We start from the raw sequence: 57,351 nt of genomic DNA, 5'->3' as shown, positions 1-57,351 counted from the left end.
GGGTCAGCGGTGCCGCAACGGTCTTGTTCCTGTTCCCCTCGGACATGTGCAGAGCGAGCCGAGCCCGCGCCTGCGCCGAGCGGAGGACCAGGACCCGTAGCGGGGTGATGTTCATCGCGGTCGGGCCCCATTTCATCAGGTCGTACGCCTGCTGGAGCTGCGCGTCGGTGACGGGTGGACCGTCGAAGGCGCTCACCGTGTGCGCTTCGGTGAAGAGGTGCTCGTACGCGGTCGGGGTCGGTAGCCCGGAGACAGTCGTCATAGAACTTTCAATCAGGTGAGCGGTTTCGGTATTCCATGGCGATGAACTGAGGGTTGCGACCTACTCTTGAGATCCAGTGTTCATCCCCCGGTCGTGCGAGGGAGCGACGCCGGCGTCCATCGTTCCGTGGGATGAGTCGGGCGCCACGGGAATCACACGACCGGGGGAGTTTGTTGTCCTGGGTCCGGGGCATGATCAGGGTGGTCACCCATTCCGCGGTCGGCACCGACCCGCTTAGCGTGGAGGCAGCCGCACGTCGCGGTTGTGCACGTCACGTTGAGTAGGAACTAGACGGAGGAACTGATGGTCGAGACGGTCCTCGCGATGGCAGCGTCGCACTGGGTCCTGCTTGCCCTGTTCCTGTTCTGCACCATCGACGGGTTCTTCCCGCCGGTGCCCAGCGAGTCGGTGGTCATCGCGTTGGCGAGCCTCGCGATCACCGGAAACGCCCCGAGCATCTGGTTGATCCTGCCCGTCGCAGCACTCGGTGCCTTCTGCGGTGACGTGATCGCCTACCTGATCGGCACCAGGGTGCCGATCCGTCGGCTGCGGTTGTTCCGCACCCGCCGGGGTGCTCGGGCATTGACGTGGGCGGAGACAGCTCTGCAGCGACGCGGAGGGGCCTTCATCCTGTCGGCGCGGTACGTCCCGATCGGCAGGGTCGCGGTTAACATGACGGCGGGTGCCGTCGGATTCGGGTTCCGCCGGTTCGCCGGGTTCGCGGCGCTCGCGGCGGTGACCTGGTCGATCTACTCCGTGTTGCTCGGCCTCAGCGCGGGCGCGGTGCTGCACGACCACCCGGTCATCGCCGTCGTGGTCGGTGTCCTCGTCGGGCTCCTGATGGGCACGATCATCGATCTCGTCATGCGTCGGCTGTTCCGCCGTTCCGGGCTCGAGCCACAGGATCCTCCGGACCAGGGTGATGGCGAGGCGGACGAGGATCCGGTGCCGGATTCCGGGTCCGGAATCCTCGAGCGCACCCCATGACTCGCGGATGCGATCAGTCCTCGTCGACGACCTGCAGCGCGAGCCGTTCGAAGCGGTAGGGGTCGCGCCCGGTGACGGACTCGGTGTCGAAGATGTGGGCGGTGGGCGCCGTCGGACGGAACGGGTCCCACCCGACTGAACCTTCGGTGATGAACCGCACGATCTCGCCGTGCATGTGCTCGGCGAGGTGCGGCGGTGGATCGTCGCCGGCCAGCCGGGCCACCCGCTCGGCGTCGAGGACGTTCCAGGCGAACGGCAGGTCGAGACAGTGCACCGAGCGACGGGTGACGGGGGAGCGCCACCGGAAGTCCCAGAGCCAGGTCGGGGCCGAGCGCGCGGAGCCCGGCGCGGTCCCGCCGGGCGCCTCCTCGGCTGCCGTGGTCCGGGCGAGCGCGACCTGAACGGTCGGGATCCTGAACACCCGGTTCGTGACCGCCTGGCCGAGTAGCTCCGCCGGGGAGAAGTCGGGGTAGGCGCGCGGGTAGGCCCGGGCCAGCATCGTCGGTACCCCGAGGCCGACCATCAGCGCCCCGGCGAAGCCCTGGGCGAGGAATCGGTCGACGTGCGCCGTCACCCGGTTGAACTCGTGGCTGGTCGTGCCGATCAGCAGCGGTTTCGTGGCACCGGTCCCGGCGGCGAACGCCGCCAACGGGTCCGCCGGAACGAGCTCACCATCGATCACCGGCCCGAAGTCCGTGAGCGGGTCCGACGTGCCGAGGATCCGGTGCAGGTCACGGACGGCCGACCAGAGATCCGCACGCTCGAGGGAACGCTCGGCGGCCACGATCGTGGTCCGCGGGACTTCACGCCAGGCGTCCCACGTGTTCTCCACCTCGCACAGGCGGGCCATCATGGCGCCCTGTGCGACCGCGTCCGAGCCGGCGATGTCCGGCAGCGGTGCCGAGTGCACGACGGCGGCAGCGAACAGGTCCTGCGCCGCGGGCGCCGCGAGGAGGGCCAGCGTGGCACCGCCGCCCGCGCTCTGCCCGCCGAGGGTGACCCGGTCGGGATCACCACCGAACGCTCCGATGTTCTCCCGGACCCACTCCAAGGCGCTGATGCAGTCCAGGAGCGCCCGGTTCTCCGGCGCGCCCGGGACGTGGCCGTAACCCTCGAAACCCAGCCGGTAGGTGATGGCCACGGTCACGACGCCGCGGGCGTTGAAGGCGGCGCCGTCGAACCAGGGCCCACCGGGGGATCCGCCGACGAAGCCGCCGCCATGGATCCAGACGTACACCGGAAGCCGGGCGGCGGGGTCGAGGGCAGGGGTGAAGACGTTCAGGTTGAGGATCTCGTCGCCGGCAACCACCGGTTCCGGGATCGAGTACGTATCGGTGGTCGGGCCGAGGCTGGGCGTGGGTCCATTGCTGGTCGCGTCGCGAGTCCCGTCCCAGCCCGGGTGCGTCGCCGGCCGCCCGAACCGTAGCGACCCGACCGGGGCTGCCGCGTACGGGATCCCCCGGAAGGCGAGCGAACCTGGTCGCCGGGTCCCGCGGACCCGACCGGACCGCGTGGTCGCGACCGGAGCACTGCTGTGTTCGTCGAAGGGAACGGTCATGCCTAGATCTTCCGCAGCCGGAACCGGCTCAGCCGGTGGTCCGCGTCCTTGCTCAGCACCAGGGTCGCGCGGCCGCGCGTTGGCAGGACGTTCTCGACCAGGTTCGGACCGTTGATGGCCTCCCAGATCTGTCCGGCCCGCCGACGTGCCTGGTCGTCGTCGAGGTCGGCGTACCGGTGGAAGTAGGAGTCCGGGTTCGAGAAGGACGTCTGCCGCAGGTCCAGGAAGCGCTCGACGTACCACCGGCGGATGTCCTCGGTGGCCGCGTCGATGTAGATGGAGAAGTCGAAGAAGTCACTGACGGCGAGCGACGACTCACCGTCGGCACTGACCCGGGCCGGCGCGAGCACGTTCAGCCCCTCGACGATCAGCACCTCGGGGCTCCGCACCACCACGCGGCGGTCCTGCACGATGTCATAGCGCACGTGGTCGTAGACGGGAGCGGTGACCTGTTCGGTCCCGGCCTTCACCTCGATGAGGAAGTCCAGGAGCCCGCGCCGGTCGTAGGACTCCGGGAAGCCCTTGCGCTCCATCAGGCCGCGGCGTTCGAGCTCGGCGTTCGGGTACAGGAAGCCGTCGGTCGTGACGAGTTCCACGCGCGGCGTCTCCGGCCAGCGGCGCAACATCTCACGCAGGACGCGGGCCGCCGTGGACTTGCCGACGGCGACGGAACCGGCGACCCCGATCACGAACGGGGTGCGGTGGGCGGGCTCACCGAGGAACGTGGATGTGGTGGCACGCAGCCGCTGGGAGGCGGCCACGTACAGGGTGAGGAGCCGGGACAGCGGGCGGTACCCGGTGTCGACCTCGGCCAGGTCGATCGGGTCACCGAGCCCGCGGAGGTTCTCGATGTCGGCCGCGGTCAGGGGCAGTGGTGTGGAGGCGGACAGCCGGCTCCAGGCGGCTCGGTCGAACTCCACGAACGGAGAACCGGAGGCGCTCGGCAACGGCTGGAACCGTGTGACGTCGGGAAGGACCACGCCCATACTCTCCCACCCCACCGTGATCCACGCCGCACACGGGACGAGCCGGGAACGGGCCCAGCGGCGGATACTCTGGTCCACATGTGTGGAATCGTCGGATACGTGGGCCCCGCCTCGGCAAGTCCGCGGCCGCTCGAAGTCGTCGTCGAAGGGCTGCGTCGCCTCGAGTACCGGGGCTACGACTCGGCCGGTGTCGCCGTGACGACTCCGGAGGGCATGGTCTCGGCGAAGAAGGCCGGAAAGCTCGCGAATCTGCTCGCCGAGCTCGAGCGTCGCGACCTGCCCGCGGGAACCGCGGCCATCGGGCACACCCGGTGGGCCACCCACGGTGGGCCCACGGACGTCAACGCTCACCCGCACCTGGCCGGCGGGGGCAGGCTGGCGCTGATCCACAACGGCATCATCGAGAACTTCGCCCAGCTCAAGGCCGAGCTGAGTCAGACGGGCGTCGAGTTCCTGTCAGAGACCGACACGGAGGTGGTGGCCCACCTCCTCGCGCGCCACCACGACGAGACCCAGAACCTCACCGAGGCGATGCGGCTGACCGTCGGCCGGCTGGAGGGTGCCTTCACGCTGCTGGCCACCCACGCGGACGAGCCGGACACGGTCGTCGGCGCCCGCCGCAACTCGCCGCTCGTCATCGGGCTCGGTGAGGGCGAGAACTTCCTCGGCAGCGACGTCTCGGCGTTCATCTCCTCCACCCGCGAGGCGATGGAGATGGGCCAGGACCAGATCGTCACGATCACCGCCGACCAGGTCCGCGTCATCGACACCGCGGGCAACGCCGTCGAGGCACGCCGGTACACCGTGGACTGGGATGCGGAGGCGGCCGTCAAGGGCGGCTTCGCGACGTTCATGGACAAGGAGATCCACGACCAGCCACAGGCGGTCGCCGATACGCTCCTCGGCCGTGCCGGTACCGATGGCAGGCTCCAGCTCGATGAGATGCGCATCCGCGAGTCCGTTCTGCGCACCGTCGACAAGATCGTCGTGATCGCGTGCGGCACCGCCGCCTACGCCGGCCACGTGGCGAAGTACGCGATCGAGCATTGGTGCCGGATCCCCGTCGAGGTCGAACTCGCGCACGAGTTCCGCTACCGCGACCCGGTCGTGAGCGAGAAGACGCTGGTGGTCGCCGTCTCCCAGTCCGGGGAGACGATGGACACGATCATGGCGGTCCGGCACGCCCGCGAACAGGGGGCCAAGGTGCTGGCCATCGTCAACACCCACGGCTCCACGATCGCGCGGGAGTCCGATGCGGTGCTGTACACGCATGCCGGCCCCGAGATCGCCGTGGCGTCCACCAAGGCGTTCCTCGCGCAGATCACCGCCTGCTACCTGCTCGGGCTCTACCTCGCCCAGCTGCGCGGCAACAAGTTCGCGGACGAGATCGCCGAGGACCTGGCCCAGTTGCGCGCGATGCCGGAGAAGATCCAGCGCGTCGTGGACAACGAGGAGCATGTCCGCGCCGTGGCGCGGAGCATGAAGGACGAGCCGACCGTACTCTTCCTCGGCAGGCACGTCGGATTCCCGGTCGCCCTCGAGGGTGCGCTGAAGCTCAAGGAGCTCGCGTACATCCACGCCGAGGGATTCGCGGCCGGTGAGCTCAAGCACGGCCCGATCGCCCTGGTCGAGGAGGGTCAGCCGGTGTTCGTGATCGTCCCGTCCCCGCGGGGCCGGGACGCGCTGCACGCCAAGGTCATCTCCAATATCCAGGAGATCCGCGCCCGCGGCGCGCACACCATGGTGATCGCCGAGGACGGCGACGAGGCGGTCGTCCCGTACGCGGACGAGATCTTTCGGATCCCGCAGACCCCCACGCTGCTCGCCCCCCTCGTCTCGGTGGTCCCGCTGCAGATCTTCGCGGCCGCGCTGGCCACAGCGAAGGGCCTCGACGTCGACCAGCCCCGGAACCTGGCCAAGTCCGTCACGGTGGAGTAGGGGACGCGGTGATCGTCGGCGTGGGCATCGACGTGGTGGACGTGGCCCGCTTCCTCGCCACCATCGAACGCACGCCGCGGTTGCGCGAGCGACTGTTCACACCGGCCGAACGCGACCTCCCGCCCGCCTCGCTCGCAGCCCGCTTCGCGGCCAAGGAGGCGATCGCCAAGGCCCTCGGCGCCCCCGGCGGCATGAGCTGGCAGGACGCCACCGTGCACCGGGTCAGCGGCGGCCCCCCGGTCGTCGACCTGACCGGATCCGTCGCGGCCGTCGCGGACCGACTGGGCATCACCTCCTGGCACCTGTCGATCTCCCACGACGCCGGCATCGCGTCGGCGGTGGCGGTCGCCGAACGATGACGGCCCCGCCATCTGGCCCGGACCCCGCGTCGGTACCTGATCCGCGTCCCGGCCGGCCGGCTGCCCGCCCCACGATCCGCGTCGCGACGCGAGATGACCTGCCCGCCGCCGCGGCGATCCTCGAGCCGTATGTGACCGGTACCGCCGTGACATTCGACGAGGACCCGCCGTCGCCCGATGCGTGGGCAGCGCGCCTCGCGGACCTCGCGGCCCGAGGCCTGCCGTTCCTCGTGGCCGAGGATGCCGGCACGGTCGTCGGGTACGCCTACGCCACGCCCTGGCGGCCGAAGGACTCCTACCGGTACACGGTCGAGGACACGATCTATATCGCTCCCGATGCCCAGGGTCGCGGGGTCGGGACCCGGCTCCTGTCCGCATTGCTCGACGCCTGCTCACTCGCCGGCGTGCGGCAGGTGATCGCCGTGGTCGCCGACGACCCCGCCGCAGCCGGTTCATTGCCCCTGCACCAACGCCTCGGCTTCGAGGTGGTCGGCGTGCTGCGCGACGTCGGGGTCAAGCACGGCCACAGTGTGAGCACGATGCTGCTGCAGCGCTCCCTCTGAACGAGACGCCACGTTGAGCCCAGGGGGCGTCGACCCACTCAAGGGGGCTCCGCCCCGCCGTCGGGCATGAGGGGTGGCACCGCCAGAGGACGACCGCGGAATCCTGGCACACTGAGACGGTGGATCCAGCCATGAACGGCCCGGCCCGCCCCGCAGGCACCGGCTGCGACACGGCGCTGCACCTGACGGTGGTGGCCCGGCGATGAGGCACGCGTACCCGGCCGAGGCGATCCGGGCCGCCGAGGCTCCGGCCCTCGCGGCAGGCGAACCCCTCATGGAACGGGCCGCCTACGCGGTCGCGGCCGCGGTCGTCGCCGAGGCCCGACGGCGTGGTCTCGCTCTGGTCGGTGCCCGCGCCCTGGTCCTCGCCGGAGGCGGGAACAACGGCGGCGACGGGCTGTTCGCGGCAGCCCACCTCGCCCGCCGTGGGCTCGTCGTCACCGCCGCGCTGCTGCGCGAGCGGGTGCATCCCGAAGGGCTCGCCGCCGCGCGGCGGGCCGGGGTGCGGCTCCTTCCCGTGTCCGGGGACGGCGCCCAGGGCCACACCGGCATGCCGGCGCCCGGTCTCGCGCCCGTGCTCGCCGTCGCGGATGACGCGGACATCTGGATCGACGCCATCGCCGGGATCGGGCTGACCGGTGGCCTGCGCGGGGTGTCGGGCGCTCTCGTCGCGGCCCTGAACGAGCGCCGCGAGCGGTCGATCCTCGATCCGCTCGTCGTGGCCATCGACGTGCCGAGCGGCCTCGAGTCCGACGTCGGCGCGGTGCCGGGCGAGGCGGTCCGGGCCGACGTCACGGTCACGATGATCGGGCTCAAGCCCGCGCTGCTGCTGCCGCCCGCCGCGGCCCGCGCGGGCCGGGTCGAACTCGTCGACCTTGGCCTGGCCGAGGCCCTCGCCGCCCGGCCGGCACCGGTGCGCCGGCTGCTCGGGGTGGACGTCGCCGATCTGTGGCCGGTGCCCGGTCCGGCCGACCACAAGTACACCCGGGGCGTGGTCGGGCTGCTGGCTGGTTCGGATGCGTATCCCGGGGCCGCGGTGCTCGCCAGCAGCGGTGCCCTGCGGACCGGCTGCGGGATGGTCCGTTATCTGGGCCCCGAGGGCGCGGCCCGGATGGTGCTGGCCAGGCACCCCGAGGTGGTCACCGCGGCCGGCCGGGTCCAGGCCATGGTCCTCGGCCCCGGGATCGCCGTCGGCGCGCCCGTCCCGGAGTCCGCCGGCCGGGCCCTGGTGGACTCCGAGGTCGCCCTGGTCGTGGACGCCGGGGGACTGGACTGGCTCCCGACGGACCCGACGGCGCTCGCCGGCCGCCGGGTCGTGCTCACCCCGCACGCGGGCGAGCTCGCCCGGCTCCTGACGACGCGCGGCGGCGACCCGGTCGAGCGGTCCACGATCGAGGCGGATCCGGCCCGGTGGGCGCAGCGGGCCACCGAACTCACCGGGGCGACGGTGCTGCTCAAGGGTGCAGTCACCGTGGTGGCGCAGCCCGGCGGCACGGTGTTCAGCCAGTCCGACGGTACCGGCTGGCTGGCTACCGCAGGGTCCGGGGACGTCCTCGCCGGCATCCTCGGCGCGCTGCTGGCGGGCTCCGATGCCCCGGCCGGCGAACTGGCGGCTGCCGCCGCCCTGGTGCACGGGCGTGCCGGGGTGTGGGCCGCCCGGAACCGGCGTGGTTCGGAGGGAGGTCCGAGCCCGGTTGGTGACCCGGTCTCGGCGACCGGTCGGGGTCCTCTCGACGACCGGGACCCGGGCGCCCCGATCACGGCCTCGGACATCGCGGCGGCCGTGCCCGAGGTCGTCCGCGGAATCCTGGCACACTGAGCCGGTGGAATCTGGAGTGAACGTGCCTCCCGGCGATGCGGGCAGCGGGTACTACCCGGCCCGGGTGATCGTCGATCTCGACGCGATCCGGGCGAACGTGCGCCGGCTGGCGCAGGCCGCGCCGTCGGCCGCCGTGATGGCCGTGGTCAAGGCCGACGGCTACGGCCACGGCCTCCTGCCGGTGGCCGGGGCGGCCCTCGAGGCGGGCGCCGGCTGGCTCGGCACGGCGCAGCTGGACGGCGCGTTCGCGCTCCGCGCTGCCGGCCATGAGGTGCCCGTGCTCGCCTGGATGTACGCACCCGGTGCGCCGTTCGCTGCCGCCATCGGCGCTCGCATCGACCTCTCCGTGCCCGCCCCGTGGGCCATGACCGAGGTGATCGACGCGGCCCGCGAGGCGGGTCGGCCCGCTCGGGTGCACCTGAAGGTGGACACCGGCCTCGGCCGCGGCGGCTCGTTCCTCGAACCCTGGACGGAACTGCTGCATGCTGCCCTGGCCGCCGAGCAGCGGGGCGAGGTGCAGGTCGTCGGCGTCTGGTCCCATCTGGCTCGTGCCGATGAGCCCGGCCACCCCGGCGTGCACGCGCAGATCGAGGTCTTCGACGAGGCCCTGCGTCGCGCCGACGCCGCCGGTGCCCGCCTCGAGGTGCGCCACCTCGCGAACTCGGCGGCCACGCTCGCCCTACCCGAGGCCCACTACGACCTGGTCCGCCCGGGACTGTCCATCTACGGGCTGTCCCCGTTCACCCACCGCAGCGCCACCGAGCTCGGCCTGCGCCCGGCGATGCGCCTGGAGGCCGACCTCGCGCTCGTGAAGGCCGCGCCCGCGGGCCAGGGGGTCTCCTACGGCCACACCTACACCACCACCCGGGACACGGTGCTCGGGGTGGTGCCGATCGGCTACGGCGACGGCGTCCCGAGGCATGGCTCGAACGTCGCCCCCGTGCAGGTGGCCGGACGGCGGCACACCATCGCAGGGCGCGTCTGCATGGACCAGTTCGTCCTCGACCTCGGCCCGGAGGGCGCCCGCCTCGCCGCAGGCGAACGGGCCGTGCTGTTCGGCGCCGGAGACCACAACGAGCCGACTGCGCGCGACTGGGCCGACGCCGTCGGCACGATCGACTACGAGATCGTCACCCGGATCGGCTCGCGCATCCCGCGTATCCACGTCGGTTCCCCCGATGGTGCCACTGACCCCGGCGGCAACGCGGTCAGTGGTGTCCCGGCCACGGTCGAGGTGGCGCTGCCCGACCAGGAGGCCACCGAGGCGCTCGGCCGCCGACTGGCCGGTCTGCTGCGGGCCGGTGACCTGGTGGTGCTCACCGGTGACCTCGGCGCCGGCAAGACCACGCTCACGAGGGGAATCGGCGCAGGCCTCGAGGTCCGCGGCCCCATCGCCTCGCCCACGTTCATCATCGCCAGGGTCCACCCGAGCCTCATCGGCGGCCCGGACCTCGTGCATGTGGACGCCTACCGACTCGAGTCCCTCGACGAGGTCGACGCCCTCGACCTGGACACCTCGCTCGCGGACTCGGTGACCGTCGTGGAATGGGGTGAAGGCGTGGTCGAGTCACTCTCCGAGGATCGGCTGGAGGTCAGCCTGGATCGGCCGCGCGGAACCGGGATCGACCCCGGGGCACCCGATCCTGGCCGGGTCGCCCGGCTGCGCGGAACCGGCGCACGATGGGACGGGATCGACCTGGCCGGCACCGGCGTGGCCGTCGAGCGGGTCGGCGAGCAGGCGGCCGCCTCGGACGATGTCCGCTGACGTTCTGGGCCACCCGCGGTCCGCCTCCTACAGTGGGACCGTGCGTGAACCCCTGATCCTGTGCGTCGACACCTCTGACGGTGCCGCCGTCGGGCTGCTCTGTGGCGACGACCCGCTCGGCACCGAACGCAGCGCCGACGCCCGGCGGCACACCGAGACCCTGACGCCGATGGTGGAGTCCGTGCTGCATACCGCCGGCGTCACCACCCGGGATCTCACCGGCATCGCCGTCGGCACAGGTCCGGCGCCATTCACCGGGCTGCGGGTCGGCCTGGTCACCGCGATGACGATGGGCCGGGCACTCGGCATCGGCGTCCACGGGGTCTGCTCGTTGGACGCGCTCGGCTACGCGGCGTTGTTCGGGGCGGGACCGGCCGCCGAGGTGCTGGTGCTCACCGACGCCCGCCGCCGAGAGGTCTACTGGGCGCACTATCGGGACGCTGCCCTGCCCGACGGCGCAGACCACGGAGCGCCGTTCGACGTGCACACCCTCGGTGGCCCAGGTGTGGACACCCCGGCGGCAGTGGCAGCCAGGTTCGCCGATCTGATCGACGACGGCGGTGTGGTCGGTCGCGGCGCGGCGATGTACCCGGACTCGTTCGCCACGGCCGCGGCCCCAGCCGCGCTCGAGGCAGTCGTCGATCCGATCGTCCTCGGCCGGGTCACCATCGCCCGGCTGTCCACGGGCGGCGACCTCTCCACGGCACCTCGCTACCTGCGCCGCCCGGACATCCACTCCGCGCCCGGCCGCAAACGGGCATCGTGACCGATTCGCCCAGGACGGAACCCATGGGCCTGCGTCCGATGACCGGGGCGGATCTGGACCGGGTCATCGAGCTGGAGCCGATCCTCTTCGGCGCCGGTGCGTGGTCGCGCGAGGCCTACGACTCCGAGCTGACCAGGTCGGACCGGCACTACGTCGTCGTCGAGGCCATGGACCGGTGCGTGGTCGCCTACGCCGGCATCGCCCTCGCGCCCGAGAGCACGATCATGACCATCGGGGTGGATCCGCAGTTCCGCCGTCGTGGCCTGGCGCGGCTCATGCTCGCCGAGCTGATCGCGCGGGCGCGGTCCGTCCAGGCCGAGGCCGTGTTCCTCGAGGTACGCCTGCATGACGAGGGTGCCCAGGCCCTGTACGCGTCGCTCGGCTTCGTCCCACTCGGGGTCCGACGCCGCTACTACCAGCCCGAGGGCGCCGACGCGCTCGTGATGCGGCTACCGTTGGACGCCCCCCACCGTCGGCGACCTGGCCCGGTTGGATCGGAAGTGATCGAGGAGTGAGCACGTGAGCACGTTCGACAGCGACGCCGGCAGCAGCAGTGCCAACGGTGCCAGCAGGGCCACGGTGTTGATCACGGCCCAGCAGTTGCAGGAACTGCTTGGCACCGACGGCGGCACGCACCTCGTGGTGCTCGACGTGCGCTGGTCGCTCGCCGAGCCCGACGGGCGCCGGTTCTACATCGCCGGCCACATCCCGGGCGCGCAGTTCGTCGACCTCGACGCGGACCTCTCCGGCCCGCCCGCGCCCGAGACCGGGCGGCACCCGCTCCCGGACGTGGCGGACCTGCAGGCCGCCGCCCGCAGTTGGGGCGTCGGTGACGGCGACACTGTGGTGGTCTACGACGACTCCGGCGGCACGGCTGCCGCGCGGGCGTGGTGGCTGCTGCGCTGGGGCGGCATCGCCGACGTCCGGATCCTCGATGGTGGGCTCGCCGCCTGGCACACCATCGGGGGGATCCTCGAGGACGGTGCCGTCGGGGTCACGCCCGGCGATGTGACCCTGACCGCCGGTGGGATGCCCGTCGCCGACGCGGCCCGCGTGGCCGAACTCGCCGGCCGCCCCGACGGCGGTGCCGCGGTCCTGCTGGACGCCCGCGCCCCGGAGCGCTACTCCGGCCAGAACGAGCCGATCGACCCGCGCGCCGGGCACATCCCCGGCGCCCACAACGCGCCGACGGTCGCGAACCTGACCGAGGACCTCACCTTCCGCCCCGCGGAGCAGCTCCGGGAGAGGTTCGCCGAGGCCGGCGTCGGTCCGGACGTCGAGGTCGTCGTCTACTGCGGGTCCGGCGTGACGGCCGCCCACGAGGTGGCCGCACTGGCCAGTATCGGTGTGCCGGCGACGCTGTACCCGGGCTCCTGGTCCCAGTGGTCCGCCGACGCGGCCAGGCCGGTGGCCACCGGATTCGATCCACGGCCGCCGTCCGCGGAGTCACCGGGCCGGCCGGAGTAGTCGCGGCCGACCGCGCCGGCTGCGGTGCCGGCCGGTGACGCACCGATACGAGCCACCGGCGGGACGGTCGTAAGGTTGAGCCATGGCCCAACCGCTCGTCCTCGGCATCGAGACGTCCTGCGACGAGACCGGGATCGCCCTGGTTCGTGGCCTGGACCTGCTCACCGACGTCACCGCCTCCTCGATGGATGATCACGCCCGGTTCGGCGGAATCGTCCCCGAGGTGGCCAGCCGCGCGCACCTGGAGTCCTTCGTACCGACACTGGACGCGGCCCTGGAGCGCGCCGAGGTGAGCCTGGCCGACGTCGACGCGATCGCGGTGACGGCGGGGCCCGGCCTGGTCGGCTCGCTCACCGTCGGGGTGTCCGCGGCCAAAGCCCTCGCACTCGCGATCGACCGCCCCCTGTACGGCGTGAACCACGTCCTCGGTCACGTGGCCGTCGACGCCCTCGTGCACGGAGCGTTCCCCGAGGAGTTCCTCGGCCTCGTGGTCTCCGGCGGCCACTCCAGCCTGCTCCTGGTCCGGGACATCGCGACCGACGTGACCGAACTCGGCCAGACCCTCGATGACGCGGCGGGCGAGGCCTTCGACAAGGTCGGCCGGCTCCTCGGGCTGCCCTACCCCGGCGGCCCGCACGTGGACCGCCTCTCGCAGACCGGCGACCGGTCGGCGATCGCGTTCCCGCGTGGACTGAGCCGGGCCAAGGACCTCGCCCGGCACCCGTACGACTTCTCCTTCTCGGGGCTGAAGACCGCCGTCGCGCGGGTCGTGGAGGGCTACGAGGACGCCGGTCGGGAGGTACCCGCGGCGGACATCGCGGCGTCGTTCTCCGAGGCGGTTGCCGACGTCCTGGTCACCAAGACCCTCAACGCGTGCGCCGCACATGGTGTGAGCACGGTGGTGATCGGCGGCGGCTTCTCCGCGAACTCCCGGCTGCGGGACCTGGCCGCCGAGCGGCTCGACGCGGCCGGAATCACCCTGCGGATCCCACCGATCCGGTACTGCACGGACAACGGCGCCATGATCGCGGCCCTCGGCTCCGCGGTCCTCGCGGCCGGACTTCCGCCGTCGACGCTGGACATCACGATCGACTCGGGCATGCCGCTGACCGACGTGCTGGCCCACGTATGAGGCGCCGGGCGCCAGCCCGCACCCTCGCGCTCGCGGCGATGCTCGCGCTCGTGGCGACTGCCTGCACACCGACCGGTCCGCCCGAGCCGAGCCCCACCGAGACCACCGAGGAGCAGGCGCCGACCACCCCGGAACCCACCGAGGAACCGCTCGCCTGGGGACCGACACCCACCGACGTCGCCGACGCCATCGCAGCAGCCGCTGCGATGGCGCCGGAGGAGGTGGCCGGTCAGGTCCTGCTCGCGCGCTACCCGGGCACCGATCCCGCGGTCGCCGCGAGCACCCTCACCGAGAACCATCTGGCCGGTCTGGTGCTGTTCTCCGAGAACGTCGCCTCCGTGGACCAGGTCGCCGCCACCGGCGACGCACTGCAGGCGGCCCAGGCCGCGGCGGGCCGGGACTGGCCTGCGATCTTCGCGGTGGACAACGAGGGCGGACTCGTCCAACGGCTGGGTGCCGATTCAGGGGCCTGGACCTCGTTCCCGTCGTTCATGTCCGCGGGGGCCGCGGACGACCCGGTCGTCGTGACGGCCGCGGCACAGGCGATGGCGCTGGAACTGCGCGCCTCGGGACTGAACTACGACTTCGCGCCGGACGCCGACGTCACCGTGGGTCCCGCCGACGTCACCATCGGGATGCGCTCGGCGAGCTCCGATCCCGATCGGGCGGCCCGCGCCGTCGTCGCAGCGACGCAGGGTTTCACCGCGGGCGGCGTCGTCTCCAGCGTCAAGCACTTCCCAGGTCACGGATCGCTCACCGTCGACTCCCATCAGGGGCTGCCCGTGCAGGGCGCCAGCGCCGAGGAGCTCGCCGACCGTGACCTGGTGCCGTTCGCGCAGGCCATCGACGCCGGCACACCCACCGTCATGATGGGCCACATCGCCGTCGAGGCCTGGGACCCGAGTCTGCCCGCGTCCTTGTCGCCCGAGGCTTACCGGGTCCTGCGCGAGGATCTCGGATTCACCGGCGTGGCGATCACCGACGGGCTGGACATGGGCGCGCTCACCCAGACCTGGGACTCGGCCCAGATCTCGGTCATGGCGTTGCAGGCGGGCGCGGACCTGCTCCTCGGGCCGACCGACGTCCCCGCGGCCCACGCCGGCATCGTTGCCGCGCTCGCCGACGGCACCCTGAGCCGGGACCGCGTGGACGAGGCCGCGGGCCGGGTGATCGCGCTGATGCGGTGGCAGGCCGGAATCGCCGCCGCGGGCCAGCCGGTGACGACGGCGGACGTTGGCTCCGCGGCCCCGGCGTCACTCGCGCTCTCGGCGGCCGCGATCACGCAGGTGGCCGGCGAGTGCGGCGGTGCCCTGGTCGGGTCGTCGATCCATGTGCGGGGCGGCAGCACCGCCGACTGGGACGCGTTCGTCGCCGCCGCCGAGGCCGCCGGCCTCGACGTGGTGCCGCTCGAGCAGCCCGCCGACAGCGAGGTGCGCCTGCTCACCGGAGCGACGCCGTCGGGCAGTGCCGACGTGGCGATCGTCCTGGACGAGCCGTGGCTGCTCACCGAGACCGATGCGCCCGTTCGTCTCGCCACCTATGGGCGCACCGCCCAGGCCCTCGCGGCGGTGGCCGCCGTGCTCACCGGCGCGGCGCCCGCGTCGGGAAGCCTGCCGGTCCAGGTCTCCGATCTGCCTGCGACGATCTGCTGACCGAGCGGGCTCGGGCAGTTCAGGCGCTTCAGTTCGGGCTGGGCAGGAGCCGCCACACCCGGGAGAACACCCCGAAGACCACGACCATTGCCGCGACTGCGGGCCACGCGATCCCGCGGAACTCCGCGCCGAGTACCTCCGGGCCGGCCTCTGCGAGGATCCGGACGCCGAAGAAGCTCCCCTCAGCGGTGGCGCTCGCCTGCGACTGTGCCAGGAGTGCGTCCAGCATGCCGAACGTGTACACGACGGTGCCGAGCAGCCAGACCGCGAACACGATCGACGCGGCGAGCGTGCCGATGTGCCAGGTCGGCCGGCCCTGCGGCTCGGACTCGAGGTAGCGGGCGGCGAGCTGGCGCGGCCCGCCGAGGTCCGCAAGGGCGGCCGTGAGCCCGACGTCGGCCGTGGCGGCGTCGATGTTCTCGCGCAGTTCGGCGAGCACGGCCCGTCGGCGGCGGCGGGGCATCGCATCGAGGAACAGCTCGACGGTCTCCAGGTAGACGAAGCGCCGCCAGCGCTCGGCCAGGCTCGGGGTGGTGGTGGTCATCGTTCCTCCTCGGGGGTGGCGAGCACGTGATCGACGACGGCGGCGAGCGAACGCCAGCCCGCACCCGCGAGGGTGAGTGCCGCGCGGCCGGTGTCGGTGGGTCGGTAGTACTTGCGGGCCGGTCCCGCATCGGATGCGACCAGGCGCGAGGCCAGATTGCCCTCGCGCTCCAGCCTGGTCAGCACGGGGTAGACGGTGCCGGGGGCGACGCCGACCAGGCCGGCCCCGTGCAGCCGGGTCACGAGCTCGTACCCGTAGGACTCGTCCTCCTCCAGCAGGGCGAGGACCAGCATCGGCAGCACCCCCTTGAGGAGCTGCGGGTCGCGCACCTGCGGTGGCTCGTTCTCCACGGATAGGAGGTTACGCCTGCTATTCGGCAATGGCAACTAGTAGATGATGGCGACTAGCCGGTCCGCCGAGGCAGTAGCGTGAGCCTCCGAGATGCGAAGCGAACCGCCCCCGGACCTACCTCCGCGGCTGACCGGTGCCTGGGTGCCACCGGTCGCGCTGCTCTCGATCGCCGCAGGCGCCCTGCTGGCGGTGTTCGTCTACCCGCTGGTGCTGCTCGTCGTCGGGATCGTGCTCGTCGGAGCATCGCCGCTGTGGACCGCCTCGGAGCGATCCCTCGCCGTGCTCGGTCTACCCCTGGTCATCGGCGCACCACTGTGGGCGAGTCTGCTCGTTGACCGCTTCGGCGCGGGCGAGGTCACCGGTGGTGCCTGGGGCTTCGTGGTGCCGGCCTGCGTCGGTCTTGGCTTCGTGATCGTGGCCATGCTCTGGATCCGTGGCAGGGCCGCCCGGGTGCGGCTGCGTGCGAGCGGCTGACAAGCGAGCAGAGCGCGGCGGAGCCGGGCGACTCAGCCGGGCGGGAGCGGGCGGCCGGCCCGGAACTCGGCCACGAGGTGCGCCACGACCGCGTCGAGCGCACCGCCGCTGCCCGCGGCCACGGCGCGCTGGCGCCGATACGAGCCGCCGGTGGCGATGATCTCGCGGATCCCGTCGAGCTCGCTCACGCAGCCCAGGTCCGCGGCCACTGGGGCGAGGAGGCCGAGCAGCTCGAGGAGATGGTCGGTGACGAGCTCCTCGGTGCCGGCCTCGTCGAGGATCACGATCGCCTCGAGTCCGTACCTGGCCGAGCGCCACTTGTTCTCGGCGAGGAACCAGGGTGAGATGCTCGGCAGGGCCTCGCCCGCATCGATGAGACGGGACAGGAACTCGACGAGGCAGTGCGTCAGGGCCGCGACCGCACCGAGCTCGAGCGCGTTCGAGATCCCGTCGCAGATGCGCATCTCGAGGGTGCCGAACTTGGGGGAGGGGCGCAGGTCCCAACGGATCTCGTCGAAATCGTCGATCACGCCGGTGTGCAGCATGTCCCCGACGTAGTGCTCGAGGTCCGTCCAACTGCCGATCGTCGTGAACGGGAGCCCCGCCGTCGGGAGCTGTTGGAACAGCAGCGCCCGGTTGGAGGCGTACCCGGTGTCCCGGCCGTCCCAGAACGGCGACGACGCCGAGAGGGCTAGCAGGTGCGGGTAGTAGGCCAGCAGCGCGTTCAGGATCGGTAGGACCTTGTCCCGGTCCTCGATGCCGACGTGCACATGCACGCCGTAGATGAGCATCTGCCGGCCCCACCACTGGGTGCGGTCGATCAGGGTGGCGTACCGGGCCTTGTCGGTCACCTTCTGGTTGCCCCAGTGCGCGAACGGGTGGGTGCCGGCGCTCATCAGCTCCACCCGCAGCGGATCGGCGACCTCCCGCACGAGTGCGATGCCGGCGGCGAGATCCGCCATCGCGTCGGGGACCCGCTCGCACACCCCGGAGACCACCTCGACCGTGTTCAGGAGGAGCTCCTGGCGGATCGCCGGGTGCTGGGAGCCGTCCGCCGGCGCGACGGCGTCGAGGACCGTCTGCGCCACCTGGCGCAGGTCCCCGGAGTCGGTATCCACCAGGGCCAGCTCCCACTCCACGCCGAGGCTGGAGCGGGCCGAACTCGCGAACTCGATCGTCACCGGCTCATCTTGGCACCTGGCTTCGGGCCGTGCCTGCCCTCACCGCAGTGGCTCACCGGCCGGACGGACTCAGACGGGCTCGACCACGAGCACGCTCTGCTTGCCGCGCAGCCTGGTCAGCACGATGGTCGCCTCTCGCGTCCCCTTCAGCCCCAGTTGCTGCCGCAACTGCTCGGGGACGACGGCGGTGCCTCGCTTCTTGATGGTCAGTCGCCCCACGTCGCGGGTGCGCAGGTAGGTCCGCAGTCGCTTGAGCCCGAAGTCGAAGCTGTCCAGCACGCGGTAGCCCGTCGCGAACGGGGTCGTCCGCAGGCTCGGTGTGGTGACGTAAGCGATCGACTCGTCCACGAGCGTCCCGTCGAGATCGGCGGCGACCCGGGCGACCAGGCCGGCGCGGATCACGGCGCCATCCGGTTCGTACAGATACGCACCGAGCGCACCGGCCGGGGCCTGCTCCGGGCGGGCGTCCGCGTCACCGGGCCAGGACAGCAGGTGCTGCTCCTTGCCGCTGATCAGGAGGGCGCTGCGGCCCGATCCCTCCGGGGCGAGTCTGCCGAACCAGAGGCCGGCCTCCACCACGGAACCATCCACGGAGACCCACTGCGCCTGGGTCGCCGAGGGGAGGGCGTGATGGGGGATCCCGGGTCCTACCTTGAGGCCGAGGTCGGCGACCTGCTCGCGCAGCGCCAGCAACGAGTCGAGATCCGGGGAGTACGCGCTCGGGTCGAACACCCGGTTCCCGCGCCGGGTGCGCCGGGCCGGGTCGGCGAACAGTGCGTCGACCCGCTCGGCCGCCAGGTCCAGCGACATGGCATCGGCGTGGCGCACGGTCGCCTCCGGGAAGGCGCGCAGGTTCACGGTGGCGAGGGCCGCCGTCGCCTCGTCCTGCTCCACGGCAAGGACCTGCACGCCCAGCCCGGCCAGCGCCATGGCGTCGCCGCCCAGCCCGCAACCGAGGTCGGCCACCCGCACCGAGCCCGCGCGGGCGTACCGGGCGGCGTGCAGCGCGGCCACGGGGAGCCGGGTCGCCTGCTCGAGGCCGTCGGGGGTGAACAGCATGTCCCGGGCGAACTCGCCGAACTTCGACTCGGCGCGCGCCCGCAACCGGCTCTGCGTCAGTGCCGCAGCGACCAGGTCGGGGTCGAGGCCGCGGGCACGCAGGCCCTCTGACAGTCGCAATGCCTGCTCCTCGTCGTAGCGAGGCAGTTGGGAGAGCAGAGCCCACCCGTCGGGCGAGAGCAACAGGCTCAGTTGGCGGGCGTCCACGGCTCGATCCTGCCACCGATGGCCGGGCAGTTCTCCCCGCGCGTCCGGGCGCGGACGCGACGGGGAGCCACTACGGTGAGGGCGCGTGAGCAATCAACAGTTCCCGCCGCCCGGGCAGGGGCATCCGCAGCAGCACCCGCAGGGTCAGCAGCCGTTCGGTGCCGCTCAGGGGCACCAGCAGCCGCATCCGGGCCAGCAGCAGTTCCACGGGCAACCGCAGCACTTCCACGGGCAGCAGGTCTACGGGCAGCAGGGCTATGGCTATGGCGCCGCACCCGCGCAGCCGGCCGTGGCCGCACCCGCGGCCCAGTACGCCCCGATGCCGCAGAGCCAGTTCATGCCGGTGCGCCCGCCGGCGCCGATGCGCCGGCGGCGGATCGCGGCGGAGGTGGTCCTGCTCTCGGTCGGCACGTTGGCCCTCCTGATCGTCGTCGCACTGTTCGCGCTCTCGTTCGGCGGTGGGTCGACCTTCCAGGCATTCGTGCTCGCGCTGATCCCGTTGCTGATCGTCGGCAGCGCGGTCCTGCTCGTGGACCGCTGGGAACCCGAGCCGCGCCTGCTGCTCATCGTCGCGTTCGTGTGGGGCGGTGGGGTCGCCGTGTTCATGTCGAGTCTCCTGAACTCCGTCGTCGGCCCGGCGCTCGCGGACGCGCTCGGTACGGGACTCGAGCCGGACGCGGCTAGTGCGATCCTCGGCGCGCCGGTGGTGGAGGAGTTCTGGAAGGGCCTCGGCCTGCTGCTGATCTTCCTGCTCCGTCGGCGCCAGTTCAACGGCCCGGTGGACGGGATCGTCTATGCGTCCGTGATCGCAGCCGCGTTCGCGTTCGTGGAGAACATCCAGTACTTCGCGGTCTACGAGGAGACCGTCACCGGCACGTTCATCATCCGGGGACTGGTCTCGCCGTTCGGGCACCTCATCTACACCTCCTGCATGGGTCTCGCCCTCGGCCTCGCCTCCCGGAGCCGCAACAAGGCGGCCTGGCTGTGGATGATGCCGCTCGGATATCTGGCCGCGGCGCTCCTGCACGGCCTGTGGAACGGCCTGGCGACCTTCCTCGGAGGGGGCATCGGCGCCCTGGTCATCCTGGTGGTGTTCGTGAACTGGTTGCCGCTGGCGGTCTGGGCCTTCATCGTCGTCTGGCTGCGCCGCAAGGAGATCCAGGTCCTGCGGTCGCGGCTCTCGGACTACGTCCCGTCCGGGTGGATCGCCCCGCACGAGGTGGACATGCTCTCCTCGCTCCGGGCCCGCAAGCAGGCCCGGGACTGGGCGTCCCGCGGTGGGCCGACCGGCGCCAGGGCCATGAAGGAGTTCCAGCGCGCGGCAGTCGCACTCGCGTACGCGCGACAGGACCTGTACACCGGCCACACCGGGATCCGCGCCCGCCAGGACGAGCTCGCACTCCTCGAGGACGTCGGGCGTTCGCGCGCCCAGTTCAGGGCCGCCGTCGGTGCGTGAGCGGGCCTGAACGCGCCCGGACACATCGAGATCGTCCAGCGATTGCGCTCACGGCTTAGCACTCACCTTGACCGAGTGCTAATCGACGCCTAGATTTTGACACGAAGGCTGCACCGCAAGGTGCAGCGTTCCCCATGCAGGCTCAGGTGGCGTCCGACCCCCGCGACGGCGGACTCGGCCAGGGGCTGCGGGAGACTCTGTCCTGTTCAACACACTCACGCGAAGGGGAGGTCCGCAGTGTCGGTCTCCATCAAGCCGCTCGAGGACCGGATCGTCGTCAAGACGCTCGAGGCCGAGCAGACCACCGCGTCCGGTCTTGTCATCCCGGACACCGCCAAGGAGAAGCCCCAGGAGGGCGAGGTCCTGGCCATCGGCCCGGGCCGCGTCGACGACAACGGCAACCGCGTCCCGCTGGACGTCGCCGTTGGTGACACGGTGATCTACAGCAAGTACGGCGGCACCGAGGTCAAGTACGCGGGCGAGGAGTTCCTCATCCTGTCCGCGCGCGACATCCTCGCAGTCGTCGAGAAGTGACTCGCGCCTGACGCAGACGAAGGCTCGGCCCCCTCGGGGGCCGAGCCTTCGTCGTGCGTGGGGTGCGGCCGGGGGCGAGCCGCCGGCGGTTGCGTCAGCTCGCGGCGGGCACCTGCTCGTTGGCCAGGATGACGGCGCGGTCGTCCTCGGAGAGGCCGCCCCAGACGCCGTACGGTTCGCGTACGCGCAGGGCGTGTTCGCGGCACTGCCGGATCACGGGGCACGCGGCACAGACCGCCTTTGCGTCCGCATCCCGGCGACGCCTCGAGGAGCCTCGCTCGCCCTCGGGATGGAAGAACTGTTCGGTTCCGACCTCCCGGCAGGCCCCCTCGTACTGCCACTCCCAGAGATCCATGACTGGTCCGGGAAGTCGCGATAGTTCAGCCACGGTGTGTCCTTCCGTCGATTCGTTTGATCGTTCACGTCGTGCGGCCCAACCTACAAGCGGTTCAGAAGTTATTCAAGACCCTTCCAGAACTGATTCAGTACGCGTGCCAAAAGTTGTTCGATCGCATCCGTCCGCTTACCCTCGAGGCAGCGGCCGATCCACGGCCGAGTCAGAGGAGGGAGTGCCGGTGGTGGCGGCCCGTTCACGAACCGACGCTCGGAGTGCTGACGACGGCATCCGTCTGACGGTCGCCGCGGTCGCGGCCAGGTTGGGCGTAGCCGCTCCGACGTTGCGGACCTGGGACCGTCGCTACGGACTGGGCCCGTCCGGGCACACCGCGGGCAGTCACCGGCGATACAACGCCAGCGACATCAGCCGGCTTGAGACCATGCGGCGGCTGACCCTGGAAGGGATGGCCCCAGCGGACGCCGCACGTCTCGCCACCCGTGGCGGGTTGTCCGCGGTCGATTCGATCGGGGCGCGGGACGGCAACGGCCCGCAGGGGCGGCGGGTCTCGTCGGATGCGGACCGGCCACCGGGCTCGGACCTGGACGACGGCCCGACCATCGAGATCGTCGACCCGCTCTCCCTCGCGGCCGCCGCCGTCGAGTCCGACGAGGGCCGGGTACGGCGCCTGGTCCGCAGGGCAGCGTTCGGAACCTCCATCCTCGGTGCGTGGCGCACCCTCGTTCTGCCGGCCCTCCAACTCCTGGCCGGACGCGACCACGCCGACCGGCCCGGACACGATCCCGAGTTCGTGCTGCGCGCGGCGATGCTGGCCGCGGTGCGCGAGTTCGGAAGCACGACGAGCGGCTCGAGCGGTGATGTGCTGATCCTCGCCGAGACCGCCATGCACGTGGAGGCGCACGTCCTGGCCGGCGAGCTCAGCCACCGCGGGCTGCCCACCCGGGTCGTCCGACCGCGCGCCCGGACGGTTGCCGACGCGGTCGCGGTGGTGCACCAGCGCGGCATGCGCATGGTCGTGCTGCTGGGCGAACCCGACGGCGCGGGCGAGGTCGCCGCCGACGTGACCGCCTCGGGAGAGCACGTCTTCGTGATCGCCCACAGCCGCACCACAGCCGATCTCCCGGACGTGCACCGGGCCCGCACCCTGGCCGGCGCGGTCCATGAGATCGAGAGCCTCCTGAGCGAGGCACCTCACACCGGGAAGCAGGCGGAGGACGGTTAGACTCGTGGAGTGACTGAGCCTCTCGCCGTATCCACCGCCTCAGACCCGTTCGGCTTCGTCGGCCTCACCTACGACGACGTCCTCCTCCTGCCGGGAGAGACGGATGTCATCCCGAGCGATGCGGTCACCAGGACCCGCCTGACCCGTGGGATCGAGCTGGCCATCCCGCTCGTCTCCGCGGCCATGGACACCGTCACCGAAGCGCGGATGGCGATCGCCATGGCACGTCAGGGGGGAATCGGGATCCTGCACCGCAACCTGCCGATCGAGGCCCAGGCGGCCCAGGTGGATCTGGTCAAGCGGTCCGAGTCGGGCATGGTCACCAACCCGCTCACGATCGGGCCGAACGCCAGCCTCGCGGAGATGGACGCGCTCTGTGGCAAGTACCGGATCTCCGGTCTGCCGGTCGTGGACGAAGCTGGAGTGCTGCTCGGCATCATCACGAACCGGGACATCCGCTTCGTCGAGTCGGCCGCGTTCGCCGGCACCCCGGTGCGCGAGGCGATGACGCCGATGCCCCTGGTCACCGGACACGTCGGGATCTCCTCCGACGACGCGGTCGCCCTGCTCGGCAAGCACAAGATCGAGAAGCTGCCGCTGGTCGATGACGACGGGGTGTTGCAGGGCCTGATCACCGTGAAGGACTTCGTCAAGTCCGAGCAGTACCCGCTCGCCACCAAGGACGCGGAGGGCCGCCTGATGGTCGGCGCCGCGGTCGGGTTCTTCGGGGACGCCTGGGAGCGGGTCCTCGCGCTGGTCGAGGCAGGTGTGGACGTGCTCGTGGTGGACACCGCGAACGGGCACGCCCGCCTCATGCTGGACATGGTCCGCAGACTCAAGTCGGACCCGGCCACCGCACACGTCCAGGTGATCGGCGGCAACGTCGCCACCAGGGAGGGCGCCCAGGCGCTCGTCGATGCGGGCGTCGACGCCGTGAAGGTCGGCGTCGGCCCGGGCTCGATCTGCACCACCCGGGTGGTCGCCGGTGTCGGTGTGCCGCAGGTGACGGCCATCTATCAGGCCTCCCTCGCGTGCAAGCCGGCCGGGGTCCCGGTGATCGGCGACGGCGGTCTGCAGTTCTCCGGGGACATCGCCAAGGCATTGGTCGCCGGGGCGGACAGCGTGATGATCGGTGGGCTGCTCGCCGGCTGTGACGAGTCCCCGGGCGACCTGGTGTTCGTGAACGGCAAGCAGTACAAGCGCTACCGGGGAATGGCGTCTCTCGGTGCGATGCAGTCCCGCGGGGACCGGCGGTCCTTCTCCAAAGACCGCTACTTCCAGGGTGATGTCTCCGACGATGACGTCATCACCGAGGGCATCGAGGGTCAGGTGCCCTACCGCGGCCCGCTCGCTCAGGTGGCGCACCAGCTGACCGGTGGGCTGCACCAGTCGATGTTCTACGTCGGCGCCCGCACCATCCCCGAGCTGCAGGCACGAGGGAAGTTCGTGCGGATCACGTCCGCCGGGCTGAAGGAGTCGCACCCGCACGACGTGCAGATGGTTGCCGAGGCACCGAACTACTACACCAGTAACTGACCCTCAGGCCGAAAGGGTCTCCGGGACGGTACACAACGGCCACTCCACGGTGATCGCACCCTGCAGACCCCGCCCGGCGCGGTCGGCGTTGAAGTCCTCGGCCCAGGACCGGTGCTGCTCGGTCTGCCAGCGTTGCAGCTCCGGGAGGGTGCGGGTCGCCAGCTCGGGGTGGCGCCGGGCCTGCTCCGCGAGCACGTCCAGGGTGGCGGCCACGTCGACGTCGGCGGTGTGCAGTTCGCCCTGCTCCTGGACGCCGTAGTGCCCGCAGAGGTCGACGAGCTTGCGTTTGCCGAGACGATGCCGCTCGAGCCCGCGGTCCAGCACGAGCGGGTCGAGGACCGGGGCGAGCGGACTGCCCAGGCGCTCTCCGATCGTCGCCATGCCGTGCCGTTCGAGCTCCCGCTCGATGATGGTCAGGTCGAACGAAGCGTTGAAGGCCACCACAGGCACCCCGTGTCGGAACGCGGCGACGAGCTCGGCCGAGATCTGCGCCAGCGCCGCCGCGGGAGCCATGCCGTGAGCGTGCGCGTACGCCGTGGAGATCCCATGGATCGCCGCCGCCTCCTCGGGAATCTCCACCCCTGGATCGATGAGCCACGTGCGCTGCTCGGTGCCACACGGTCCGCGACCGACCAGCGCGGCGCTGACGATCCGGTCCTTGAAGGGGTTTACGCCGGTGGTCTCGGTGTCGAAGCCGAGGAACGGCCCGTCGATCCACGTGCGCTCGCGCATGGTGGGCGCTGGGTCCGTCGGCTTCGTGGTCATCGATGTGCTCCTCGCGATCTGATGACGAGACTGCCACGGCCCGCCGACATCGTCGACGAGGCTCGCACGAGAGACTCTGGAGTGCCCGGGTGGCCTCGCGTCCGGCGGAGGGCAGCCGTCCGGAACGAGTAGCCTGCTGGGTGTGAGCAACGAGATCGAGATCGGCCGAGGCAAGCGGGGACGCCGTGCCTATTCCTTCGACGACATCGCGGTGGTGCCGTCCCGGCGCACCCGTGACCCGGAGGAGGTCTCGGTCTCCTGGCAGATCGACGCCTATCAGGTCGAGCTCCCGGTGCTCGCGGCGCCGATGGACTCCGTCATGAGCCCGGCGACGGCGATCGGGCTCGGGCAACTCGGCGGGGTCGGAGTGCTCGACCTGGAGGGCCTGTGGACCAGGTATGAGGACCCGGAGCCGTTGCTCGCCGAGATCGCGGAACTGCCTGTGGACGGAGCGACCGGGCGGATGCAGGAGTTGTACTCGGCGCCGATCATCCCCGAGCTGATCACCGGCCGGCTCAAGGAGATCCGTGCGGCGGGAGTCACCGTCGCCGGCGCGCTCTCCCCGCAGCGCACCCAGGAGCACTGGCGCACGGTCGTCGACGCCGGCGTCGACCTGTTCGTGATCCGGGGCACCACCGTCTCTGCCGAACACGTCTCCGGCAACGCGGAGCCACTGAACCTCAAGCGATTCATCTACGAGCTGGACGTGCCCGTCGTCGTCGGCGGCGCATCGACCTACACGGCCGCGCTGCACCTGATGCGCACCGGTGCCGCAGGCGTGCTCGTCGGCTTCGGGGGCGGAGCCGCGCACACCACCCGGCAGACCCTCGGCATCCACGCGCCGATGGCCAGTGCGGTCGCGGACGTCGCCGCTGCCCGTCGGGACTATCTCGACGAGTCCGGCGGTCGGTACGTGCACGTGATCGCCGACGGTGGGGTGGGCCGCAGCGGCGACCTCGTCAAGGCGATCGGCTGCGGCGCCGACGCCGTGATGCTCGGGGCGGCATTGGCACGGGCGAGCGAGGCGCCCGGCCGCGGCTGGCACTGGGGTCCCGAGGCCCACCACCCGCACCTGCCTCGTGGCGAGCGGGTCCGGGTCGGCACCGTCGGGACCCTGGAGGAGATCCTGCTCGGACCCGGCACCAGGGCAGACGGCACCCTGAACCTGTTCGGCGCGCTCCGCCGGGCGATGGCGACCACGGGCTACTCCGACCTCAAGGAGTTCCAGCGTGTCGAGGTCGTCGTCTCCCCGTACAGCCCACGCTGACCCCGGTGAGCGCGTCGGAGCCGTCGGCAGACGCTGCGCAGCCGGAGGTCCGGGAGGCGCTCGACGCGGACTACGCGCGCATCATCGAACTGTGGCGCTCGTGTGGGCTGACCCGGCCGTGGAACGATCCGGGGACGGATCTGGCCCAGGCGCGGGCGGGTGGGACGTCGACCGTGCTGGTGCTCGAGACGCCCGACGGCGTGGCCGGCACGGTCATGGTCGGGCTCGACGGGCACCGGGGCTGGGTCTACTACCTGGCCGTCGACCCGGCACAGCGAGCGCTTGGCCACGGCCGCCGCCTGATGGTCGCCGCGGAGGCGTGGCTGCTCGGCGAGGGGGCGCGGAAGGTGCAGCTGATGGTCCGGGAGGGCAACGACGTCAACGGGTTCTACGAGGCCCTCGGCTACGCCGATCAGAGCACCCGGGTGCTCGGACGTTGGCTCGAGGAACCGGCGGACCGACCACAGGACTGACGCCCGACCGCTCGGCCGGCGCTGCGCCGTCGGGCGGGCGTCAGCCGACCAGGGCCACAGTGAGCGCGACGACGGCGAGCAGCGGGGCGACGCCCTGCACGGCCGCGGCGCGGGCCATGGCCCGGTTGCGGGTGACCAGGACGACGGCGGCCAGCGCCATCGAGCCCGCGCCGGCGTAGACCAGGGCGGCGCCGGGGCCGGTGACGCCGAGGGCGAGCAGCCCGATGCCGGTCGCGCTCATCACGGCGAGGAAGAGGTTGTAGAAGCCCTGGTTGTAGGCGAGGTCCGCGGACGAGGCGGCCTGCTCGGGTGTGGTTGCGAACGTGGCGCGTCCACGCGGGGTGTTCCATGCGAACGACTCGAGCACGAAGATGTAGACGTGGACCAGGGCGGCCAGCCCGGCGAGTACCTGCGCGAGCACCAGCATGAGGATCCCGTCCCTGCCTTCCGGCGCCGATCGCCGATACAGCGTAGCCTCGCAGGCGCGCCGTGGTGACCCGCGCCGACACGCGGTGCGATCAGGTGCGAACCCGCCAGCTCGCCACCGCTGCGGCTGCCGCGCCGAGTGCCTCGTCGAGCGGCTCGACCTGCGGGTACCAGGTGCGTTCCCACTCAAGGGAGACCGGGCCGTGGTAGCCACCCTCAGCCAGCAACTCGAGGACCTCGTCCATGGGGACGACGCCCGTCCCCTGCAGGACGGGCGTGGTGTCGGCGGCACTGACGGTGTCCTTGATCTGGACGTAGCCGCGGCCGTCGCGCAGGTGGGGGAGCAGCGCGGCCGCGGTGTCGGCCGGGTGTTCGCCGACGCGCCACGGGTGCAGCGCGTCCCAGATGACGCCGACCCGGTGGTCCGGGTCCGCGGCGCCGAGGAGATCGAGCGCCCTGGCGAGGTCGACGCCACGCGGGTGGGAGTCGTGTGTCTCGAGCAACGGCCGAACACCGAGGTCGGTCGCGACCGGGAGCGCTGCCGCCAGCCGTCGAACGATCCTGGCGTCGGCTGTGGCGGTGTCCTCGAGCAGCCGCGGCAACTCGTCCTTGCCGGCCGGGTGGGCCGGGGCGCCCGGGAACACCCGGAGGAAGCCGGACCCGAGATCCGCGGCCAGGTGCAGATGGGCGATGAGGGCGGCGACCACAGACTCGTCGTCGGTGTCTGCACCCGCGCGGATGCCGCTTGCCACCGCGAGGACCTCGATGCCGGCGGCCTCCAGTTCCGCACGGATCCGGGTCCGCTCGGCCGTGGTCAGACCGATGTGGACCAGAGCGTCCGGGGCCGCGCGCAGCTCGACCACGTCGACGTCGTGGCGGGTGAGCACGTCGATCACGGCCGCGAGATCGTCACCCGGGGCGCCGAGCGTGGACGCACCGAGGCGCCAGGGCCGACCGCTCACGCCATCACCCCCATCGCCTCGGACGTGACCTCTTCCTCGGCGGGCAGGCCCTCCGTGTACAGCGCCAGCTCGGTGAGTGCGCGGCGACTCATCATCCGGGTCTCGGCCCCCAGCGATCCGGCGATGTGGGGCGTGATCATCACGTTCGGGAGGTCGTAGAGGATGGACCCAGCCGGCAACGGCTCGGGATCGGTCACATCGAGGATCGCGTCGAGCCGTCCCGAGGCGCACTCCGCCTCGAGCGCAGTGGTGTCGACCAGGGAGCCTCGTGAGGTGTTGATCAGGGTGGCGCCGTCGCGCATCAGGGCGAGCTGGGGGGCCGCGAGCATGTGGTGCGTGCTCGGCAACTGTGGGGCGTGCACGCTCACGACGTCCGAACTGGTCAGCAGTTCCTCCAGCTCAACGCGTCGCGCCCCGGCCGCCGCGATCCGATCCGCGTCGACGAACGGGTCATAGACGAGCGTCTGGACCTGCAGGCTGAGCAGCCGCTGCGCCACTCGCGCACCGATACGGGAGAACCCGATCAAGCCGATCGTGCGGTCGACGTTGCCGAGTTGGGCGCGACTGCGGTGCTTGTAGGCCCAGTCCTCGCGGTGGCTGCGGGCGGCCTGCGCAAGGAACGGGGCCTTCTTGCCGGCGAACACGATCGCCGCGAAGGTGAACTGCGCGACGGGCTCCGCGTTCTCCTCGGCAGCCGTCGTCACACGGATCCCACGAGCCCAGAGTTCGTCGGAGACGAGGGATCGCACCGTGCCGGCGCAGTGGAAGACCGCCTGCAGGTGCGGCGCGGCGGCCAGGCGATCGCGGTCCAGCCGCGGGCAGCCCCACGACGTGATCAGCACCTCGGCGTCGGCGAGGCGGGCCCGTGCTGCGGGCGAGTCGAGTTCCGACACGGGAGTCGGGTCCGGACCGAGGTCGGCCAGCGTGCGCAGGCGCTCGAGCTCGGCGGGGCCGAACTGCTCCGGGAAGACCCGGTCCTGCATCACGAGCAGGGCCTTGGGCCGGTGGCGCGGTGACATGGTTCCTCGTATCCCATCGTCGGGTGAGTGAGCGCATCCCATCATCGGGAGGTGTGCGTGGGCCTGGCTCGATTAGATCAAGTACGATCATGAACGTTACATGACGATCCGCATGGTAGCGGACTGATCACCGGCTCGTGCGGTGGCACGGATCTGCCACCGCTCGTGGGACTGGAGTACCGAAGATGGACGACGAGTCAGCGGGCGGTCCGCGCGCCCTTCTGCCCGAAGATCGGCGGGAGCGACTCCTGGCGGTGCTCCAGGACGGTGCGACGCATCGAATCGACGCGCTCGCCGCGACGCTCGGCGTCACCGCCGTGACGGTGCGCCGCGACGTGGGGCTGCTCGCGCACGAGGGCCACGCGCACCGGGTCCGCGGCGGGGTGCGGCAGGTGCGGGTCGCGGCGGACGCCCGCCTGGGGCCGGCCCGACAGACGGGCCGGGGCCTCGTGCTCGGCATGGTGGTGCCGACCCTGCGTCACAACTACTGGCCGGAGATTGCCAGGGGCGCGACGGCCGCGGCCGATGAGCGCGGTGCGACCATCGCGCTACGGGGCTCGACCTACGAGCCGGCCGAATACCGCAAGGACGTCGAGGGTCTGCTCGAGAGCACCCACGTGGACGGACTGATCCTGGCTCCGGACCCGCGGGTTGCCGAGCCGGATCTGGGGGGGTGGCTGGCGTCGCTCGGGGTGCCGGTGACGCTGGCGGAACGGCAGCTCGAGGTCGGGCCACACTCCCAGCCGATCGAGGCTGTCTCGACCGACCATGAACTCGGTGCGGTGCTGGCCATGCGCTATCTGCACGCCCGCGGGCACCGGAGGGTCGCGCTCATGGTCTCCGACTCGGTCACCGCGGGCCAGCTGCGGCGGGGCTGGCGTGCGGCCTGCGAAGAACTCGGGCTGCCGATCGACGGCACGCCCGACGCCACGATCAGGGTGTACTCCGACCCCGGCTGGCGGGCGGCTCTGGACGAGTTCATCGAGCGGATGCGGGCCGGCGCCGCCACCGCGGTCCTCGTGCACCCGGACGACGACGCCCTCGAGCTCGTCGGCCGCTGCGCCGAAGTGGGCGTCCGGGTGCCCGACGACCTCTCCGTGATCAGCTACAACGATGAGGTGGCGAACCTCGCCTCGCCCGCGATCACCGCCATGAGCCCACCGAAGGCGATGATCGGGCGGTACGCCGTGGAACTGATGCTCTCCAGGCTCGCGCCCGGCGGATCCGACCTGCCCGTCCGCCGAGTCATCCTCACTCCGGCGCTGAACGAGCGTGCCTCGACGGCGCGGGTCTGACCCTCGCGGTGCCGTCCTGCCGTGGCGGTGAACGCAGCGGCCGCTTCGGCACGGGTCGCACCGATGTGATGTAGCATGCTCAGCACTGAACATGCGTGAGCAGAGATGTTCAGTAATGAGCAGACTGAGGCAACAAACGGCAACAAGGCGGGTCCGCGCCCACGGCGTGGCTAGCGTCACGACTGAAGCCCACCCGCGTCCATCGTCGGACTCGGACCCCACAAGTACACAGACCTCCGCACACGTGAGATCCGCAGCTCCCCGGCGGCACGTCGGCACGACAGGTGCCAGCGGTTCACCACTCACAGGGGTTGGGTCAGAGCGCCCACCCCAGATCCGAAAGGACAAAGCAATGACGCTTCGCAGACGAGACTTCCTGGCCGCATCCGGTGTGTCCATCTCCGCGCTCGCCCTCGCGGCCTGCTCCGGCGGCGGCAGCGGTGGTGGCGGCAACGGCGGTGGTGGCGGCGGCGAGATCTCGATCCTCACGCCCGAGTTCGCGGGCACCACGGGCAAGGCGGCGTTCGAGGGCGGCATCCTCGACGGCTTCTTCGAGGGCAGTGAATTCACCTACAAGGTCGACTACACGGACTGGACGAAGCTGAACGAGAAGCTGTCCACCTCGGTGGCCGGTGGCCTGGTCGCCGACATGATCATGCCCGGGGCCGGCTGGGTGGAGCCGTTCGCCCACAAGGGCGTCCTGACCGAACTGCCGGAGTCTCTGCTGGACGGGCTCCCGGTCAACGAGAACCTGCTCGCCCAGTGCCGTTACGAGGGCACGTTGCACGCACTGCCGTTCTTCGTCGACGGTCGCATCTGCATCTACAACCGGGAGATGTTCGACGCGGCGGGCATCGCCGACATCCCCACCAACCTGGACGATCTGCGCGAGGCGCTCAAGGAGGTCACGCCGGACGGAGGCGTGGGCATCGACCTGTTCTCCTCGAACATCCGCCAGACCTGGAGCCACCTCCTCGGCTGCTTCGGCGGGCGGCTGTTCAACGACGACGGCACCGAGGTGACCTTCACCGACGGCACCGGGGTCGCGGCGCTGCAGTACATGCTCGACCTCGTCGCCGACGGCACCGCGAACTTCGACATCAAGGGCGCCGAGGGACAGCCCCGTCCCTGGCAGCAGGGCCAGGCGGCCGTCGATCTGCTCAACTCGAGCCTGTGGCCGTCGTTCACGGAGCAGAGCCCGGACATGGTGACCGAGGACGCGATGGGCATGTTCCTGCTGCCCTCCGCGGAGGCCGGCGGCGACCCGGTGATGTGGACCGGTGGCACCCTGTTGACCATGTCTGCCCGCAGCGCGAACCCGGAGAAGGTCCAGGAGCTCATGAGCTACATGCTCGAAGCCGGGCCGCTGCTGACCGCGGTCACCGAGAGTGGCAAGGTGCCTGCCCGGACCGACATCGAGGACCCGGTCGTGACCGACAACCTCATGGCGCAGTACACGATCGACAACTTCGACTACGCCACGGCGTTCGAGGGCGGCAGCCCTGCCTGGATGGAGATCCGTGGCCTGGTCGCTCCCGAGCTCGAGGCGGCCGTCACCGGACAGAAGACGGCGCAGCAGGCCATCGACGCCCTCGCGGCGGCCTCCCAGGACGCGCTCTCGCGCGTCTGAGCCGGATAGCTCGTCAGGAACAGTCGATGAGTACAAACACGGTCGACAGGCAGACCCTGTCCACGACCCGGCGACGTCGAACGCCCACGTTGACCCAGCGGCAGGGGCGTTGGGGTTTGCTGTTCGCCGCCCCGGCGACGGTTCAGATCGCTCTGTGGACGGGCCTGCCTGTCCTTGTGTCGATCATTCTGAGCTTCACGAACTACGACATGCTGAACCCGCCGGAGTTCCTCGGGTTCGACAACTATGTGACCCTCGCGAACGACCCGGTGTTCTGGAAGGCGCTGGGCAACAACTTCATCATGGCGATCGTCGGGATCCCGATCTCGATCCTGATCTCGCTGGCGTTGGCCGTGATGCTGAACCAGGGCCTTCGGGGAAACTCGATCTTCCGGACCGCCGTGTTCCTGCCGCACGTCACGGCGACCGTCGCGATCGCGATGATCTGGTTGTGGATCTACTCGCCGGGCGGGAACGGCTTGTTCAACATCGTGCTCGGCTTCTTCGGGGTGCCGAACCAGGCGTTCCTGGCCAGTCCGTCGCAGGCATTGCCGTCGGTCATCCTTGTGACGATCTGGCAGGGCATCGGCCTGAAGATGATGATCTATCTGGCATCGTTGCAGGGGATCGACCAGCAGTTGTACGAGGCCGCCGACATCGACGGTGCGTCGGCCGTGCAGAAGTTCTTCCGGATCACGATACCGATGCTCAAGCCGGTGACGTTCTTCATCCTGGTGACGTCCATCGTCGGGAACTTCCAGACGTTCGACCTGATCTACAACCTGACGAACGGTGGTCCGGCGAACTCGACGACGGTCATCACGTATCAGATCTATCAGACGGCGTTCCAGCAGTTCCGGATGGGTCTGGCGACAGCTCAGTCCGTGGTGCTGTTGATTGTGCTGGTCGTCCTGACGATCTTCTCGCGACGTATCACGGGTGGTAAAGATGACTGACACCGTATTCCCCGGGACCCTCGATGCGTCGGCGGGCACCGAACAGGGCGCCGCCGAGCGCAAGGCTGCGGCTCGAACTGCGAAGCAGGCCAACAAGCGTTCGGCGAGCACGAAGCGACGGATCTCGCGGGTGGCATTGACCGTCCTGCTGATCGTGGTGTCGTTCGTGATGGCGCTGCCATTCGTCTGGATGTTCCTGACGTCGGTGCGATCCTCGCCGGAGATCTTCTCGTCGGATATGCCGATGTGGCCCGCGGAATGGCACTGGGAGAACTTCACGGTGGCGCTGGAGCGTGCCCCGTTCGGGATCTATGCGCGCAACAGCTTCATCATCGCCGTGGTGCACACGATCTCGAACCTGGTGTTCGGGTCGATGGCGGGCTACGCGCTGGCCAAGATCCGGTTCAAGGGGTCGTCGGTGATCTTCGGATTCATCCTGGCCTCGATGATGATCCCGTTCTACGCGATCGTCATCCCTGAGTTCCTGATGATCCGGTTCGTGCCGTTCGCCGGCGGCAACGACCTCTTCGGGCAGGGCGGCACCGGCTGGTACGACACCTGGTGGGCGCTGTTGATCCCGGGGTTGGTCTCGCCGTTCAACATCTTCCTGTTCCGGCAGTTCTTCATCTCCACGCCGACCGAGCTGATGGAGGCGGCACGCATCGATGGCGCCTCCGAGGCGCGCACGTTCGTGCAGATCATGGCACCGCTGATCCGGCCCGGGATGCTCACGGTGGCGCTGCTGGCGTTCGAGGCCGGGTGGAACAACTTCCTCTGGCCGTTGTTGGTGACCTCCAGCACGAACCTACGCACGATCCAGCTCGGGCTTTCGGTGTTCCGGCAGGAGGCGGGCACGGAGTTCAACCTGCTGATGGCGGGCACCACGATGGCCGCCGTCCCGATGATCGTCATGTTCTTCTTCTTCCAGAAGCAGTTCGTGAACGGATTCGTCGGATCCGGGCTCAAGTAGAGGGCGTCGGCGATGGATCTGAACAGGTTCCTACGGGTCCCGGCGGCGCTGATCGCGGCTAACTGGGCAGGGCTGTTGGGGGTGGTGAGCGTGGCCGCGGTCATCCCCGCGTTCGCAGGGAACGCCCGCGTGATGGCGGATCTGGACGAACACGGCGACGTCTCCGGGCGTGTCGTGTTCGCTCAGATCCGCCGCACGACGGGCCGTGACCTGCCCGTCTCACTGGCCTGGTGGGCCTACGTCATCCTCGGTGCCGCGACGACCTGGCTCATGGTCACGGCGTTCGAGGGCGGTACCCGGGTCTTCTTCGTCGGCGTGCTCGTCCCGGTCTACTGGATGGTGGGTGCCCTGATCGGCGCCTACATCCGGGCCGCTGCCACCGTCAGCCTCGACACCGACCGCGCCGCCGTCATCACCGAGGCCGGACGCCTGGTGTTCACCGCGCCGATCCGCACCCTCCTGACGGTCCCGGTCGTGCTCGCCATGACCCCGGTCTGGGCGCTGCCACCGATCACGATCGCGTGCGGACTCAGCCTCCCCGCCTGGGCACTCAGCAAGATCTGGGGACCGACCACCACCGCGGCCGAGCGCCGCGCGGAGGTCGACGCCAACCACGACCCGGACAACTGGAACCTCTCACCGGCCTGACGTGCAGGAGGGCGCTGTCCCAGCTCAGTGCGGTGAGTCGAGCCGCTCGAGCCAGGTGACGATGCCCTGCTGCAGGGTGTCCCCTGCGACGGCGGCGGCCGCCGAGTCCTCGGACGCCTTGCGCAGCTGTTCCTGTGCGTCCTGGATCTGACGCTCGGCGCGCTGGCGCTGCGACTGGGCCTCGGTGCTCGACCTCGCTGCCTCCTGCCGGTCCTGGAGAAGGACCGTGCCGGCACCGATGGCAGCGATCACGGCGAGGGCGATCCAGCCGGTGCTCTGCAGCCCGAGCAGGACCAACGCGATCGCGACCACGCCGAGCCCGATCCCGGTCGGCCGACGCCAGGCCGGCCGTGGCGGGGTCGTCATGACCTGCTTCTGCCAGGTCGAGGACGTCGGCCCGGTCGGCGTCACCGTGACCGTGACGCCGTGCCCGACGCGCACGTCGGCGCTCTCGGGAGGTGCCGTCCTGGTCTGACCCACGAGGCGGCGGGCGAGCTGCTCGACGGCGGGCGCGACCACCCGTAGCGCAACGCGCCGATGCTCGGGGTTCGGTGGGGCGTTCGGGTCGGCCCCGTCTCCGCCGAGCATCTGGAGCCTCCACTTCGGACCGCTCGGCTGCACATCGAGGTCGCCGAGAACCGTCTGACGGACCGAGCCGACGGTCGTGTGATCGGGTGTCGGCGGTAGGGCCGGGCCATCGGAGACCCCGATCGCTGCGAGCGCGCTGCGGATCTGGACCATTCTGCGCAGGATGGCCTCCTCCCCGGGCGCGCCCCTCGTGATCAGCAGGGCCAACTGGTCGGCCAGGGCATCGTCGGTGGACGCCGACTCGCCCGGTGCCTGCGTCGGCGGCGCGGTCACGATCGATTCGACCCAGCCGTGGAGCTGCTCGAGGGCGCGGCCCGCGTCGACGGCCGCCGGCCCGCTGTCGCGCCGAGCGCCGATGGCGATCTCTTCGATCCGACCCACGAGAGCTTCGTCGACCCGGACGACCTGTCGCAGAGCATCGACCAGGCCCGCGCAGGCCGGCACGCCGAACCGTCCGGATGCCACCGCACGCCAGATCAGGAGCTCGTCGTCGGTCACCTGATCGGTCGACGGATACATGCTGGGAAGCAGCGGGTACGCACGCTCGGGTCGGCCGGTCATGGCCGCAAGACAGACGATGGTCTGGTCCGTCTGGAAGGTGTCCCGACGGCGGGCCTCAGCGAGCAGGCCCTCGGGGTCGCCCGCGCCGGGATCGAGCTCTGCGGCGAGCGCCCGGCTGGCCGGATGGAGCCAGTATCCAGGCACATCCGGCGGCGGGTCCCCGGGCACGCGGTCCGCGCCGCCGCTACGGAGAGCCGGGATCGTCGCGACGACCTCCCGAGCGAACCGCCGGGTCGCCGCGGCGTCCGCGTGCTCGGTCAACTGTTCACGGGTGTCCTCGAGGTCGACGACGGCCACCAGGGCGTTCTCCAACTGGTCCACGCGCGTCGCGAGATCTGTCGTCGTGCGCTGCATCTGACGCCGCATCGCGGACTGGGAGGCATGGTGCGCGACCTCCAGGTCATCGATGCGGCGCCGTTGCTGCAGGTCGTACCAGTCTCCGCCGCCGAGCCACCAGGCGAACAGGTCACCCATCAGTCGTCCCCTTCGTGTCCGGACCGTGACTGCCGATGATTGCAGACCCTGGCGGGCCCGGGGTTGCCCGGTGCGGGGAGTAGTCACCATCGGCGGTCGAGCACCGAGATACGCGACGACAACCGACGTCGAACGCACCGAGCGGATTCCGGGAACCCGAAAATGGAGCCCGTGGCCCGGACCGGACCGATGTGTTGGGGTCCGCCGGCCCGGTCCTCGGCTGAGATACTTGGACCGACCTCGAAATCGACCACGGAGCAGTGATGACGCAGGACGCGACCGAATACCGCATCGAGCACGACACGATGGGGGAGGTGCGGGTGCCCAAGGACGCCAAGTACCGCGCCCAGACCCAGCGTGCGGTGGAGAACTTCGCGATCTCCGGCACCGGGATCTCGCGTCACCACATCGCCGCGCTGGCCCAGATCAAGCGTGCGGCGGCGACGGCGAACGCCGAGCTCGGCGTCCTCGACCAGACGCGGGCGGATGCGATCCGATCTGCCGCGGACCGGGTCATCGCCGGGGAGTTCGACGCGCACTTCCCGATCGACGTGTTCCAGACCGGTTCGGGGACGTCGTCCAACATGAACGCCAACGAGGTGATCGCCACGCTCGCCACCGAGGCGGGCACCGAGGTGCACCCGAACGACCACGTGAACGCGTCGCAGTCCTCCAACGACGTGTTCCCAGCCTCGATCCACATCGCCGCCACCGAGGCCGTGATCACCGAACTCCTGCCCGGCCTGGAGGTCCTCGCAACCTCCCTCGAGGCGAAGGCGACCGAGTTCGCCGACGTCGTCAAGGCGGGCCGTACGCACCTGATGGACGCCACACCCGTGATGCTCGGCCAGGAGTTCGGCGGCTACGCCCAGCAGATCCGCAACGGGATCGCCCGGGTGACCTCCGCCCTGCCCAGGCTGGCCGAACTGCCCCTCGGAGGAACCGCCGTCGGCACGGGCATCAACACGCCGGCGGGCTTTCCGCAGCGCGTGATCGCCCTGGTCGCCGAGAACACCGGGCTGCCGCTGACCGAGGCGCCGAACCACTTCGAGGCGCAGAGCGCGCAGGACTCCCTGGTGGAGACCTCCGGCCAGCTGCGCACGATCGCGGTCTCGCTCGTGAAGATCTGCAACGACCTGCGGTGGATGGGTTCCGGCCCGCGCGCCGGCATCGGCGAGATCGCACTGCCCGACCTACAGCCCGGGTCCTCGATCATGCCGGGCAAGGTGAACCCGGTGATCCCGGAGGCAACCTTGATGGTCGCCGCCCAGGTGATCGGCAACGACGCGGCCATCGCGTTCGCCGGTGCCAGTGGCACCTTCGAGTTGAACGTGATGCTGCCGGTGCTGGCCAGGAACCTGCTCGAGTCGATCAACCTGCTCGCGAATGCCTCCCGCGCCCTGGCCACGAAGTGCGTTGACGGGATCACGGCGAACGTCGAGCGGGCCCGCGAGCTGGCCGAGTCCTCGCCATCGATCGTGACCCCGCTGAACCGGATCATCGGATACGAGGCGGCGGCGAAGATCGCCAAGCACTCGGTGGCCCAGGGCCTCACGATCCGCCAGGCCGTGGAGGACCTCGGCTACGTGGAGCGCGGCGAGGTGACCCCGGAGCAACTCGACGCGGCGCTGGACGTCGCCTCGATGACCCACCCGTAACCCGAACAGCGAGCGGCCCCGGACGAGTGATCGTCCGGGGCCGCTCGCCCGTTCCGGGCCGGCTGGAGCTCAGAAGAGGTCGGCGAAACCGAGGTCGACGAGGTTGTCGTAGGAGGTCTTCAAGGCGTCGAAGACGTCCCGGCCGTACAACTGGTCCTGCTCCACGAACATGTACTTCACGCCGTTGGCGACCGACTGCTCAACGATCGCCCTGAAGTCGAGGGTGCCTTCGCCCACCTCGGCGAACTGCACGACCTCACTGAAGGCCTTCATGAACGCGCTCCGGTCCCCGTCGGCAAGCGCCTTGAACGCCTCCGGTGCGATCGCGCCGATGCGGTAGTCCTTGAGATGCACCAGGTCCGCGCGGTCCGCATACTTGCGCAGCGTGCGGACCGGGTCGTTGCCGCCGCGTTGGACCCAGTGCACGTCGAGCTCGAGCCGCATGTTCGGGGCGGTCTCGTTGATGATGTCCAGCAGGCTCCGGCCGTCGAACTTCATGAACTCGATGTGGTGGTTGTGGTAGTAGAGGCTGATGCCGTGCTCGGCCAGCCTGAGCGCCTGCTCATCGGAGCGGCGGCAGAAGTCGAGCACCTGATCCAACGACTCCAGCAGGGCCAACGGCAGCATCCCGATGCGCAGGTTGGTCGCGCCGAGGACCTTGGCGTCGGCGACGATCTTGTCGAACTCCGAGGTGAGGGCGTCCGCGGAGCCCTCCGGTCCGGCGTCGAGCGCCGTGGAGAGGGCGCCGAACTCGATACCCAGTTCCGCGCGGGCACGGGCCATCTCGGCCACGTTCGCCTCGTCCATCGGGATCTGGGACACCTCGACGGCGTGGTAGCCGATGTCAGCGATACGCGCGAGCGTGTCATACGCGCCGAGCTCACTGACCTTGCCCTTGAGCATCATCGCCTGGACGCCGATCTTGGCCATCTGTCCGCACTCTCCTTCATCGTGATCGTGTGCGCTGAGGTGCACCGAACTGGAACAGGGTCGGACGCCTTCGGCCGTCCCCTGCTGGTGAGGCTAGGCGAGGTTCGTCTCCCCTGGGCACCGGTTGCCGGGCTTTGCCGCCCGTCCCGTCCGCACGCTCAGAAGAGGTTGATCAGACCCACGATGCCGACGAGGAAGATCGCGGTCGCGGAGATGACGAGCATCACCGCGAACGCTCTGCCGTCCTTGACCGCAGGATCGGTCTGACGCTGCGACAGGTAGACGGTCGAGGCCGCCACTCCCATCAGGAAGACCGCGTTCAGGATGCCGGCGAGGATGACCAGGGCAAGGGGCGATGCGACGACGGTCCCGAGCAGGCCCCAGACGATCGGAAGCACGACCATGATGCCCCGCATCCAGCGGTCACGCTGGATCTGGTCGCTCCAGTCGAAGGCACCGAACACCGCGAGCGTGTTGCCCACCTGACGGCCGAGGCTCGGCACGTTGGCGATGATCGTCTTGAAGAGCCCGATGCCGGCGCCGACGAGGAACACGGTGGCGCCCCACTCGCCGACCGCCGTCGAGAAGATGCTCGAGATCGTCGTCATCACCTCGTCGCCCTCCGGCACGATCCCCTGGGGGTGCAGGACCGCTGCGCCGAGGACATAGAACGCTGCGGTCGAGATCGTGTACACGACCCAGGCCACCCAGGCGTCCAGTTTCATCACCGAGATCCAGCCCCGTGCCCGCTTGGCCCACGCCTCGGAGCCGTCGTTCTTGCCCGACCACGCCGCGTAGCCCTTCTCGACGCACCAGTAGGTATAGGCGGTGATCTCGCCGGCGCCGACGCCGGTCAGGCCGAACATCGAAAGTGCGACGCCCATCGAGCCAAGGGCGATCTGGAACCGCATCCCGTCGGCCAGGTCGGCGACGCTCCAGTCATACTCGGTGCCCTGGATGAGGAACACGATGATCACGGCGAAGGCGGTGACGAGCACGACCAGGACGGTCGAGACGCCCTCGACGACCGTGTATCGGTTCCAGATGTGGATCCCGATGGCGATGAGGACCAGGATCGCCACCCAGGTGCCGATCGAAACCAGTGAGTAGGGGTCGCCACCGATGGGCAGCAGTGAGGAGAACGCGAACGCCGATGCGCTGATGACCCCGGCCTGGCTGGTGAGGAACTGGACGAACATGAGCAGCACGAGCCAGGCCATCCAGCCACGCTTGGCGATCTTCGGGGGGACCTCGTTGTAGCCGGTCACCGCGACCTTGCCGGTCGAGATGGCCCATCGGCCCAATTCGATCTGCACCCATACCTTGAGGAAGGTGGAGACCAGGACCAGCCAGAGGAGGATGAATCCCGCCTCGGCGCCCAGCGTCGTCGCCGTCAGGAGTTCCCCGGAGCCGACGACGGCCGCGGAGGTGATCATGCCCGGGCCGAGGAACCGGAGCCGGCCGCGGACGGTGGTGGGTGGTTCCTGGACGTCCCGTGGATCGAGGGCGTACGGGTCGACCAGGTCGGCGGTGCCGTGTCTGGGGCCGGCGTCGGTGCTCATCCTTCATTCCCCGATCAGTGGTGGCGGGTCAGGCTCGGACGACGGCGACCGACTCCCGAGCGATCTCGAACTCCTCGTTCGTGGGCACCACCAGCACGGCAACGGGGGAGTCCGACGTGCTGATGCGCCGGGTGTCGCGGGAGCGGGCCTCGTTCGCGGCGCCGTCCAGCCGGATGCCGAAGGCCTCCAGGCCCTGCAGGGCGCCGGCGCGAACCTCCGCGCTGTTCTCCCCGACCCCGGCGGTGAACACGATCGCATCCACCCGTCCGAGGACCGCGGTGTAGGCCCCGATGTACTTGCGCAGCCGGTAGCAGTACACCTCCATCGCGAGGGTCGCCGCCTCGTCCCCGGCGTCCACGGCGTCGCCGATGTCGCGCATGTCCACCATGCCGGTGAGCCCGAGCATCCCGGACCGGCGGTTCATCAGGTTGTCGATCTCGTCGATGCTCATGCCGGCGGTCCGGTACAGGTGGAACACGACGGCCGGGTCGATGTCGCCGGTGCGGGTCCCCATCACGAGCCCTTCGAGGGGCGTGAGGCCCATCGAGGTGTCCACCGAGATCCCGTCCTCCACGGCGGTCACCGACGCCCCGTTGCCCAGGTGCAGCACGATCAGGTTCGACTCCTCGCGGGCGATCCCGAGGAAGGCCGCCGCCTCGCGGGCGACGTACTGGTGGGACGTGCCGTGCGCGCCGTAGCGCCGGATCCTCATGGCCGCGGCGACCTCCCGATCGATCGCGTAGGTCGCCGCGTGTTCGGGCATGGTCAGATGGAACGCGGTGTCGAACACCGCCACGTGCGGCAGCTCCGGGAAGGATGCCCGGGCGGCCCGGATGCCGTCGAGGTTGGGCGGGTTGTGCAGCGGCGCGAGGTCGGAGAGGTCCTCGATGATCGCGACCACCTCGTCGTCGATCAGCACGGAGCCGCCGAACCTGGCCCCGCCCTGTACCACGCGGTGCCCCACCGCGACCAGCCCGGCCCCGGCGAGCGAGGGCCCGTGCTCGGCGAACGCGTCGGCCATCGCTCCCATCGCGACCGTGTGGTTGGGGACCGGCAGTTCGATCCTGTGCTTGTCCGGCGCGTCCTCGCCCACCGTGTGGGTGAGTACGCCGGACGCCTGGCCGATCCGCTCCACCAGCCCGACGGCGCTCGCGGCCCCGGTCTCGGCGTCGACCACCTGGTACTTCAGGGACGACGATCCGGAGTTGATCACGAGGACGTTCGTGCTCACAGGGCGGCTCCTTGGGCCTGGATGGCGGTGATGGCGACGGTGTTGACGATGTCCTGCACGAGGGCGCCGCGGGACAGGTCGTTGACCGGCTTGTTCAGGCCCTGCAGGACCGGGCCGACGGCGACGGCGCCGGCGGAGCGCTGCACCGCCTTGTAGGTGTTGTTGCCGGTGTTCAGGTCCGGGAAGATGAACACGGTGGCCCGGCCCGCGACCTCCGAGTCCGGCAGCTTCGTCTTCGCGACGGAGGCGTCCACAGCGGCGTCGTACTGGATCGGACCCTCCACCACGAGGTCGCCGGCGCGCTCGCGGACGAGTTCGGTGGCGGTGCGCACCTTGTCCACGTCCGCGCCGGAACCGGACTCCCCGGTCGAGTAGGACAGCATCGCCACGCGTGGGTCCACCCCGAACTGCGCGGCCGTGGCGGCGGAGGAGACCGCGATGTCCGCGAGCTGCTCGGCGGTCGGGTCCGGGTTCACGGCGCAGTCGCCGTAGACGAGCACCTTGTCCTCCAGGCACATGAAGAACACCGAGGACACCACGGACACCCCGGGCACCGTCTTGATGATCTCGAACGATGGCTTGATCGTGTGCGCGGTGGTGTGCTGTGCGCCGGAGACCATGCCGTCCGCCAGACCGAGGTGCACCATCAGGGTGCCGAAGTAGGAGACGTCCGTGACGATCTCCCGGGCTCGTTCCGCCGTCATGCCCTTGTGGGCGCGCAGCCGCGCGTACTCCTGCGCGAACCGCTCCCGCAGCTCGGGGTCCTGGGGGGACAGGACCGCGGCCCCGGTGAGATCCAGTCCGAGCTCGCTCGCGCGGGCCCGCACGGCCTGCTCGTCGCCGAGCAGGGTCAGCTGGGCGACGTCCCGGGCGAGCAGGGTGCTGGCGGCCCGCAGGATCCGGTCGTCCGAGCCCTCCGGGAGCACCACATGCTTGCGGGCGGACCGGGCCCGTTCGATCAGGTCGTACTCGAACATCAGGGGCGTGACGACCTCGCTGCGCGGCACGTCGACCGCGTCGAGCAGCCGGTCACCGTCGACGGCGGACTCGAACGTCGCGCGGGCGACGTCGAGTTTGCGTTGGGACCCGGTGGACAACAGCCCGCGGGTCTTCGCGACCCGGCTGGCGGTCCCGAACGTGCCGTACCGCGTGGTCACGATCGGCAGCCGCTGGCCGAGGCCGGCCACCAGGCGGGCGATCTGGGAGGTGGGCTCGTAGCCGCCGTTGAGGATCAGCCCGGCAAGGGACGGGAAGCTCTCGGCAGCGTGCGCAGCGACCATGGCCAGCACCACCTCGGAGCGGTCGCCGGGCACGATGACCACCGCTCCGTCGGTGATCCGGTCGAGGATGTGCTCCATCGTCATCCCGCCGACGATGAGCTCCTCGGCCTCCCGGTCGAGCAGCTCGTCGTCGCCGGCCGCGAGGGTGCCTTCCACAGCGATGAGCAGGTCACGCACGCTCGGCGCGGACAGCAGCGGCACGTCCGGCATCACCCAGGCAGGTAGCGGCAGATCTGCCAGGCTCGCCTCGATCTGTGCGAGCTGGGCCGGGTCGGCGCGGTTGGCGACCACGGCCACCACCCGGGCGTGCGCGGCATTCAGTTCGACGATGGACAGGTCCACCATCGAGCGCACGTCCTCCGGGGTGCGGTCAACGGCCGAGGTGACGAGCACGACGGCGGAGCCCAGGTTCGCGGCGATGCGTGCGTTGAACGCGAGCTCGGTGGGCCCGGCGACGTCGGTGTAGTCCGAGCCGACGATCACCACCACCTCGCACTGGCGCTCCACCTCGCGGTACTTGTGCACGATGGTGGTCAGGGCGGCGTCCGCGTCGGCGTGCACGTCCTCGTACGTGACCCCGACCGACTCCTCGTAGGTGAGGTCGACGCCGTCGTGCGCGAGCAGCAGTTCGAGCACCGAGTCCCGCTCCTCGTCCCCGCGGGCCACCGGCCGGAACACCCCGACCCGTTTGACCCGGCGGACGAACAGCTCGACCAGCCCGAGGGCCACCGAGGATTTCCCGGTGTGCCCTTCGGGGGAGGTCACGTACACATTGGTCACCATTACTCGTTGTCTCCTGCGGTACTCGCCGTGGCGCTGCGTTCCGGACCGCCCTCGGCGGTGCCGGTGTCACCGGCGTCCGGCCACACCCAGTCCCGCACCTCGGGGATGTCGTCGCCGTGCTCGCGGGTGTACCGGCGCGCGCGCAGGCGAGCGTCGGACATCTCCTGACGCAGCCCGGCGGCCTTCGACCCGAGGCCCGGCACCCGGTCGATGACGTCCATGACCAGGTGGTAGCGGTCGAGGTCGTTGAGCATCACCATGTCGAACGGCGTGGTGGTGGTGCCCTCCTCCTTGTAGCCGCGCACGTGCAGGTTCGCGTGACCGGTGCGGCGGTAGGTGAGCCGGTGCAGCAGCCACGGGTAGCCGTGGTAGGCGAAGATGACGGGCTTGGTATCGGTGAAGTAGGTGCTGAAGTCCCGGTCGGACAGGCCGTGCGGGTGCTCACGCTCGTCCTGCAGGCGCATCAGATCCACCACGTTGACGACGCGGACCAACAGATCGGGCAGGTGCTTGCGGAGCAGGTCCGCCGCGGCCAGCACCTCAAGGGTCGGGATGTCCCCGGCGCAGCCGAGCACCACGTCCGGGTCCTCCCCGAGCACCTCGGTGCCGGCCCACTCCCAGATGCCCAGGCCGCGGGTGCAGTGCGCGATCGCCTCGTCCATGGTGAGGAACTGCGGCCCGGGCTGCTTGCCGGAGACCACCACGTTCACGTAGTCGCGGCTGCGCAGGCAGTGGTCGTAGGTGGACAGCAGCGTGTTCGCATCCGGCGGCAGGTAGACCCTGACGATCTCGGACTTCTTGTTCATCACGTGGTCGATGAAGCCCGGGTCCTGGTGGGAGAACCCGTTGTGGTCCTGCCGCCACACGTGCGAGGAGAGCAGGTAGTTCAGGCTCGCGATCGGGCGCCGCCACGGGATGTCCCGGGTCACGTCCAGCCACTTGGCGTGCTGGTTGAACATCGAGTCGACGATGTGGATGAACGCCTCGTAGCAGTTGAACAGGCCGTGCCGCCCGGTGAGCAGGTAGCCCTCGAGCCAGCCCTGGCACTGGTGCTCGGAGAGCATCTCCATGACCCGGCCGGCCCGGGCGAGGTGGTCGTCGGAGTCGCTCTCGAGGTAGCCGGCGTTCCACTGCTTGTCCGTGACGTCGTAGACCGACTGGAGCCGGTTCGAGGCGGTCTCGTCCGGGCCGAAGATGCGGAAGTTGTCCGGGTTGCGCCGGATCACCTCGGTCAGCCACTGCCCGAGCACCTTCGTGGGCTCGGCGATCGCGGCGCCGGGGGCGGGCACGTCGACGGCGAACTCGGTGTAGTCGGGCATGCGCAGGTCGCGGAGCAGCAGACCGCCGTTCGCGTGTGGGTTCGCGCTCATCCGCAGGTCGCCCGGCGGTGCGAGCGCGGCGATGTCGGCGGCCAGCACGCCGTCGTCGTCGAAGAGTTCCTCGGCGCCGTAGGAGGTGAGCCAGTCGTGCAGGACCTCGAGGTGCTCGGGGGTGTCGCGGGCGCTGGCGAGCGGCACCTGGTGGGAGCGCCAGGAGTCCTCCACCTGCTTGCCGTCGATTACCGGCGGGCAGGTCCAACCCTTCGGGGTGCGCAGGATGATCATCGGCCAGGTGGGCCGGCCGGTGTTGCCCGCGGCAGCCGACGCCTTGATGTCGGCGATCTCATTGAACACCTCGTCCAGCAGCACCGCGAACCGGGCGTGCGCGGCCGCCGGGTCCTCGCCGTCGAAGCCGCCGACGAACAGGTGGGGCTTGTGTCCGTACCCGCGCATCAGGCTGAGCAGCTCGTCGTCGGGGATGCGGGCCAGCACCGTCGGGTTGGCGATCTTGTACCCGTTCAGGTGCAGGATCGGGAGGACCACCCCGTCCAGGGTTGGGTTGACGAACTTGTTCGAGTGCCAACTCGTCGCCAGCGGCCCGGTCTCCGCCTCACCGTCGCCGACGACGGCCGCGACCAGCAGGTCCGGGTTGTCGAACGCGGCCCCGTAGGCATGCGAGAGCACGTAGCCGAGCTCGCCGCCCTCGTGGATGGAACCGGGGGTCTCCGGCGCCACGTGCGAGGGGATGCCACCGGGGAAGGAGAACTGCCGGAACAGCCGGCGCATACCCTCCGCGTCCGCGGTGATGTCCGGGTAGGTCTCGGTGTAGGAGCCCTCCAGGTAGGAGTTCGCCACCAGGCCCGGCCCGCCGTGACCGGGGCCGGTGAGGTAGATGGTGGACTGACCGCGCTCGGCGATCACCCGGTTCAGGTGGGCGTAGACGAAGTTCAGCCCGGGGGTCGTGCCCCAGTGGCCGAGCAGTCGCGGCTTGACGTCATCGGCCGAGAGCGGTGTCCGCAGCAGCGGGTTCGCGAGCAGGTAGATCTGCCCGACGGACAGGTAGTTCGCAGCCCGCCACCACCGGTCCAGCGTGTTCAGGGTCTCGGCGTCGAGATCGGCGACCGGGCGGTGGAGCCAGGGACCCGCCGGCGTCGACGGTGGGCGGGATTCTGCATCGGAAGTGACGGATGACGTGACGGACATGGTCCAACCCCTCGGTGAGCGACAGCACAGCCGTGACCTAGCCTGCCCGTTCCGGAGCCGTTGCGCGAGTGACTTCGGTCCCAGGTGGCGACCGCGGGGGTGAGCACCGGCCCGGACACCCGGACGCGGCGCGTAACCTGGATGGGTGCACGCGTCCGCTGGGTTCTCCGACTGGCTGCGGGCGGCCACCCGCCCCCGCCTGATCGGCATCTTCGTGCTGCTCGTGGCAGGTGCGCTGCTGTGCATCCGGCTCGGCGCCTGGCAATTGGACCGAGCCCAGATCCGTGGCGACCAGGCCGCCGCCGTCGAGGCCGCCGAACGCGAGAGTGCGCCCCCGGTGCCGATGGAGACGGTGGTCGCGCCGCAGACGCCGTTCACGCAGACCATGGTGGGCCAACGGGTCACCGTCACCGGCACCTATCTGTCCGAGGACCAGTTCCTCGTCCCCGATCGCGAGCTCGACGGGCAGACCGGCTACCTGGTGGTCACCGCGCTCCGGGTCGAAGCCGGTGACGGCGCCGACCCCGCGATCCTGCCGGTGGTGCGCGGCTGGGTGAGCGAGCCCGCCGGCGCCCACCTCGATGTGCCCAGCGGGCCGGTCGAGCTGACCGGCTACCTCGGTGGACCGGACCCGGCCCAGGCGGGCATCGCCGTCGGGGCTGCGACCGGCGACGAGATCGAGGCGGTCAGTCCGGCGGCCCTTGCGAACGTGTGGGGCACACCGATCTTCTCCGGGCAGTTCGTCCTGGAGGTCCAGGAGCCAGCCGCCGGCGCGGACCTGCGGCCATACGGCGCCCCGGTGATCGAGGGCGGCGGACTGAACATCCAGAACCTCGCGTACGCGGCCGAGTGGTGGATCTTCGGCGGCTTCGCCCTGGTGCTCTGGTGGCGGATGGTCCGTGACGAGGTGCGCCACCTTCGCGCCGAACGTGGACAGACGCCCACCACCGCGGTCGCCGACGCCGACGCCGCCACCTGAGGCAGCACCCGGGCCTGGACGGGCCGGTCCACAGCGCGGTTCCGCTGACCCGAAATGTGGGTGGGTGTGTGCGTGACCCGCATTTCGGGTCCTGGGAGCGGACGGCCTTGTGGTTCCACTGACCCGAAATGTGGGTGGGTGTGCGCAGTACCCGCATTTCGGGTCATGGGAGCGACGTGGCGGCTGGCCCAGCACGCCCCGGACCGGGCTACGGTCGCCCTACTCCTGCTGCCATGAGTGCCAGAGCGCGGCGTACTCTCCGTCGGCCGCGACCAGTTCGTCGTGCGGGCCGATCTCGGAGATCCGGCCACCGTCGACCACGGCCACGCGGTCGGCGTCGTGCGCCGTGTGCAGGCGGTGCGCGATCGCCACCACGGTGCGGCCGGCCAGGACCGCGTTCAGCGACTGCTCGAGGTGCCTGGCCGCGCGCGGGTCGAGCAGCGACGTCGCCTCGTCGAGGACCAGCGTGTGCGGATCGAGGAGGACCAGGCGGGCGAGCGCGACCTGCTGGGCCTGCGCCGGGGTCAGCTTCGCCCCGCCCGAGCCGACCTCGGTCTCCAGACCCTCCGGCAGCGCCCGCACCCAGCCGAGGGCGTCGACGGCGTCCAGCGCCCTGGTGAGTTCGCCGTCGTCCGCCTCGACCTTGGCCAGGCGCAGGTTCTGGGCGAGCGTCCCCACGAACACGTGGTGTTCCTGCGTCACCAGGGCCACCTGCGAACGCAGCTCCTCCAGCGGCAGGTCGACGAGCGGGACCTGCCCGACCGTGACCGTCCCGGCGGTGGGCGGGTGGATCCCGGCGAGCATCCGCCCGAGAGTGGACTTGCCCGCACCGGAGGGGCCGACGACCGCGAGGCGTTCGCCGACCTTCAGGTCCAGGTCGATTCCGTGCAGCACGTTGTGGCCCTCGCGGTAGGCGTAGTGCAGCTCCCGTGCCTCGATCTCCTCGCCGCTCGGCCGCGCACCGCTGGCCTCCCGGTCCGTCTTCACGAGGGAGACACCGAAGATCCGGGACAGGGACGTGGCACCCACCTGGATCTCGTCGATCCAGAAGATCAGCTCGTCGACCGGGCCCATCACCTGCACCGCATACAGGGCGATCGTGGTCACGGCACCGACGCCGGCCTGACCGGTCGAGATCAGGTACGCGCCCCAGAGCAGCACGGCGATGATCGGCAGGATGAAGGCCGCGTCCAGACCCGGGAACAGCACCGTGCGCAGGTACAGCGTGTACTTCTCGGCGCCGAACGCCTCGGCGATGTCGGCGTCGATCCGCTTGCGGCGCCGCCGGCCAAGGGACAACGCGTCCACGGTGCTGGCACCCTCGACCGACTCGGTGATGGTGCCGTTGATCCGGGCGTAGGACGCGGACTCGCGCAGGTACCCCTTCGTGGCCCGGCGCAGGTACCACCGGGTCACCACGATCAGGATCGGGGCACCGGCGAACATCGCCAGGGCGACGAGCCAGTTCGCCATGACCGCCGCGACCACCGTCAGCACGATCGTGATGATGCAGACGAGCACGCGGGGCACGCCGAACCGCACCGTGTGCTGGACGCGGTCGATGTCGTTCGTGGTGCGCGCCACCAGATCCCCGGTCCCGGCGCGCTCCACGGTGGACAGCGGGAGCGTCGTGACGTGCGAGATGAACTCCTCGCGCAGCCCGGCGAACACCTTCTCGCCGAGCAGCATCGAGGAGCGCTGCGCGAACTTGGTGAGCACGGTCTGGGCGAGGACCGCCGCCACGAGGATGGCGACCATGGTGTTCAGCGCACCGGCGGTGGTGCCGCCGATCACACCGTCGACCATCATCCCGAGCAGCCACGGCCCGAGCAGACCCGCGACGGCGGACAGGGTGTGCAGCCCGACGACGCCGGTCAGCTCGCCGCGGTAGCGGCGCAGCAGGTCGCCGGTCATGGCGCGCATGGTTGCGGTATCCGCGATGGGAAGCTTCATCGGGCCACCTCCTGTTCTGCCGTGGCGCGGCTGACGACGTTGCGGTAGGCGAGCGCACCGGGGTGCCCGGCCTCGGCCATCTCGAGCAGGTCGCGGTGTCCGCCGCGGACCTCGACCCGGCCGTCGGCGACGAACGCGACGTCGTCGACCTGGTCGAGCACGAGCGGGCTGGCCGAGACCACCACGGTGGTGCGGCCGGCGCGGGCGCGGGTCAGGTTCGCCGCGATCCGAGCCTCCGTGTGCGCGTCCACGGCGCTGGTCGGCTCCACCAGGAGCAGGATCTCGGCCTCGGTGAGCAGCGCCCGGGCCAGCGAGACGCGCTGGCGCTGCCCGCCGGACAGGGACCGGCCCTTCTCGGTCATCGTGCCGTCGAGGCCCTCGGGGATGGAGTCGAGGACGTCACCGGCGTCGGACGTCGCGAGCGCGGACTCGAGGTCGGCGCGGTCCGCGCGCTCGCGAGTGTCGAGCTCCTCGGTCAGGGGACCGGTGAACAGGGCCGGGGTGGCCTCACTGAGCACGATCCGCTCGCGCACCTGTGCCAGCGGCACGTCGGTGAGGAGCCGTTCGCCCCAGCGCACCTCGCCGGTCTCCTGCGCACCCTCGGCGTTATCGGCGGCACCGACTCGGTCGTGCTGCCGGGCCATCCGGGCCAGGATCTCGGCGGAGGCGTCCGGGTCCGCGCTCACCACGGCGAGGAGCTGCCCCGGGTGGGCGACCAGGCCGGAGTCGGAGTCCACCAGTTCGGACCCGGCGGGCGGGGCCGCCTCGGTGCCGGTGTCCGGGACGTCGTGGGTGACCTGGAGGACCTTGATGATCTTGCGGCTCGCGACCACCGCCCGGGTTCCGGACTGGACGGCCTGGGTCGCGGCACGCAACGGCTGAGTGAGGTACGCGGCGTAGCCGTAGAACGTGACGAGCTGACCGGGCGTGATCTCCCCGGCGAGCGCCAGGTGGGCGCCGTACCAGACCACCCCGGCGAGGAACAGCCCGGGCAGCAGCGTCTGCAGGGCGTCCAGGGTGGACTGCGTCTGCGCGACGGCGGTGCCCGCGGCCCGGACCTTCTGGGACTGCTCGCGGTAGCGGCCCGCGAAGACCTCCTCGCCGCCGATGCCGCGCAGGATCCGAAGCCCGGACACGGTGTCCGCGCCGAGCGTGGTCAGCCGACCGGCGGCCTCGCGCTGGATCGCCTGGCGGCGCTGCAGAGGGCGGACCAGCAGCGCGAGGACCGCGGCGACCACGGGCAGACCGATGAGCACGGCCACGCCGAGCGAGACCGAGCTCTGCAGCAGCACGAAGGCGACCAGGATGTACGTGACGATCCCGCCGAGCAGACGGGCCGCCTGGGCGTAGATCTCACCGAGGCGCAGCGCGTCCGAGGCGACCGTGGCGACCACCTCGCCGGTGGGCAGCTCCCGGGTGATCGCCGAGCCGGTGCTGGCGACATGGTGGCCGATGAGTTGGCTCGTGTTCAGGGACGCGCGCAGCCAGTTGACCACGTCGAGCCGGTGCCCGAACGCCCCGGTGAACAACGAGACCGCGCCGATGCCGGCGAGGATCAGGCACCACCGCAGCAGCGACGGCGACAGGCCGTGCTCGAGGCCGCCGTCGATGGCGCGGCCGAGCACGAACGGCACCGCAGCCTGGCAGACGGCCCCGATGATGCCGACGATGACGGCGGCGACGAGCACGCCCCACTGGCGCTTCGTCTGCCACCACATGAAGGCGCCGGCGGAGGTCAGCGGAGGGTGGCCGGGATCGGCCTCGGGGAGTGGACGCACGAGAGGCAACGGTATGCCTCGCACCCGCGCCGATCCAACTGATTTCAGTGGTGTGTGCCACTGCGGCGCCGCGGCCCCGGTTCAGTCGCCGAGCGCGGCCGTGAACGCCGTGGTGGCGGCGCTCGTATCGGCGTCCCAGGTCGTCAGTACCGCGATCAGCTCGGCCGCCGTAGCGGTCCGGTCGGCACCGATCCCGACGGCGGTCGCGGCCTGCGCGTGCGCGACGTCGGCTGCCGCTGCGGCTGCGTCGGTCGCGACCTCGTCACCACCGCCCTGAGCCGCGGCCACGTCCCGCGCCGAGTCGGCGCCGGCCGCGCACACCGGCTCCCAACCGGGCAGGTAGCACTGCGTCGCGAGCGCGTCCGCGAGCTGGAGGTTCGCCTCGGCCGGGCCGGTCGTGGCCGCGTTCGCATGCGCGGCGACCAGCACCGGGTAGGTGCCGCAGAACTGCCGCACCTGCGGCTCGTCCGTGCCGACGGCGCCAGCGAACGCGGCCAGGGCCGCCCGGTCCGCCTCGAACCGGGCCACGACCTCCTGCGCGTCCGGGTGCTCGAGGTCCAGACCGGGCGGTGCGGCCGGCGGCGCCGGCACGCCCCGCACCGCCTCCGGGAAGGACGTCTGCGCCGTGCAGGCCGCGTTCACCGCATCGAGCGACTCGCTGGGCTCCTGGCCGGCCAGCACCGGGGCGTCCGCGAACCCGAGCACCACGGCAGCCAGCGGTTGCGCCGTCGGCACCAGGACGCCGTCGGGCCCGAACTGCGCGAGCCGCTCCTGCTCCCACGACCGCAGGTCGGCGTCCCACTGTGTGATCGACTCCGCCCGCTCGGCGGACGCACCACCAGCACGGGTCGCGAGCACCACGATCACGACCACCACGGCGAGCACTGCCGCCACGAGCAGCCACCGCCGTCGGGTCATCACCCACCCCTCTCCGCGCACAGGCTACCGACCGGTGCTGGCGCCGACCGCCGTCGGGCCCGGCCAGCGCGTTTCCCCGCACACCGCGAGACGGGCGACAATGGCCCCATGACGGACACGAATGCGACCAACGCCGACGCCCGGGACATGAAGGACCGCGGCGCGTTCACCCGCTACCGGATCATGGCGTTCGTCACCGGTGGCATGCTCCTGCTGCTCTGCCTGGAGATGGTGCTCAAGTACATCGTGCAGGTGAACGGCGTCGACGCGACCGGCAGCGCGAACCCGGTGATCGGCTCCTGGATCGCGTTCGTGCACGGCTGGATCTACGTGGTGTATGCGGTGACCGTGTTCGACCTGTGGAGCCGGATGCGCTGGAGCTTCGGCCGGATCGCCGCGCTGATCGCCGGTGGCGTGGTGCCGGTGCTGTCGTTCGTCATGGAGGGCAAGGCCCGCGACTGGATGGACGAGACGCTGGCCGCGCGCGCCGAGACGCCCTGACCGGGTCGTATCCTTGGGTGCTGTGAGCGCCCCCACCCCGCACCGGCCCGTCCTCGTCGTCGACTTCGGGGCCCAGTACGCCCAGCTGATCGCCCGCCGGGTGCGCGAGGCGAAGGTCTACTCCGAGATCGTCCCGCACACCATGAGCGTGGACGCGATCCTGGCCAAGGACCCGGCCGCGATCGTGCTCTCCGGCGGACCCGCGTCGGTGTACGCCGACGGCGCCCCGGCGGTGGACGCCGCGCTGTTCGACGCCGGCGTGCCCGTGTTCGGGATCTGCTACGGCTTCCAGGCGATGGCCGCCGCGCTCGGCGGCACCGTCGCCCACACCGGGGCGCGCGAGTACGGCGGCACTCCCGTGCGGGTCGACTCCGAGGGCACCCTGCTGGCCGGGTCACCCACGGAGCAGACCACGTGGATGTCGCACGGGGACGCGGTGCATGCGGCGCCGGCCGGCTTCGACGTGCTCGCGACCTCCCCGGGATCGCCGGTCGCGGCGTTCGAGGACCGGACCCGCGGGCTCTACGGGGTGCAGTGGCACCCCGAGGTCAAGCACTCCGAGTTCGGCCAGAAGGCCCTCGAGAACTTCCTCTACGACGGCGCCGGACTGGCCGGGGACTGGACGCCCGGCAACGTGATCGCGGACCAGGTGGCCGCGATCCGCGAGCAGGTCGGCGACGCGCGGGTGATCTGCGGGCTCTCCGGCGGTGTGGACTCCTCGGTGGCCGCGGCGCTCGTGCAGCGCGCGATCGGCGACCAGCTCACCTGTGTGTTCGTCGACCACGGGCTCCTGCGCGCCGGTGAGGCCGAGCAGGTCGAGACCGACTTCGTGGCCTCGACCGGGGTCCGGCTCAAGGTCGTCGACGCCAAGCAGCGGTTCCTGGACGCGCTCGCGGGCGTCAGCGACCCGGAGACCAAGCGCAAGATCATCGGCCGGGAGTTCATCCGGGTGTTCGAGGACGCCGCCCGCGAGGTGGTCGCCGAGGCCGGCGCGCACGGCGAGGACGTGAAGTTCCTCGTGCAGGGCACCCTCTACCCGGACGTGGTCGAGTCCGGTGGCGGCGAGGGCGCCGCGAACATCAAGTCACACCACAACGTCGGCGGGCTGCCCGATGACCTGCAGTTCTCGCTGATCGAGCCGCTGCGGGCCCTGTTCAAGGACGAGGTGCGCGCGGTCGGCCTGGAGCTCGGGGTGCCCGGGACGATCGTCTGGCGTCAGCCGTTCCCGGGCCCCGGCCTGGGCATCCGGATCGTCGGGGACATCACAGCGGAGCGCCTGGAGACGCTGCGCACGGCGGACGCGATCGCGCGGGAGGAACTCACCGCAGCCGGCCTGGACCGCGAGATCTGGCAATGCCCCGTGGTGCTCCTGGCGGACGTGCGCTCGGTGGGCGTCCAGGGCGACGGACGCACCTACGGCCACCCGATCGTGCTCCGGCCGGTGTCCTCCGAGGACGCCATGACCGCGGACTGGACCCGGCTCCCGTACGACGTGCTGGCGAAGATCTCGACCCGGATCACGAACGAGGTGGCGGAGGTGAACCGGGTGGTGCTGGACGTGACCAGCAAGCCGCCGGGCACCATCGAGTGGGAGTGAGGGCGTGAGCCAGTACCTGGCGCCGTCGCGCAGAACCCGGCGCCCGAGGTAGTAGCGCAGACCATTCTGGGTCAGGCGGGAGGGTCTGCCTCAGCGCGAGTGGCAACCACGAACACACGCCGGAACGGGAGCACCGTGCCGTGCGGGCGGGCCGGGTCGGCTGGATAGGCTCGGCGCAAGAGTGCCCCGTACTCGGCGATGAACCGCCCGCGCAGGTCCTCGGGCAGGGCCTGGACCACCGGGCGCGCACCGGTGCCGAGGATCCACCGCAGCACCGGATCCTCGCCGTCGAGCACATGCAGGTAGGTGGTCTCCCAGGCGTCCACCCGCCACCCGGCCGCCGCCAGCGCCGCCAGGTAGGTGGCGCCGTCGTGTGACGAGGGGTGGACGACGGCGTCCGTGTGCGCCGCGTAGGGCGCTCGCCCCGCGAGGTCCCGCAGCAGCACGTGGCTCGGCTCGCCGAAATTGCCCGGCACCGAGAACGCCAGCGTGCCGCCGGGCGCGACGGCGCCCGCGAGCCGGGGGAGGACCTCGAGGTGGCCCGGCACCCACTGCAGCGTCGCGTTCGAGACGAGCAGGTCCACGGGAGTAGCCGGCTCCCACGAGGTGAGGTCGGCGCACACGTACGTGACGCCGTCGGCGGCGTGCTCGGCGCGCGCCCGCTCGATCATCTCGGGACTGGAGTCCACGCCCACGATCGCCGCGTGCGGCCAGCGTGCCCGCAACGGGGCCATCAGGTGGCCCGGGCCGCAGCCGAGGTCGGTGATGGTGGCCGCGTCGCCGTCGACCCGGGCGAGCAGGTCGAGGAACGGGCGCGAGCGCTCGTCGGCGTAGGCGAGGTAGGTGGCCGGGTCCCAGGTGGTCATCGCTGTCCGATCTCTCGACGTCAAGAGAGTTATCTCGATGTCAAGATAACTCGTGACGATCCCGATTGCCAGCCCTGGCGCGCGAGGCCGTGTCTCCGGGCCTGCGCGGGCGGCGCTGGTTACAGTGGGGCGTGCGGATCGTCCACGTCTCCGATTGCTACGCGCCGCGCGTCGGCGGCATCGAGTCCCAGGTCGAGGATCTCGCCACCCACCAGGGCGCCGCCGGGCACGCGGTGCACGTGCTGACCGCGACGGCGTTGGCCGCGGACGCCGTCGAGGTGCTCGAAGGTGGCCGCAGCCGCTACCGGACCACCACCACCCAGGCGCACGGGGTGCGGGTGCACCGGATCGCCTCGCCGGTCACGTTCGGGCTGCCGGTCCACCCGAACGGGCGCGCGCTGGTGCGCCGGGCGCTGGAGATCCTGCAGCCGGACGTGGTGCACGTGCACGCGGGCGTGGTCAGCCCGTTCGCGTTCGACGGCGCCCGCGCGGCTCGCGAGCTCGGCCTGCCGCTGGCCATCACCTGGCACTGCATGCTCGACGGCGTTGAGCCGGCGGTCCGCCTCGGCGCCCGCGCCGGCGGCTGGGACGAGGCCCGGCTCGCGCCGAGCGCGGTCAGCACGGTGGCCGCCGAGCGGGTGGCGCACGCGCTGCGCCGCGACGACGTCACCGTGCTTCCGAACGGCCTGGACCTGATGCCCTGGCGGGCCGCCGCGGCCACCCCGGTCGCCGCGTCCGAGCCGGGGCTGCTACGGGTCGTGGCGACCCAGCGGCTCGCACCCCGCAAGCGCGCCGTCCCGCTCGTGCAGCTCGTCGGCGCCGCGGCCGAGCGGTTGGGGCGCGACGAGCGTGGGCGGCCGAGGATCCGGCTGAGCATCGCCGGCAGCGGACCCGCCGAGGCGGCCGTCCGGGCCGAGATCGCCGCCGCCGGGCTCGAGGACGTGGTCACACTGCTGGGCCGGGTGCCACGGGACGTGCTCCCGACGCTCTACCGGGACCAGGACGTGTTCGTCGCCCCGGCCCGGCTCGAGGCGTTCGGGATCGCGCCCCTGGAGGCCCGTGCCGCCGGGCTCGCCGTGGTCGCGAACGCCGGCACCGGCATCGGTGAGTTCGTCACGGACGGCATCGACGGGTTGTTGCGCACCGGGGACGCCGGACTCACCGAGGCGCTCGTGGAACTGGCCACGGACCCGCACCTGCTGGTGCGGATCCGTGAGCACAACGCGCGGGTGGCGCCGGCGGTGGGCTGGACCGAGGTGCTGGCCCGCGCGGACGAGCTCTACGCCCGCGCCCGACGGCTGATCTGAACTGTCGCTCCCCGGACGTGTTCTGGGGCGATTCCGAGGCACCCAGTGCGTCGGAATCGCCCCGTTGACGGTCGGACCAGCGCGTCAGCGCCCGCGCAGCGCCGAGATCGCGGTGCCGACCAGCAGGCCGACTCCGGCTATGCCGAGCAGGCCGATGAGGAAGACCTCGAGGTCGAGCTCGAACCCGAGCCCGATCGCGACCACCGCGACGCCGAGCAGGACGAGCACGAGCCCCCACACGATGGTGCCCACCCGGGTCCGCTCCCGCGGCGCCGGGGCGCCGGGCGAGTACCCGGCGGCCGGCGGCTGCGATGCGACGGACGGTGCCGGCACCGTGGTCGGCTCGGACCTCAGCGCGGCCTCGTCCCGAAGGGACTCCTCGTACCAGGACGGCGTCCCGGCATCGGACGTCTCGGGTGCCGTCCTCGTCTCGGCTTCCAGCATGTTCGCGGCCTCCATGATGCTCGGGCGGTTGTGGTCCGCGGTGTCCGATCCGGTCGATCCGAGCGCCGCCGTGGGCGTCCCGGGCTCGGCCGGGGACTCGGCGTGGTTGCGGTTCTCGGTCATGCGGACTCCTCGATGATCCGGATCTCGCCTACACCGGCGTCGATCACGATGGTCAGGTCGGGCTCGCCGACCTGGCCGGCGGGAGAGGTCAGGACGACCCCGCGGCTAGGGCTGGTGCGCCACTGGTTGTTCTCGATGGGCCTCGGCGGGTCGTCGGCGAAGCCGCCCTCCCAGCCGTCGCTGGTCCGGGCGATGACCTCGCCGAGGACCTGCGCCTCGATCTGTACCGACATCCCCTCGGGAACGCGGAGGTTGAGCTGGCCGGCACCGAGGCCGAGCTGCACCGGTTCGGCGAGCCGGACGCTGCCCTCGAGTTCGGTGAGGTCGACGGTCACCTCGCCACCTGCGATGTCGTCGAAGCCGCCCTCGAGCTGCGTCGCGTCCTGGGGTACCCATCGTGCGTCCCCGTAGCTACCGGACTCGGTCCAGTCGAAGTCGCCGAAGTTCGTCGATCCCTCGACCGCGGCCCAGGGCACCCCGACCAGCGCGATCAGGACCGCGAGGCCGCCGATCACACCGGACCGGCGCCCGAGCAGGCCCGCGATCAGAACCCCGATCCCGAACAGGACCAGCACGACGCCCACGCCGGTCAGCCAGCCACCGACGGCCACGCCGCCCACGTAGTCGAGCAACCACAACGCGGCGATCGTCACGAGCGAGAGGCCGAACACGATCCGGGTCAGGGCCTTGCCGGGGCCGGGGGTCGGTGGCC

General features: G+C 71.0%; 52 protein-coding genes (1 of these 52 only partly in view). 28 read left to right on the top strand and 24 right to left on the bottom strand.

Annotation, left to right across the window (positions count from 1 at the left end; translation table 11 throughout):
- Positions 1–262: the start of a malonic semialdehyde reductase gene (locus tag HALOF300_RS13130; protein WP_156741384.1), read on the bottom strand. It extends 344 nt beyond the left edge of the window; only the first 262 of its 606 coding nucleotides appear in the window; the start codon lies at positions 260–262; its stop codon lies off the left edge, out of view.
- A 303-nt stretch (positions 263–565) separates the two neighbouring features.
- Between HALOF300_RS13130 and HALOF300_RS13125 the strand changes: the two genes are divergently transcribed.
- On the top strand, positions 566–1,249 hold the full coding sequence (locus tag HALOF300_RS13125; RefSeq protein ID WP_156741383.1) for a DedA family protein: 684 nt from the start codon (positions 566–568) through the stop codon (positions 1,247–1,249).
- 13 nt (positions 1,250–1,262) lie between these two features.
- Here the strand turns inward: HALOF300_RS13125 and HALOF300_RS13120 are convergent, their stop codons facing one another.
- Positions 1,263–2,807, bottom strand: a complete 1,545-nt coding sequence (locus HALOF300_RS13120) for a carboxylesterase family protein (RefSeq protein WP_156741382.1) — start codon at positions 2,805–2,807, stop codon at positions 1,263–1,265.
- Between the two features lie 2 nt (positions 2,808–2,809).
- A complete protein-coding gene (gene coaA, locus HALOF300_RS13115; protein WP_156741391.1) occupies positions 2,810–3,793 on the bottom strand; it encodes a type I pantothenate kinase in 984 nt (327 codons plus the stop codon).
- A gap of 78 nt (positions 3,794–3,871) precedes the next feature.
- Here coaA and glmS point away from each other — a divergent pair, with 78 nt between their 5' ends.
- The 10 genes from glmS to HALOF300_RS13065 all read left to right on the top strand — a co-directional run bounded on the left by glmS (position 3,872) and on the right by HALOF300_RS13065 (position 15,254).
- Positions 3,872–5,731 (top strand): glutamine--fructose-6-phosphate transaminase (isomerizing), encoded by a 1,860-nt coding sequence (glmS, locus tag HALOF300_RS13110; RefSeq protein WP_156741381.1) that lies wholly within the window; start codon positions 3,872–3,874, stop codon positions 5,729–5,731.
- An 8-nt stretch (positions 5,732–5,739) separates the two neighbouring features.
- Positions 5,740–6,090: a holo-ACP synthase gene (locus HALOF300_RS13105; RefSeq protein ID WP_156741380.1), complete on the top strand. Its 351-nt coding sequence runs from the start codon at positions 5,740–5,742 to the stop codon at positions 6,088–6,090.
- A complete protein-coding gene (locus tag HALOF300_RS13100) occupies positions 6,087–6,653 on the top strand; it encodes a GNAT family N-acetyltransferase (protein ID WP_156741379.1) in 567 nt (188 codons plus the stop codon). The genes HALOF300_RS13105 and HALOF300_RS13100 overlap by 4 nt, the downstream gene beginning before the upstream one ends.
- A 202-nt stretch (positions 6,654–6,855) precedes the next feature.
- On the top strand, positions 6,856–8,472 hold the full coding sequence (locus HALOF300_RS13095) for an NAD(P)H-hydrate dehydratase (RefSeq protein ID WP_156741378.1): 1,617 nt from the start codon (positions 6,856–6,858) through the stop codon (positions 8,470–8,472).
- Between the two features lie 4 nt (positions 8,473–8,476).
- The gene (gene alr, locus HALOF300_RS13090; protein WP_156741377.1) at positions 8,477–10,237 is read left to right on the top strand and encodes an alanine racemase; all 1,761 of its coding nucleotides are present in this window, start codon (positions 8,477–8,479) and stop codon (positions 10,235–10,237) included.
- A gap of 40 nt (positions 10,238–10,277) precedes the next feature.
- Complete coding sequence (gene tsaB / locus HALOF300_RS13085; RefSeq protein ID WP_231955331.1) at positions 10,278–11,003, top strand: tRNA (adenosine(37)-N6)-threonylcarbamoyltransferase complex dimerization subunit type 1 TsaB; 726 nt, start codon at positions 10,278–10,280, stop codon at positions 11,001–11,003.
- A gap of 23 nt (positions 11,004–11,026) precedes the next feature.
- Positions 11,027–11,518, top strand: a complete 492-nt coding sequence (gene rimI, locus HALOF300_RS13080; protein WP_156741375.1) for a ribosomal protein S18-alanine N-acetyltransferase — start codon at positions 11,027–11,029, stop codon at positions 11,516–11,518.
- Between the two features lie 4 nt (positions 11,519–11,522).
- Positions 11,523–12,470: a sulfurtransferase gene (locus HALOF300_RS13075; protein ID WP_408636836.1), complete on the top strand. Its 948-nt coding sequence runs from the start codon at positions 11,523–11,525 to the stop codon at positions 12,468–12,470.
- Between the two features lie 82 nt (positions 12,471–12,552).
- Positions 12,553–13,602: a tRNA (adenosine(37)-N6)-threonylcarbamoyltransferase complex transferase subunit TsaD gene (gene tsaD / locus HALOF300_RS13070; protein WP_156741374.1), complete on the top strand. Its 1,050-nt coding sequence runs from the start codon at positions 12,553–12,555 to the stop codon at positions 13,600–13,602.
- Positions 13,599–15,254, top strand: a complete 1,656-nt coding sequence (locus HALOF300_RS13065; RefSeq protein ID WP_231955330.1) for a glycoside hydrolase family 3 N-terminal domain-containing protein — start codon at positions 13,599–13,601, stop codon at positions 15,252–15,254. Before tsaD ends, HALOF300_RS13065 begins: the two co-directional genes overlap by 4 nt.
- A gap of 28 nt (positions 15,255–15,282) precedes the next feature.
- On the opposite strand, the gene HALOF300_RS13060 is transcribed toward HALOF300_RS13065, so the two are convergent.
- Both HALOF300_RS13060 and HALOF300_RS13055 read right to left on the bottom strand, forming a co-directional pair.
- Positions 15,283–15,798 (bottom strand): HAAS signaling domain-containing protein, encoded by a 516-nt coding sequence (locus HALOF300_RS13060; protein WP_156741373.1) that lies wholly within the window; start codon positions 15,796–15,798, stop codon positions 15,283–15,285.
- Positions 15,795–16,148, bottom strand: coding sequence for a PadR family transcriptional regulator (locus HALOF300_RS13055; RefSeq protein WP_231955329.1), 354 nt, complete (start codon positions 16,146–16,148; stop codon positions 15,795–15,797). The genes HALOF300_RS13060 and HALOF300_RS13055 overlap by 4 nt, the downstream gene beginning before the upstream one ends.
- A gap of 91 nt (positions 16,149–16,239) precedes the next feature.
- On the opposite strand from HALOF300_RS13055, the gene HALOF300_RS13050 reads away from it, so the two are divergent.
- Complete coding sequence (locus HALOF300_RS13050) at positions 16,240–16,623, top strand: hypothetical protein (protein WP_156741372.1); 384 nt, start codon at positions 16,240–16,242, stop codon at positions 16,621–16,623.
- 32 nt (positions 16,624–16,655) lie between these two features.
- On the opposite strand, the gene HALOF300_RS13045 is transcribed toward HALOF300_RS13050, so the two are convergent.
- Together HALOF300_RS13045 and HALOF300_RS13040 are read right to left on the bottom strand one after the other, a co-directional pair.
- Positions 16,656–17,804 carry a glutamate--cysteine ligase gene (locus tag HALOF300_RS13045; protein WP_156741371.1) on the bottom strand — a complete coding sequence of 383 codons (1,149 nt, stop codon included), beginning with the start codon at positions 17,802–17,804 and terminating at the stop codon, positions 16,656–16,658.
- 69 nt (positions 17,805–17,873) lie between these two features.
- A complete protein-coding gene (locus tag HALOF300_RS13040; protein WP_156741370.1) occupies positions 17,874–19,070 on the bottom strand; it encodes a class I SAM-dependent methyltransferase in 1,197 nt (398 codons plus the stop codon).
- Positions 19,071–19,155: 85 nt separating this feature from the next.
- Here HALOF300_RS13040 and HALOF300_RS27540 point away from each other — a divergent pair, with 85 nt between their 5' ends.
- Together HALOF300_RS27540 and groES are read left to right on the top strand one after the other, a co-directional pair.
- Complete coding sequence (locus HALOF300_RS27540; protein WP_156741369.1) at positions 19,156–20,526, top strand: PrsW family intramembrane metalloprotease; 1,371 nt, start codon at positions 19,156–19,158, stop codon at positions 20,524–20,526.
- Positions 20,527–20,763: 237 nt separating this feature from the next.
- A complete protein-coding gene (gene groES / locus HALOF300_RS13030; protein ID WP_154792965.1) occupies positions 20,764–21,060 on the top strand; it encodes a co-chaperone GroES in 297 nt (98 codons plus the stop codon).
- Between the two features lie 94 nt (positions 21,061–21,154).
- On the opposite strand, the gene HALOF300_RS13025 is transcribed toward groES, so the two are convergent.
- On the bottom strand, positions 21,155–21,448 hold the full coding sequence (locus tag HALOF300_RS13025) for a WhiB family transcriptional regulator (RefSeq protein ID WP_156741368.1): 294 nt from the start codon (positions 21,446–21,448) through the stop codon (positions 21,155–21,157).
- Here HALOF300_RS13025 and HALOF300_RS27535 point away from each other — a divergent pair.
- Both HALOF300_RS27535 and guaB read left to right on the top strand, forming a co-directional pair.
- Positions 21,414–22,637, top strand: coding sequence for a MerR family transcriptional regulator (locus tag HALOF300_RS27535; protein WP_156741367.1), 1,224 nt, complete (start codon positions 21,414–21,416; stop codon positions 22,635–22,637). The genes HALOF300_RS13025 and HALOF300_RS27535 overlap by 35 nt on opposite strands.
- A gap of 9 nt (positions 22,638–22,646) precedes the next feature.
- Positions 22,647–24,173 carry an IMP dehydrogenase gene (gene guaB / locus HALOF300_RS13015; protein WP_156741366.1) on the top strand — a complete coding sequence of 509 codons (1,527 nt, stop codon included), beginning with the start codon at positions 22,647–22,649 and terminating at the stop codon, positions 24,171–24,173.
- 3 nt (positions 24,174–24,176) lie between these two features.
- On the opposite strand, the gene HALOF300_RS13010 is transcribed toward guaB, so the two are convergent.
- Entirely contained in the window at positions 24,177–24,938 is a 762-nt protein-coding gene (locus tag HALOF300_RS13010; protein WP_156741365.1) for an exonuclease domain-containing protein, read from the bottom strand.
- A gap of 142 nt (positions 24,939–25,080) precedes the next feature.
- Here HALOF300_RS13010 and HALOF300_RS13005 point away from each other — a divergent pair, with 142 nt between their 5' ends.
- Entirely contained in the window at positions 25,081–26,205 is a 1,125-nt protein-coding gene (locus tag HALOF300_RS13005; RefSeq protein ID WP_154792971.1) for a GuaB3 family IMP dehydrogenase-related protein, read from the top strand.
- Positions 26,206–26,210: 5 nt separating this feature from the next.
- Positions 26,211–26,678 carry a GNAT family acetyltransferase gene (locus tag HALOF300_RS13000; protein ID WP_156741364.1) on the top strand — a complete coding sequence of 156 codons (468 nt, stop codon included), beginning with the start codon at positions 26,211–26,213 and terminating at the stop codon, positions 26,676–26,678.
- Between the two features lie 40 nt (positions 26,679–26,718).
- On the opposite strand, the gene HALOF300_RS12995 is transcribed toward HALOF300_RS13000, so the two are convergent.
- The 3 genes from HALOF300_RS12995 to HALOF300_RS12985 form a co-directional block, all read right to left on the bottom strand.
- A complete protein-coding gene (locus HALOF300_RS12995; RefSeq protein ID WP_156741363.1) occupies positions 26,719–27,105 on the bottom strand; it encodes a DUF1304 domain-containing protein in 387 nt (128 codons plus the stop codon).
- A 91-nt stretch (positions 27,106–27,196) separates the two neighbouring features.
- Positions 27,197–28,066 carry a sugar phosphate isomerase/epimerase family protein gene (locus HALOF300_RS12990; protein WP_156741362.1) on the bottom strand — a complete coding sequence of 290 codons (870 nt, stop codon included), beginning with the start codon at positions 28,064–28,066 and terminating at the stop codon, positions 27,197–27,199.
- Complete coding sequence (locus HALOF300_RS12985) at positions 28,063–29,085, bottom strand: hydroxyacid dehydrogenase (protein ID WP_156741361.1); 1,023 nt, start codon at positions 29,083–29,085, stop codon at positions 28,063–28,065. Before HALOF300_RS12985 ends, HALOF300_RS12990 begins: the two co-directional genes overlap by 4 nt.
- A gap of 185 nt (positions 29,086–29,270) precedes the next feature.
- On the opposite strand from HALOF300_RS12985, the gene HALOF300_RS12980 reads away from it, so the two are divergent.
- From HALOF300_RS12980 to HALOF300_RS12960, 5 genes are all read left to right on the top strand, one after another.
- Positions 29,271–30,380: a substrate-binding domain-containing protein gene (locus HALOF300_RS12980; RefSeq protein WP_156741360.1), complete on the top strand. Its 1,110-nt coding sequence runs from the start codon at positions 29,271–29,273 to the stop codon at positions 30,378–30,380.
- Positions 30,381–30,732: 352 nt separating this feature from the next.
- Positions 30,733–32,010, top strand: coding sequence for an extracellular solute-binding protein (locus HALOF300_RS12975; RefSeq protein ID WP_197522529.1), 1,278 nt, complete (start codon positions 30,733–30,735; stop codon positions 32,008–32,010).
- A gap of 26 nt (positions 32,011–32,036) precedes the next feature.
- Positions 32,037–32,966 (top strand): carbohydrate ABC transporter permease, encoded by a 930-nt coding sequence (locus HALOF300_RS12970; RefSeq protein WP_156741358.1) that lies wholly within the window; start codon positions 32,037–32,039, stop codon positions 32,964–32,966.
- Entirely contained in the window at positions 32,959–33,936 is a 978-nt protein-coding gene (locus HALOF300_RS12965; protein WP_156741357.1) for a carbohydrate ABC transporter permease, read from the top strand. The genes HALOF300_RS12970 and HALOF300_RS12965 overlap by 8 nt, the downstream gene beginning before the upstream one ends.
- 12 nt (positions 33,937–33,948) lie before the next feature.
- Positions 33,949–34,584, top strand: a complete 636-nt coding sequence (locus HALOF300_RS12960) for a hypothetical protein (protein WP_156741356.1) — start codon at positions 33,949–33,951, stop codon at positions 34,582–34,584.
- Positions 34,585–34,608: 24 nt separating this feature from the next.
- Here the strand turns inward: HALOF300_RS12960 and HALOF300_RS12955 are convergent, their stop codons facing one another.
- On the bottom strand, positions 34,609–36,207 hold the full coding sequence (locus tag HALOF300_RS12955; protein ID WP_156741355.1) for a hypothetical protein: 1,599 nt from the start codon (positions 36,205–36,207) through the stop codon (positions 34,609–34,611).
- A gap of 263 nt (positions 36,208–36,470) precedes the next feature.
- Between HALOF300_RS12955 and HALOF300_RS12950 the strand changes: the two genes are divergently transcribed.
- Positions 36,471–37,865 (top strand): class II fumarate hydratase, encoded by a 1,395-nt coding sequence (locus HALOF300_RS12950; RefSeq protein WP_156741354.1) that lies wholly within the window; start codon positions 36,471–36,473, stop codon positions 37,863–37,865.
- A gap of 69 nt (positions 37,866–37,934) precedes the next feature.
- On the opposite strand, the gene HALOF300_RS12945 is transcribed toward HALOF300_RS12950, so the two are convergent.
- The 5 genes from HALOF300_RS12945 to HALOF300_RS12925 form a co-directional block, all read right to left on the bottom strand.
- Positions 37,935–38,795, bottom strand: a complete 861-nt coding sequence (locus tag HALOF300_RS12945; RefSeq protein ID WP_231955327.1) for a sugar phosphate isomerase/epimerase family protein — start codon at positions 38,793–38,795, stop codon at positions 37,935–37,937.
- 158 nt (positions 38,796–38,953) lie between these two features.
- Positions 38,954–40,357: an Nramp family divalent metal transporter gene (locus HALOF300_RS12940; RefSeq protein WP_197522528.1), complete on the bottom strand. Its 1,404-nt coding sequence runs from the start codon at positions 40,355–40,357 to the stop codon at positions 38,954–38,956.
- Positions 40,358–40,385: 28 nt separating this feature from the next.
- Positions 40,386–41,588, bottom strand: a complete 1,203-nt coding sequence (locus HALOF300_RS12935) for an acetate/propionate family kinase (protein WP_156741353.1) — start codon at positions 41,586–41,588, stop codon at positions 40,386–40,388.
- Complete coding sequence (gene pta / locus HALOF300_RS12930; RefSeq protein ID WP_156741352.1) at positions 41,585–43,651, bottom strand: phosphate acetyltransferase; 2,067 nt, start codon at positions 43,649–43,651, stop codon at positions 41,585–41,587. Before pta ends, HALOF300_RS12935 begins: the two co-directional genes overlap by 4 nt.
- Positions 43,651–46,173, bottom strand: a complete 2,523-nt coding sequence (locus tag HALOF300_RS12925; protein WP_156741351.1) for a phosphoketolase family protein — start codon at positions 46,171–46,173, stop codon at positions 43,651–43,653. Before HALOF300_RS12925 ends, pta begins: the two co-directional genes overlap by 1 nt.
- Positions 46,174–46,318: 145 nt before the next feature.
- Here HALOF300_RS12925 and HALOF300_RS12920 point away from each other — a divergent pair, with 145 nt between their 5' ends.
- Positions 46,319–47,152: an SURF1 family protein gene (locus HALOF300_RS12920; protein ID WP_156741350.1), complete on the top strand. Its 834-nt coding sequence runs from the start codon at positions 46,319–46,321 to the stop codon at positions 47,150–47,152.
- A 219-nt stretch (positions 47,153–47,371) separates the two neighbouring features.
- Here HALOF300_RS12920 and HALOF300_RS12915 read toward each other — a convergent pair whose 3' ends face one another.
- The 3 genes from HALOF300_RS12915 to HALOF300_RS12905 all read right to left on the bottom strand — a co-directional run bounded on the left by HALOF300_RS12915 (position 47,372) and on the right by HALOF300_RS12905 (position 51,801).
- On the bottom strand, positions 47,372–49,105 hold the full coding sequence (locus HALOF300_RS12915) for an ABC transporter ATP-binding protein (protein WP_156741349.1): 1,734 nt from the start codon (positions 49,103–49,105) through the stop codon (positions 47,372–47,374).
- Positions 49,102–50,883, bottom strand: coding sequence for an ABC transporter ATP-binding protein (locus tag HALOF300_RS12910; RefSeq protein WP_231955325.1), 1,782 nt, complete (start codon positions 50,881–50,883; stop codon positions 49,102–49,104). The genes HALOF300_RS12915 and HALOF300_RS12910 overlap by 4 nt, the downstream gene beginning before the upstream one ends.
- Positions 50,884–50,964: 81 nt before the next feature.
- The gene (locus tag HALOF300_RS12905) at positions 50,965–51,801 is read right to left on the bottom strand and encodes a hypothetical protein (protein ID WP_156741348.1); all 837 of its coding nucleotides are present in this window, start codon (positions 51,799–51,801) and stop codon (positions 50,965–50,967) included.
- A 108-nt stretch (positions 51,802–51,909) separates the two neighbouring features.
- Here HALOF300_RS12905 and HALOF300_RS12900 point away from each other — a divergent pair, with 108 nt between their 5' ends.
- On the top strand, positions 51,910–52,302 hold the full coding sequence (locus HALOF300_RS12900; protein ID WP_156741347.1) for a DUF3817 domain-containing protein: 393 nt from the start codon (positions 51,910–51,912) through the stop codon (positions 52,300–52,302).
- 22 nt (positions 52,303–52,324) lie between these two features.
- Positions 52,325–53,899: a glutamine-hydrolyzing GMP synthase gene (gene guaA, locus HALOF300_RS12895; RefSeq protein WP_156741346.1), complete on the top strand. Its 1,575-nt coding sequence runs from the start codon at positions 52,325–52,327 to the stop codon at positions 53,897–53,899.
- Positions 53,900–53,970: 71 nt separating this feature from the next.
- Here guaA and HALOF300_RS12890 read toward each other — a convergent pair whose 3' ends face one another.
- Entirely contained in the window at positions 53,971–54,765 is a 795-nt protein-coding gene (locus HALOF300_RS12890) for a methyltransferase domain-containing protein (protein WP_156741345.1), read from the bottom strand.
- A gap of 131 nt (positions 54,766–54,896) precedes the next feature.
- On the opposite strand from HALOF300_RS12890, the gene HALOF300_RS12885 reads away from it, so the two are divergent.
- Positions 54,897–56,072, top strand: a complete 1,176-nt coding sequence (locus HALOF300_RS12885; RefSeq protein WP_156741344.1) for a glycosyltransferase family 4 protein — start codon at positions 54,897–54,899, stop codon at positions 56,070–56,072.
- Positions 56,073–56,156: 84 nt separating this feature from the next.
- On the opposite strand, the gene HALOF300_RS12880 is transcribed toward HALOF300_RS12885, so the two are convergent.
- Together HALOF300_RS12880 and HALOF300_RS27020 are read right to left on the bottom strand one after the other, a co-directional pair.
- Complete coding sequence (locus HALOF300_RS12880; RefSeq protein ID WP_156741343.1) at positions 56,157–56,639, bottom strand: hypothetical protein; 483 nt, start codon at positions 56,637–56,639, stop codon at positions 56,157–56,159.
- Positions 56,636–57,351 (bottom strand): hypothetical protein (locus tag HALOF300_RS27020; protein ID WP_408636833.1); only part of this gene is annotated, 716 nt, incomplete at its 5' end. The genes HALOF300_RS27020 and HALOF300_RS12880, both read right to left, overlap by 4 nt.

Source organism: Occultella aeris (genome assembly GCF_902703175.1).
Lineage (GTDB): Bacteria > Actinomycetota > Actinomycetes > Actinomycetales > Beutenbergiaceae > Occultella > Occultella aeris.
Note: the sequence above shows the minus strand (reverse complement) of the source record. Positions and strands in the feature narration are given on the sequence as shown.

Excerpts from the sequence above, each read along its gene's own strand:
- HALOF300_RS12950 (WP_156741354.1), top strand. The coding sequence starts at position 36,471 with ATGACGCAGGACGCGACCGAATACCGCATCGAGCACGACACGATGGGG.
- HALOF300_RS12965 (WP_156741357.1), top strand. The coding sequence starts at position 32,959 with ATGACTGACACCGTATTCCCCGGGACCCTCGATGCGTCGGCGGGCACC.
- HALOF300_RS13125 (WP_156741383.1), top strand. The coding sequence starts at position 566 with ATGGTCGAGACGGTCCTCGCGATGGCAGCGTCGCACTGGGTCCTGCTT.
- HALOF300_RS12940 (WP_197522528.1), bottom strand. The coding sequence starts at position 40,357 with ATGAGCACCGACGCCGGCCCCAGACACGGCACCGCCGACCTGGTCGAC.
- HALOF300_RS13095 (WP_156741378.1), top strand. The coding sequence starts at position 6,856 with ATGAGGCACGCGTACCCGGCCGAGGCGATCCGGGCCGCCGAGGCTCCG.
- HALOF300_RS13065 (WP_231955330.1), top strand. The coding sequence starts at position 13,599 with ATGAGGCGCCGGGCGCCAGCCCGCACCCTCGCGCTCGCGGCGATGCTC.
- HALOF300_RS13060 (WP_156741373.1), bottom strand. The coding sequence starts at position 15,798 with ATGACCACCACCACCCCGAGCCTGGCCGAGCGCTGGCGGCGCTTCGTC.
- HALOF300_RS12980 (WP_156741360.1), top strand. The coding sequence starts at position 29,271 with ATGGACGACGAGTCAGCGGGCGGTCCGCGCGCCCTTCTGCCCGAAGAT.
- HALOF300_RS12960 (WP_156741356.1), top strand. The coding sequence starts at position 33,949 with ATGGATCTGAACAGGTTCCTACGGGTCCCGGCGGCGCTGATCGCGGCT.
- HALOF300_RS27535 (WP_156741367.1), top strand. The coding sequence starts at position 21,414 with ATGACTGGTCCGGGAAGTCGCGATAGTTCAGCCACGGTGTGTCCTTCC.
- HALOF300_RS12955 (WP_156741355.1), bottom strand. The coding sequence starts at position 36,207 with ATGGGTGACCTGTTCGCCTGGTGGCTCGGCGGCGGAGACTGGTACGAC.
- HALOF300_RS13100 (WP_156741379.1), top strand. The coding sequence starts at position 6,087 with ATGACGGCCCCGCCATCTGGCCCGGACCCCGCGTCGGTACCTGATCCG.
- HALOF300_RS12945 (WP_231955327.1), bottom strand. The coding sequence starts at position 38,795 with ATGGCCAAGATCGGCGTCCAGGCGATGATGCTCAAGGGCAAGGTCAGT.
- HALOF300_RS12975 (WP_197522529.1), top strand. The coding sequence starts at position 30,733 with ATGACGCTTCGCAGACGAGACTTCCTGGCCGCATCCGGTGTGTCCATC.
- pta (WP_156741352.1), bottom strand. The coding sequence starts at position 43,651 with ATGGTGACCAATGTGTACGTGACCTCCCCCGAAGGGCACACCGGGAAA.
- HALOF300_RS12985 (WP_156741361.1), bottom strand. The coding sequence starts at position 29,085 with ATGTCACCGCGCCACCGGCCCAAGGCCCTGCTCGTGATGCAGGACCGG.
- HALOF300_RS13120 (WP_156741382.1), bottom strand. The coding sequence starts at position 2,807 with ATGACCGTTCCCTTCGACGAACACAGCAGTGCTCCGGTCGCGACCACG.
- HALOF300_RS12970 (WP_156741358.1), top strand. The coding sequence starts at position 32,037 with ATGAGTACAAACACGGTCGACAGGCAGACCCTGTCCACGACCCGGCGA.
- HALOF300_RS12880 (WP_156741343.1), bottom strand. The coding sequence starts at position 56,639 with ATGACCGAGAACCGCAACCACGCCGAGTCCCCGGCCGAGCCCGGGACG.
- HALOF300_RS12900 (WP_156741347.1), top strand. The coding sequence starts at position 51,910 with ATGACGGACACGAATGCGACCAACGCCGACGCCCGGGACATGAAGGAC.
- HALOF300_RS13050 (WP_156741372.1), top strand. The coding sequence starts at position 16,240 with ATGCGAAGCGAACCGCCCCCGGACCTACCTCCGCGGCTGACCGGTGCC.
- HALOF300_RS13010 (WP_156741365.1), bottom strand. The coding sequence starts at position 24,938 with ATGACCACGAAGCCGACGGACCCAGCGCCCACCATGCGCGAGCGCACG.
- HALOF300_RS12915 (WP_156741349.1), bottom strand. The coding sequence starts at position 49,105 with ATGAAGCTTCCCATCGCGGATACCGCAACCATGCGCGCCATGACCGGC.
- coaA (WP_156741391.1), bottom strand. The coding sequence starts at position 3,793 with ATGGGCGTGGTCCTTCCCGACGTCACACGGTTCCAGCCGTTGCCGAGC.
- HALOF300_RS12905 (WP_156741348.1), bottom strand. The coding sequence starts at position 51,801 with ATGACCCGACGGCGGTGGCTGCTCGTGGCGGCAGTGCTCGCCGTGGTG.
- HALOF300_RS12925 (WP_156741351.1), bottom strand. The coding sequence starts at position 46,173 with ATGTCCGTCACGTCATCCGTCACTTCCGATGCAGAATCCCGCCCACCG.
- glmS (WP_156741381.1), top strand. The coding sequence starts at position 3,872 with ATGTGTGGAATCGTCGGATACGTGGGCCCCGCCTCGGCAAGTCCGCGG.
- tsaD (WP_156741374.1), top strand. The coding sequence starts at position 12,553 with ATGGCCCAACCGCTCGTCCTCGGCATCGAGACGTCCTGCGACGAGACC.
- HALOF300_RS12995 (WP_156741363.1), bottom strand. The coding sequence starts at position 27,105 with ATGCTGGTGCTCGCGCAGGTACTCGCCGGGCTGGCCGCCCTGGTCCAC.
- HALOF300_RS12890 (WP_156741345.1), bottom strand. The coding sequence starts at position 54,765 with ATGACCACCTGGGACCCGGCCACCTACCTCGCCTACGCCGACGAGCGC.
- rimI (WP_156741375.1), top strand. The coding sequence starts at position 11,027 with ATGGGCCTGCGTCCGATGACCGGGGCGGATCTGGACCGGGTCATCGAG.